The organism is Bacteroides sp. 224, assembly GCF_010500995.1.
Classification (GTDB): domain Bacteria; phylum Bacteroidota; class Bacteroidia; order Bacteroidales; family Bacteroidaceae; genus Bacteroides.
Genome location: NZ_QVMK01000020.1, coordinates 1 through 47,487, shown reverse-complemented (window position 1 = coordinate 47,487; position 47,487 = coordinate 1). Strand labels below are relative to the sequence as shown.

The window sequence follows — 47,487 nt, the reverse complement described above, 5'->3', positions numbered from 1 at the left end:
ATCTCACGAATCCGAAAATGAAAAGCGTGAGCATCGTTGGACTTCTTTTCTTTCATTGGTTGAGTCGTTAAAGAGTCAACCATATCTACAAAAAGACAGATTCGCGCCAACCATTCCTTCCAAAGTATAACTAATCCAGATTAAAACCCCCGAAAAGGATTTTATTACTCTTTTTATTCCACACTAACCCACATTCCCACAAAGAATCATTATTTTTGTGCCACTGGGATTCATCCCGAAACAAATACACTACTAAACAAATAATACCATGAAAATTAAAAAGCTGATAGGATGGGCTGTACTTTGCCTATATGCACTCACTGCATCTGCTCAAAGCAACCAACTAACCGTAGCCGATCCTTATATTCTGGAAGAAAACGGAACCTTCTATTTATACGGAACCCAATCTCCCAATGGCATTGTAGTTTATAAATCCACCAATCTGAAAGAATGGGAAGGGCCTTGCGGAGCTACCGAAGGACTTGCTTTACATAAAAAAGATTCATGGGGTAACAGCCGGTTCTGGGCACCCGAAGTGTACCGCACCCACGGAAAATTTGCAATGGCCTACAGTGTCGATGAACATATTGCTATTGCCTTTTCCGACTCTCCTATTGGTCCCTTTAAACAAGAAAGTAAAGAACCGTATATGGAAGAAAAAGGCATCGACAACCATCTATTTATTGATGATGATGGTACACCTTATATATATTGGGTACGCTTTCAGCACGGAAATGTTATCTGGATGGCGGAACTTACCAAGGATCTGAAAACAATTAAACCCGAAACCATGACCCTCTGTTTACGTTCGGAAAGAAGAACCTGGGAATGGACATCCTCCCAACCAAGTGCTTGTGTATCAGAAGGACCTTTCGTTATAAAACACAAAGGAAAATATTACCTGACGTACAGTTGCAATCATTTTCAAAGTCCGGATTATGCCGTAGGGGTTGCCGTTGCCAACTCTCCTTATGGTCCGTGGAAAAAATCAGATTACAATCCTATACTCAATAATCATGCAGGTGCTAAGGGAACAGGGCACCACGCTTTACTAACTACCCAAAAAGGAGAAAAGTATATCATATATCATTCTCATTATAGCAATGATAAAGTTTCTCCGCGCCGTACGTACATTGCGCCTTACAGCTTTGAGAAGAAAAAAAAGAAAGAATATACATTTAAAATTTCCGATTCTGTTATCATTCCAACCTTACTACCATGAAACATCTGTTTAGCTTAAAAAGATACACTACATTCATTGTATTTCTTCTTTGCATTTGCTATATGCATGCACAAAACTCTGCTACACCTCGCAATTTTTCCGAATATACGGAATATGCCACCTCTTTTTCCCAAAGTTATCCTACCGAGAAAGTATATCTTCACTTAGATAACAATAGCTATTTCATGGGCGAAACTCTTTGGTATAAGGCATACGTCTCGTTCACAGAACATAACATACCAAGCGTTCTCAGTAAAGTTCTCTATGTAGAGCTATGGGACCAGGTTGGCGTACTTACAGACAAACAGATTATACAAATTGAAAACGGAACCGGACACGGACAGTTTGAACTCAAAAACAGCTTTATGCCGGGCTACTACGAAATCCGGGCATACACAAAGTGGATGTTGAATTTCGGAGATGATATCTACTTCTCTCGTGTTTTTCCATTATACAAAAAGCCTCAAATACCCGGCGAGTATGATAAGACAATCAATAAATACCGTTTGAATAAGTTGATGAAACAACGTCCGGAAGAGAAAAACAATAAGTTCAATATTCAGTTTTTCCCAGAAGGAGGGCATTTAGTGCAAGGTATTCAATCTAAAGTGGCATTTAAAGTTTTCAACCCAATAGACTCACTGGTGGAAATCTCACTCTATTCGCCCGATGGAGAATTGGTAAGCGAAGCTACAACAGCACACGACGGAATGGGGAGTTTTATATACACTCCTACAAATAAAGCGGCTACAGTAAAAGTAAAACAAGGTAAGAAAGAACATTCTTTTACGCTTCCGGAAGCATTACCAACAGGATATACGATGAAGGCAACACATAGAGACGGGCAACTAAATGTACAAATTAATAAAAGCATCTCCTTACTGCAAGATACTTTGGGGCTCTTTGTTTTTTCCGGAAATACACCTTATGCATTCAAAGAATTAGCCGAGAATGCGCCCTCTCAATTAGTACGGTTTAAAACCAAGGAGCTTCCTGCGGGTGTATCCCGATTAACGCTGATAAACAAACAGGGAGCAATTGTAGCGGAACGATTATTTTTCGTTTCTCCAAATTCTTCCATACAAATAGCTGTAGAAGGACTAAAGAAGGCTTATAATCCTATAGACCCGGTTGAATTAAATTTTCAGGTAAACAAGTCAGACGGAAGCCCCTTAGCAACTGCTTTTTCTTTGTCTGTTAAGGATACAAAGAGCTCTGATTTATTATTCGAAGGGGATAATATTCAAACCAATCTCCTTCTTTCTTCCGAATTGAAAGGATATATCCATAATCCCGGTTATTACTTTAAATCGGATTCGCGAAAACAAAAGGAGGCACTCGAGTTACTACTATTGGTACAAGGATGGAGAAAATACAACCTGCAACAAACCATTGGAGTGGAACCTTTCGAAATTAAATACCTTCCGGAACAAACACTGAACTTAAAAGGAGAGCTTAGATCTTTATTCAGGAAGAAAGAAAAAGGAAACATGGAACTGAGTGTACTCATCCAGAATGATTCTTCCACTTGGATAGGCGCTACCATGACCGACACCTTAGGAGCTTTCACCATCCCCTTGGAAGGGTTGGAAGGCATCAGACCCACCCTCCTGCAAACTAAGAACTTAAAAGGAAATAGAAAAGACACCCACATCATGCTGGATCGTACTTTTTATCCACCCATTCGATCTTTTTACGCAGAAGAGCTAAACCCTCAATGGGACACCCTCTCTCTTGCCGCTCCCACAGCTCTGGAAGAAGAGTACCTGAAAAAGTTATCTCAAGAAACAGAGTTACTTGAATCGGTAGTAGTAAAAGCAAAAAAACGAAGAAGAAAAACAACAATAGATGAAGTCATGATAGATGCTTACTACAACGTTCAACAAATATTAGATGATCATCGCGATAAAGGAGAAGATTTTATCACACTCAGCCATTTTCTGGAAGAGATGAATCCTTATGTAAGAATTATTGCCGGAGCCTTGAATACAAGAACAGGTTCTATCGACCCGGATGAACCAAGTGAAATTTATTATAAGAACAGACCTGTTGTTTTTATTATTAACGGAAAAGCGTATGCCGATCATGTAACGAAGAATCTGGTACTAAAAGAAGTGGACCCTATACAGTCGTTAATCATTTATGACGATCCGATGGTGATTCATAAACTCCCCACAGAAATGATTTCGGATATAGAAGCAGAAGGAGCACATTCCGATTGGACGAAAGCAAATCGTATCTCCAACGAATCTGATGCAGCAGAAAGTTCCAATGAACAAACAGCTCAAGATTCGAATAAAAAGCCCAAAGATCATAGAGATCAAGTGATTTTTCTGATAAAGACAGTTCCGGGAGCAGAAGACTTCTATAAAAAGTATAAACCCGCCCGAGGAACTCGCCGTACGCTTATTCACGGATATAGTCAACCTGCTGAGTTCTACAGCCCCGATTATGCAGACACTTCTCTGCCTTCAGGAAATGATCATCGCCGTACTATCTTTTGGGCACCAAATGTACAAACCGATGCTTCGGGTAAAGCATCGGTGAAATTTTACAATAATAATAATTTTACCGGGATGTCTGTTCAGGCGGAAACGCTGACGGTTGAAGGGGAAATGGGAGTAATGGTTAAGTAACTAATCTCCCACCCCCTATTATTTATATTCCTTAGGAGATACCCCAAACTCCGCCTTAAAGCATTTAGTAAAATAAGAGGTGGAACTAAATCCTACTTTCCCACATATATCCTGAATACGGACTCCCTGTTGTAGCAGTTCGGCAGCCTTATACAGCCGAACTGTTTTAAGATAATCAATGGGGGGCATTCCTGTTAATGCTTTCACTTTTCGGTAAAAGTTAGAACGACTCATGTTCAGAGATTCTGCCAGTTGCTCTATGGAAAAGCTATCATCCGACATTTGTTCCAGAATAGCCTCCTTCATACTGTTTATAAATTCATAGTCTTTTTGTGATATAATATCCTGAACCTCTGTTTTAGGCGCTATGCCCAAATTAATCATTAGTTTATAATAAGCCTGACGTAGTTTCAACAGATTCTCTATCTGCCCACGAAGCTGCCTGATAGAGAATGGCTTCTCCAAATAAGCATCTGCCCCATTCTCAAAGCCCTCGGATTTGGCTTCGATATTTGTTTTGGCAGTCAACAGAATAACCGGAATGTGAGAGGTATTGATATCCGACTTTACTCTTCTGCAAAGTTCCATACCATCCATATCGGGCATCATCACATCACTTACAATAATGTCCGGGCTTTCTTCGGCAAGTACTTCTAGTGCTTCGTTGCCATTAGAGGCTTTCAGAATATGAAACCATTCACTAAGAGATTCTTGAGTCAGGTTCAGAAGGTCTATATTGTCTTCTACTAATAATACGCAGAATTTACGCTTATCCAACGCAAAATGATCTGCCACCTCTTCAGAAGAGATGTCTTGTATAATTTCTTCCTGAACATCTTTCTCTTCGGACAAAGCTTTCACCTCTTCCAACGGAAGGGTCAGCGTAAATACCGATCCTCCCCACACACTTTCACCCAAGCTTAGTTTTCCATTCAATCCTTCCACTAACGATTTGGAGAATGCCAGCCCGATGCCTGTACCTGTGATAGAAGATTTCTTATCCTTATCTTTTACCTGATAGAAGGCTTCAAACACCTTATCTCTTTCGGCTGGTGGAATGCCAAGACCATCGTCGCTAACCGAAATGTATAAATCAGCACCGGCAACAAACAATTTAATCTCTATCCGGTTTTTTGCATGTTTCACCGCATTGCTTAAAAGATTAACCAGCACTTTATATATCTTGTCCATATCCGTAACGGCTGTAAGCTCTTTTGCAGGCAGAACCGTTTGAATGTCAATACCTTTCAGTTCTGCCAATGTAGCAAACTGAGCAACAATCTGTTCGGTAAGTAAGTTCATATTGCAAGGCCTGCATACAAAACTCACATTGCCATTCTCCATCTTTTGGAAATCCAGCAATTGATTAACAATATCCAGCAAGTAATTTACATTCTTATCTATTACCGACAAATATTTAGAGCCGGCAGCATTCGTCTGTACCTCATGGAGTTTCTCCAAAGGCAACTTTATCAAGCTCAGTGGAGTACGGATTTCATGAACCAGGTTAATAAAGAAATTAATTTTCGATTGATAGATTTCTTTTTCTTTGGTAACCTGAAAATCCTTCATGCGCCTTCTATATTTCTTTCTTATGTATGCATTCCACCACCATGCCAAATAGGCAATGAAAGCTAAAAAGATAATTATATATAAGAAATAGGCTATGCCACTTCGCCACCACGGAGGAGTTATAATAATGGTAAGTTTGGTGCTTTCTTCATTCCAAAGATAATCGTTATTCGACCCGAGCACTTCGAGTTCGTATTTCCCGGGCGGCAAATCCGTATAAGATACTGTATTCTTTTCTGTGTTCTGTATCCAGTCTTTATCTATTCCATGAAGAATATAGGAATATCTATTATTGTCGGGTGCCTCGTAGCTCAGCGAAGCAAATGTCAACGAAAAGCTATTCTGTTCATAAGGCAACGTAACCCGACGGCTCATATAAAGCGGTGCCTCTGTTTGTATACGGTCTTTCCCGGCTTTTTCATCATCCAGATAAGGAAAACTTATATCTATCACATATACAGGAGGTATAAAATCGTTATCGGTAAAGGTTTCCGGCTTAAACATGTTAAACCCATTAATACCTCCAAAAAACAGATAACCATTAGAAGCCTTTAATGAAGAGCGAAAGTTAAATTGATTTCCCTGTATTCCGTCGCTCTGCGTAAACTCACGTGGAGTTTGTTTTTCTTTAGGGTGAATCTTCACCAATCCGGCATTACCGGAAATCCAGAAATTGCCAGTCTCATCTTCTTGAATGGCATCAATTACTTTATTGGGTATTAAGTTATTCTTCGGATCAAAATCGACAAAAGATCCTGTTTCGTTATCAAAATAACAAACCCCGCGTCCATTCGTTCCAAACCACATTCTTCCTTCTGAATCTTCAAAAAGAGTGCTAATAGAATTACTGATGATAGAAGACAAATTGTCCACCTCATGCTGAAAAGCTATCCAGTCTCCCCTTGGAAAATCCTGACGAAACACGCCACTATTGGAAGTAGCAATCCATAGCCGCCCCAGTTTGTCTTCATGAAGATCGACCACAGATACCATCATAGACACTGAGGATATAGTCATAAAATTATCTTCAGCATGGTTATAGTGGCATAACCCCCAACTTGTACCTATATAAACAGTTCCGCTTCGGGCTTGATATACAGCCAACACATCATCGCTACAAATGGTATTGGGGGTATCTTTCGAATGTATATAATGCTTAATACCTTTAGTATGCAAGTTCATTACAAACAATCCGGCACCATACGTACCAATCCAGAGCTTATTTCCCTCCAAACATAAAGTACGAACATCATAGTTTTTATTTCTGTTTTGTTGGAGAGGGAAATGAGACAGTTGATATGTTTCTGTATTAAAATAGTACAACCCCTTCCGCGTTCCTAACCAAATATTGCCCGAGGGATCTTCGCAAAAAGTATTCACTACCTTACCGGATGCTCCCGATCCATCCTGATAATCGGGCGAGAACAGATAAAAACGCTTGGTCGATTTAGGGATATAATTGGCACCTCCTAAACTGGTCAGTATCCAAACTCCGCTTTCTGCATCCTTCATCATAAAGTTTACAGAAGTATCACTCATATTCTTATGCTTCAGTTCTGTGACTTTTTTTTGGCTTAAGTCATACTCATAAAGACCATCTTCCGTACCTATCCATAAGTTATTGGCATTATACTCCATAAGGCTCTGAATCGTTTTCATGCCTTTGGAATTTACAAGTATACTCTCTATACTGCCATTCTCTGTATTATATTTCAATAGTTGCTTCCCGTTGGTACCTATCCATAAGTTCTTACCCATGTTCAGTAAACAAGTCAGTTTAGGTTCTTCCTTCTCTCCGGCATCTTGTATCAATGTATGTTTTTTCAGAAACTTTCCCCGGCTGTCAAAACTGAATAAGCCATCTTGCATAGTAGCAATGTATATCACTCCGGTGCTTTGCCCCACAATATCACAAATAAACCCGGATTGTGAGCTATTCTGAACCAACTCTTCCGTTCTGGGATTATAGATAAAAAGCCCCTGCCCTAATGTACCGATCCATAATTGCCCATCCGGTGCACGATATATTTTACTGATTTCGCTACTAATGGAAACTCCAAATTCCGTACGCTTATCAAAGTACACAAAATGATCTTTCTTCCGTTCATATAAATAAATACCACGCCCGGTACCTACCCAGATATTTCTGTTGTCCAACTCAAATAATGTCCGGATATAATTACTTTCGATGGAGAAAGGATTGTTCAGTTCATTTCTGTATACCTTATTTGTTTTGCCGTTATAACAGTTCAAGCCATCGGCTGTAGCAAACCAGATGAACCCATAACTATCTTGTATAGAGTGCCACACGGTGTTATGCGAAAGCCCATCCTCTATTTGATAAGGTTTACAAATAGTAAAAGAATGAGCGCACAACTGCGTATAGCAAAAAAGAAAGAATATAACTGAAAGATATTTCAAGATTCTCATGTATTAGTCAATAATTAGGCGTATGGAACGGTGTAAAGTTATAACTAATTTCTCAAAAAGACAAAGAATAGAAGATGACTCTTTCATACATTTTTCAAACAGTCTATTTCTTTTTATTCTCTTTTTCTTAACTTTGATGCTTCTATAAATAAAAGATGATGAGTGATTATATAATATGAAATACTATCTATTTGCAATAACTTTATTTATCTGCATTTTCATTCATGCTCAATCTTCCCATGTTTTTACACGGTATACCAGCGAACATGGTTTCGACCAGAGTACAGTAAGTGACATTCTACAGGATCAAAAAGGTTTTATATGGCTTGCCACCTGGGATGGCATTTATCGGTTTGATGGTTACACTTTCCGCCCCTATAAAAATGGCTCCAACTCTTCCACTGAGTTTGTCAGCAACCGTATCAATTTAATTGAGGAAGATGCATACGGCTGTATTTGGGCATTAGGATATGACAAACGAATTTCCCGTTTAAATCCATACACCGAGCAGTTTACAACTCTTCCGGGAGAAGATTGCTTTGTTAGAGAATTCTTTACCTTACCAAACGGCCATACCTGGATTGCCACCGAGCATAAAGGGTTAGCTTTGGCTGTAACGCAGGAAGAGAAACCACATTCAACACTTTCTTTAAAAACTAATCTGCTTCCTGATGAACACATCAATCATGTAGCTTTAGATAAGAACGGCAATGAATGGATTCTCACCCAAACAGGTATTTATAAATATACAGATGATACCCTTACTTCTATTTTCCAAATGCCCCAACAATCTTTCACCAGTATGCAGGAAACGGATATCGAGTTATTGTTTAGTTCTGCTAAAGGACAGGTATGGAAGTATCTCAAAGAAACGCAGCAATACAAAGTTTTACAACTTCCCACCTCCTCCGAAATAACCATCTTGCATGTATTGAAAGAAAACAAGTTGTTTTGTGGCACAGCCTCAGATGGATTCTTTGTTATGGACATAACCGGAGACAATATTCGCCATTACCACCCCTCTACCTGTAAAGCTATGCCCGACAATAGCATCAAAGCCGTATATATAGATAAACATGGTGATTTGTGGATTCAGCAGAAGAGCAAAGGAGTTACCGTTTTCCACCCTCAAACAGAAGATATTCATAGAATGGAAATCAGAGACAAGCATGGTAATTTATTCTCCGACGGACGTTTATACCAAATTGTATGGGAAGACAAGCAAGGGAACTTATTTATACACCCTACAGGTGGAGGCTTTGCCTATTACGACCGAACAAACAGAAAGTTAATCCCCATTTACAACAAACAACTTTCAGATGGTTGGCAAGAAGCAGACTTAATTATGGATGTTTACCTCGACAAGCAGGACAATATTTGGATCAGTTCTCATAGCAACGGACTTGAAAAGATTACATTCAAAACAAAATCGTTCCATTGGTACGCTCCGGAGCCATTACGTGCGGAACAAAATAACAGTCGCGCCCTGTTTATAGATAAAGATAAACGTCTGTGGATCGGTTTTAAGCACAAAGGAATCGGGGTGTATGATTCTAACCATACCTTTCTGGGATATCTTCAAAACGACGGAACGCTTTCTCTAAAGGAGAACAACCTACGGGTTGCCCCCTACTCTATTATGCAAGATCATCGGGGAGATATATGGATAGGCACTAAGAAATACGGAATAATCAGGTTGGAAGCTGCTCAAAGCACACCCGATAAGTTCAGAATATCGCGTTTCATGTTCAACGAAAAAGATTCGTACAGCCTTAGCAATAGTGATGTTTTTTATATGTTCGAAGATAATCATCATCGCATCTGGTGTGCAACATTAAACGGAGGCATCAATTACCTGAAATACGATGCAAGTACAAACACCTATTCTTTTATCAACCATAGAAATGAATTGAAGAATTACCCCATTGAAACCTGTTCGCGAACCAGACAGATTATTTCCGACAAGCAAGGGAAATTATGGATTGCCACATCCAACGGACTTTTGGTTATGGATGAAGACTTCAAACAGCCATCATCTATTGAGTTCAAGCAGATTAAGCATGTTCCGGGCAACCACCACAGCCTCAACAATAACGATATTCAATTTCTCTACCTCACTCAACAACAGGAATTGTACATAGCAACTTTCGGAGGCGGACTAAACAAGCTTGTTTCTTATCAAAACGGCAGTGCCGAATTTGAATCTTATACCAAAGAAGACGGACTTCTTTCCAATATTCTTTTAGCAATGGAAGAATACAACGGAAACTTATGGATATCTATGACGGAAGGTCTATCAATGTTCAATCCTCAAGAGAAAACCTTTGAGAATTACTCTTCAGTAGATTTTCCCGGGTTTATACGCTTCAACGATGGTGCCGGATGCTATTCCAAAAAGGAGAATGCGTTGCTTTTTAACACTCAGCAAGGGGTGTTGTGGTTTCAGCCCGATTCATTACAGAAATCTACTTATTCTCCCCCCATTGCACTTACTCAGTTACAGATTGCCGATAAAGTTATTCTTCCCGGCGACAGTACCCACATACTCGATCTGAGTATTGATAATACATCTAAGCTTGTATTGAAGCATAATCAACATTCGTTTAGCATCAATTTCTCTGCACTGGATTTAAGAAATCCTTCAAATATATCATATATGTATCGCCTAAAAGGTTTTGAAGATACATGGAACCAGGCAGGCAAAATACATGTAGCCAATTACACCAACATCCCCAAAGGAGAATATATATTCGAAGTACGCTCTACAAATAGCGACGGGGTGCCGACGAATAACATCCGACAATTACCCATACATGTATTACCCTCATTCTGGGAAACTGCTTGGGCGGGTATTTTATATGTTCTTCTCATGGCAGGCATCATATTTATCACCGTTCGCATTTTATTTACTTTCTATAAATTAAGGCACGAAGTAAAAATGGAGAAAGAACTGGCAGAGTTGAAACTACAGTTCTTCACCAATATATCGCACGAGCTGCGTACTCCATTAACACTCATATCAGCACCGGTTAAGAATATACTGGATCAGCACCAATTATCACCGGAGGTATACAGCCAGTTGCAACTGGTGAATCGCAATACCAACCGAATGACGCATCTGGTCAATCAAATTCTGGACTTCCAAAAAATACAGAGCCGCAGAATGAAGATGCAAGTTCAACAGATAGAGTTGGTTTCATTCTTACGCCATCTGATGGAATATTTTAGGGATCTCGCACAAAAACGAGCAATCAACTTCTCTCTAACCGCCAACATTGATACGCTTACAATATGGGCAGATGCAGACAAACTTGAAAAGATATTCTTTAATTTAATTTCCAACGCCTTTAAGTACACTCCGGCAAATAAAGAAATAACAATCTATATAAGAGAAGAAGGTCAACGTGTTCTTATTGATATATACGATCAGGGAATCGGCATTTCGCCCGATAAGCAAACAGCTCTGTTCGAACGTTTCGAAACAATCCTTCAATCTAAGAATAGCACAGGCATAGGACTCTCATTAGTTAAAGAGTTTGTCGATATGCATAAAGGAAAAATATACCTGAAAAGCGAGTCAGGAAAAGGAAGCACCTTCACCATAGAACTAAGTAAAGGAAAAGATCATTTTGATAATGCTTCCACCGAGTTCACCCCACTAAGCACGGATTCTGTCACCAAGCCGGTAGAAAATGAAGCCGAAGAGAAAAAAACAATGCTAATTGTGGAAGATAATGATGAACTACGCTACTTCCTGCGAAGCATTTTTGAAGCCGAATACCATATCACAGAAGCCGAAAACGGCAGAATAGCTTTAGAGGTTGCAACAAAACTAATACCCGACATTATAATCAGTGACGTGATGATGCCCGAGAAAGACGGTATTGAATTACTAAGCGATTTACGATCGGATGCTACAATCAGTCATATTCCATTTATCCTGTTAAGTGCAAAATCATCAATAGAAAGCCGTATCAAAGGCATAGAGCTCGGAGCAGATGATTATATCACCAAACCCTTTAGCGCCAATTATCTAAAAACAAGAATATCTAATCTATTGAAATTGCGGGAAAAGTTACAGCAACATTACCGTACCCTTCTTGCTGTTGAAAATCCTTTTACCGATTCAATTACAGGCACCATTACCTCTAATAATCAGGATTTTATGAATCGTCTGATTAAATCCATTGAGAAGCATATCAGCAATGGCGACCTCAAAATAGAGGAACTCGCTCAGGAAACCGGAATGAGTAGGGCTGTATTCTTCAAAAAGGTAAAGAGCTTAACCGGTCTTTCTCCGGTCGAATATCTGAAAGATGTTCGTATGAAAAGGGCTGCACAGCTTATTAAAACAAATGATCTTACTATTTCTCAAATTGCTTATCATGTAGGTTTTAATGATGCGCATTATTTCAGCAAATGTTTTAAACAGCAATTTGGGGTGACTCCTACGGAGTATCGGGAGGGGGAATAATTGCATCAAACAAGTGGAATATTTGTATTGCGTGGCGTTTTTTACATCATATTGTATTTTTTTCCTGCCTCTACTTCTTCTTTTAGAATTAATATTGCAAAGATAAAGTACGAGAACTTTCATTAAATCACAATCATTAATTTCTAAAACCATGAAGTATAAACAATCTCTCTTCGTTTTATTTCTTCTTGTATGCTCTTATACATACGGGCAAACATTTGATCGTAAGAAATATAACTTCAACAGTGAATGGCGTTTGCAGGTAGGAGATTTTCCCGAAGCCAAAAACAATTCATTCAATGATAATCAATGGAAAAAAGTAACTCTTCCGTATGCCTTTAATGAGGAAGAAGCCTTTAAAGTAGCCATCGACCAACATACAGACACCATTGTATGGTATCGCAAGCATTTCAACATCCCTTCTTTAAAGAGCAGCAATAAGGTGTTTGTAGAATTTGAAGGCATCCGCCAGGGTGGCGATTTCTATTTGAACGGACAATATCTCGGCAAACACGAGAACGGTGTAATGGCTGTAGGATTCGATTTAACTCCTCACATAAAAAAAGGAAATAATGTATTAGCCATCCGCATTGATAACAACTGGAACTACAGAGAAAAAGATACCAACACCAAATACCAATGGAATAACAGAAACTTTAATGCCAATTATGGAGGCATCCCCAAGAATGTATATCTGCACGTCACCGATGATGTTTACCAAACATTGCCTTTATACAGCAATCTGCAAACTACAGGGGTGTATGTTTATGCTACAGGCATCAAAGTGAAAAGCCGTACAGCTACTATCCATGCCGAATCGGAAGTGAGAAATGAAAGCCGCAAAGCGCGTCAACTGCATTATGAAGTCAGCGTATTTGATATGGATGGTAATCCTGTAAAATCATTTAAAGGAGAAAACGTAACCGTTAAAGCCGGAGAAACCCAAACACTGCGTGCCTCTTCCGAAATTGAAAATCTTCATTTCTGGAGTTGGGGATACGGTTATCTGTACACTATAAAAACGAAACTTGTCGACCATAAGAATCAGGTATTCGACGAAGTAAGCACCCGCACGGGATTCCGCAAGACTCGCTTTGCAGAAGGTAAAGTTTGGCTGAATGATCGTGTTATCCAACTTAAAGGTTATGCACAGCGCACCAGCAACGAATGGCCGGCGGTAGGTATATCCATTCCTGCCTGGTTGAGCGACTTTTCCAACGATTTAATGGTGAAGAACAATGCCAATTTAGTGAGATGGATGCATGTTACTCCTTCCAAACAAGATATCGAATCTTGCGATCGTGTAGGACTTATACAAGCCATGCCTGCGGGTGATGCAGAGAAAGATGCAAAAGGAAGACAATGGGGACAACGTGTGGAACTAATGCGCGATGCCATTATTTACAATCGTAACAACCCAAGCATCTTGTTTTACGAATGCGGCAATGAATCCATATCCCGCGAACATATAGTTGAAATGAAAGCTGTGCGCGATCAATATGATCCTTTTGGAGGCAGAGCCATCGGTTCTCGTGAGATGTTGGATATACGCGAAGCAGAATACGGAGGCGAAATGCTATACATTAATAAAAGCATGCATCACCCCATGTGGGCTACAGAATATTGCAGAGACGAAGCACTTCGCAAATATTGGGATGATTATTCCTATCCATTCCATAAAGACGGAAAAGGTTCCGATGAATACAAATCGACAGTTACAAACACCCACCAAAAGCTGAAAGATGCCAGTGCCTATAACAGAAATCAGGATTCGTTTGCCGTTGAGTTAATTCGTCGTTGGTATGATTACTGGCGCGAACGTCCGGGAACCGGTCGCAGAGTCAGCTCGGGAGGGGCAAAGATTATATTCTCCGATTCTAATACTCACTTCCGTGGAACAGAGAATTATCGCAGAAGCGGCGTAACAGATCCTATGCGTATCGAAAAAGATGCTTTCTTTGTACATCAAACTATGTGGAATGGTTGGGTGGATACTGAAAAATATCAAACTTACATCGTGGGTCATTGGAACTACCCTGAAAAGACAGTAAAACCTGTATACGTGGCTTCTAACGGGGAAGATGTGGAGCTCTTTCTGAACGGAAAATCATTAGGCAAAGGCGAACGCGAGTACGATTTCTTATTCACTTTTAAAGATATTGCTTTTGAAGCAGGTAAATTAGAAGCTGTCAGTTACGACGAAACAGGCAAGGAAGTTAGTCGTTATCATTTGGATACGGTAGGTGAACCTCATCAACTAAAACTAACCCTTATTCAAAACCCCGAAGGTTTCAAGGCAGACGGCTCAGACCTGGCATTGGTGCAAGTGGAAGTAGTAGATAAAGCTGGTAAACGCTGCCCGTTGGACAACCGTACCATTAAATTCTCATTAACAGGAGAGGCCGAATGGAAAGGCGGTATTGCTTTGGGCAAGGATAATCATATCCTGAATATGAACCTTCCTGTAGAATGTGGAATTAACCGGGCACTTATACGCAGTACCATACAAGCAGGAAAAGCCATTTTAACCGCAGAAGCCGAAGGGCTACCCAAAGCCACGCTTACTTTAGAATCTTCTCCCATAAAAGTAACCAATGGCCTTAGTTCTTATTTACCCTCTACCACCCTAAAAGGCAGATTGGACAGAGGAGAAACACCCTTTACTCCTTCCTACAAAGATAGTAAAGTAGATGTGCGCATTCTCTCGGCCAAAGCCGGTTCAAACAATGAAACCGTAAACAACAGTTTCGACGATAACGAATTAAGTGAATGGGAAAACAATGGCAAGCTAAGCACTGCATGGATTACATATACACTTGAAAGATATGCAGAGATTGATGACATTTGCATCAAACTAACCGGCTGGCGTTCGCATAGCTATCCGTTGGAAGTATATGCAGGAGATACACTGATATGGAGCGGAGATACCGACAAAAGCTTAGGCTATATACACCTGAAAACAAAACCTGTACGTGCCAATCAAATCACCATTCGCCTGAAAGGAAATACCAGCGAGAAAGATGAATTTGGTCAGATAGTGGAAGTAGCTGCTCAAAATGCCAATGATCTTGAAAAAGGAGGAAAAGACAAAGGCAATCATAGATTAAGAATCGTTGAAGTAGAATTCCTGGAAACCATTCAACAATAAACTAATGATAAACATCTACTTAACTATTTAAAAGAGAGTGTGTCATAAATCCATCTGTGGTTAATTTATATAGATAGAGACTTATGACACATTCACCTTCCTTTCCCTCCTTCTCTATCCCATATTATATGTATGTACACTCACTCCCTGTGCCGAAGGCAGATAATTAACCCCATACCAACACATTTGCAGCAGCACAAAAGAAATCAACATGATCCATAAAGCTTGTTTTAAGTGTCGCGGTTTGCTATGGCGGAAGTGAATATACACCAAATAACCAATCCAGGTAGCCGCTGCCCACGTTTCCTTGGGATCCCAAGCCCAGTAATGTCCCCATGCTTCTTTCGCCCAAAGAGCGCCGAAAAGCATACCGAAAGTCATAAAAGATACACCTACACATACCAGATTATCCGATAAATCCATTTCTTTTTGTTCTATGGCTTTCTTTTTGAAGAACAACAAATAAACAGCCATCACAGCGGCAGCTCCCAGCATGGCATAAGCAAACATATATACTATGACATGAGGGGCAAACCAGGGACTTTGCAAAGCAGGCATCAATGTCTTATTATGTATCTCGGGTTTAAAGATATTGATACAAATAAAAACCAAGGAAAGGATAAAGCTAAAACTCAATATCCATTTATACTTCCAACGACTATAAGTGATAAGCCCCGCCAATGGCAGAAAGAAAGAATACCAAAGCCGCGTTTCTCCCATCGTTCGCATGGGAGGTCGTTCCAACGAAATCCACATACCCAGAATAAATGCAAAGAAAACGAGTAATCCGAAACCTGTAAACAGATATACCTGTCGGTGGCTCTTTCCACGCCAGGCTTTAAAAGCTCCTATGCCCCAGAACAACAAAGATATGGATGCAAATATGATAAAATAATCCCAACTCATGACTTTGCCTCCTCTCTTTTTCCTGCGGTAACAAACATACATACGGCACCCGCAATAATCATCCATATTCCCACGTATACAACAGGCAACCAGGGATCCTTTACCAACTCAAATACACTGATATTACTCCATTTTCCTTTGGATTCATCATAACTAAGCTGATATATTTTCCAACCGTCTATGGCAAAAGGCTTATTTACTTCAATGGTAGTTTGCATTGTTTCGCCTGCTTCCGTATAGACAGTCACATCAGAAGCATAACGGCGTGGTTCTCGTTCGGGCATAATCAGGCTCATTCGTTCATTCAGGCGAATGGCTTTATAGGGAAACATAAAGCTTCCGCAACTCACCCACCCTTCCTTATATTCATGGGTTTGTCTATTTTCTGCTTTCACATAGACAGCATAAGCTGCACCCATCGAATAAAATTCTACAAACTTCACGGTATCCGGCGTATTCATGCTGGCAGCCTCGGGAATTCGTTGTTCGAGCGTAATCTCCCAATCAAGCAGATTTCCCGATTGGAATTCTTCTTCCAGAAGCAGATTGACCGGTTTACCTTCCGGTAAGGCCTTTCCTGTTTCATTATCAATCAGCATTAGCTTGGGCGGATATTCATCTATCGTGAAGTTATTCAGTTCTATAGCCACGGAAAGTTCTTTCATATTCTTTTGCTGATCGAAAGCGCGCCATTCGGGTTTTCCAATAGTAGTTGTCATTTCAAGCCTTTGCATATCGGAACTACCGAATACAGCACCGATCAATGCGATGAATAACCCGGCATGGCTTAATAAGAAAGGTATACTCTTCCAACGGAAAGAAAAAAGGCGTCGAAAAGTAACAACTCCCAGAAGTGTGGTAAACCAACCATAAAGTAATATAAACGGCCAGGCCGACAACATTTGTGAGAATCCAAACCAAGCCTCAAAACTTGTTACGGATATATGAGCAGGTTTCTGTCGGATTAGTCCCATAATTACAGTAATAACAACTACACCTATCATAGAGGTGACGGCAGCGGAAGATTGTCCCATCCATCTAAACAGGTATAATTTCCTGGGGAACAGAGAAATAAGAATGATTGCAAATAAATAAACCAAAAGAATGATTAGATTAATCGGGAAGGCTAATAAATTCCAATCTATCCCTCCAATTGTTATTTGAAGAAGTAATCCGATAAAAAACAGCCCTCCACAAATCGTAAACCCTTCTTTATATCCCCAAGGTTGTTTCCACATAATTTCAACTCTCAACTAATTAAACGTTCTCTTTGGCCTTTTTAATCCATTGAGGAACAATGGTATTCATAAACTGTTCTTTCTCTTTTTTCTCCTTTTCTATATCTAAACCGATATATTTCTGAGCTTTTTCTTTTGTATCAATATCAGGCATCGGAACTTCTCCTATAAAACCTTGCTGCACCAATACTTTGGAAACTGCTAATCTGGCCTGTAATGCTTTATCAAGTCCATGACCTAAAATGCGTTGGATTTCCTGCGGAGCATGGAAAGAAGCACCATGAGAGGCTACACTGAAATCCCATCTCCATTGTGCCTGACGGATAAGTTTCAGCGTTTCTTTCATCTGATTCTCATTCGCTCCTTTTTCCCAGGCGTATTTAGCCTCTATATGTACTCGCGCCAGTTCTTGTTCCAAACGATTACGGATTTCATTGGCTTTACGCTGTCTTTCATATACATTATTACGAAGGGTTTCTTCACTTTCCCGATGGCATACCTGGCAAGTTCGATCGATCATAGCTAACGGACTTTGAATATGATGATCGCTATATTTCATCCCTCCTTCGCTTTTATAAGGCATGTGGCAATCGGCACAGGAAACGCCTCGCTGACCATGAATACCCATTTGTGCTATTTCATAGTCGGGATGCTGCGCTTTCAGAATAGGGGTTTTACTTAATGAATGAATATAATCGTAATAATCATTTTCATCGTAATAAGCTTCCATCGCTTCCACAGTTATTCCCTCATCCCACGGGAAGGTTAAGTATTTACCATCTCCTTTAAAGTAATATTCCACATGGCATTGAGCGCAAACCAATGAACGCATTTCCTGTGGTGTAGCTTTGGAAATGTCTTTGCCCATTCTTTCGAAAGCTTCGATAAGTGCGGGACGACTGATATGCAAATTCATATTCTCGGGTTCATGACAATCGGCACAACCAATGGGGTTTACGATTTCATCACCGAAAGCCGCCCATTTATTATTATAGAAAGCATCTACACCTAATGATTCCATCATACGAGGTACATCGGGGCTTTTACATGTCCAGCAAGTGGAAGGTTGAGGTCCTTCGGTAGCAGTTGCCGGAGAACCCACACGCAGCGTATGTTGAATATCTTCAATAGCATGCATGTGACCGCGAGGAGTTGAATAATCTTTGGAGAAGGCATATCCGGCCCACAGTATCACCATTTCGGGACGTTGTTCCAGCACATCTACTGCTATGTTTCCGTTAAATTCACTTTGGAAATCTGTATTAGCAGTCTCTGTCCAGGTTTGATATTGCCTTGGATAATTATCTTTAAATATCTCATTACGAGATTCAATACCTGTTATTGACACACGCTTGTTATTGAATACGCTGACTACTTCCGCCCGCCTTTCCATTAAGGAAGACACGACCAATCCGAGTACGAATACAACTACCATTGTTCCACCAAAGAGTAGCCATCCTTGCCATGATTTTAGTTTCTTTTCCATCCTATTATTTACGATTTACAGATTTACAATTTCTCATTCCTTATTTTTAAGATTTCGAATCCATTCTGGCACAGGAGAATCGGGGTAAGGAACCAACGCATTAGGCGTAGTTGAAAGACTATTTCCACCCCCATGAGGTACATCACGATGGCAATCCCAACAAGCTTTGCCTTTTCCCACTTCAGACATCATATAATCAATACGGCCTGTTTTTACAAACTCCGTATTTAATTGGGTATGACAACGAATGCAATTATTCATGATAACCTGCGAACTTTGCGAGTGTGCCCGAATTACCTCTTTCTCACTATGGGTAAGGAAAGCAGCCACATGTCCGAGTCCGTCTTTCCCTTTGAAATACCACTTATTCACCACATTATCGTGCGGCACATGGCAATCGTTGCAGGTAGCGTCCCGACTGTGAGAACTATGAAACCAGGTAGCATAATAAGGGGCCATAATGTGACAGTTCATGCAGGCAGCAGGATCATCTCCCAAATAAGTATGCGCACGAAGTAGATACAAGAACAGACTTCCGCCTCCCACTGTTACTCCACATAAAATGATAGCGAATATTTTCCATTTACGAGAGGGTAAAATGGTATTTATCAGCTTTCGTATTTTCATAGATATTGAGTTTTATACAAAGATAAATGTCTTAATGGATAAAAAGTGTAATCATGATTACACTTCAGAAACGTATTAATTGTACAAGCTTGTTTTTCTCTTTGATCGTAATCTTTCTTTTATCAGAAATAATCAATCCATCTTGTTGCATTTTACTAAGTTCCCTCTCCAACGAAGGACGCGAGACGCCAAAATATTCAGCCAATACGCTTTTGGGTTTATCCAGAAGAATGATTTCACTGTGGGTAGCCTCCGAGAGCTCCAGCAAATAGATAGCCAGTTTTTGCCGAATGGTTCGAAAGGACATCAGATGCAGTTTACGACTTAACCGTGAAGCAAAATTAGCAGATATATCCAAGTAGTTTTTCAGCAAAGTCTCATTCATCATCAGCATCTTCAGTACAGATTCGCGGGGTACGATTAAAGTTTCTACTTCTTCATTGGCAGTCGTTTGTACGGGAAAACGGTTCTCTTTGCCAAACAGGAAAAGAATGGCCAATGGATTGGGGGCATGAATGTCTTCTACCTTCACGATTTTGCCTGCCGGGTCACTCATCTCTGCCTTAACGCTCCCTGATAAGAGAAATATGAGTCGGTTACAAGGTTCACCCTGCATAGCCAGTATATCACCTTTCTTAAAACGGACTTCTTTCGTTTTTACACAGGAAAGAATATCACTCACTTCCGACTCACGGATCGAGTGAAAAAGATTACAATTGGTTAAAACAGAGTAGTTCATAACATTTTAATAAATCAACATAGCGTATTCTTCTTGAAAGATAGCCATTATTTTTCATCAAGTTTAGTTTTTTGAAAGAAAAAGTATCATTTTCCTAAGAAAAGAACAGCTGTTCATAATTAGCTCATGGAACTATTTGTTTGAAACTATTGGTTTAAGCGTAACATCTGTTACGCTTTTCCCCTCTTCCCTCCCCTTATCTTTGTACAAACTAAAAAATAAAAGCAATGAAAAGAACCATTATCAAAATAGATGAAGAATTATGCAACGGGTGCGGAGCCTGTGTAACCGGCTGCCATGAAGGCGCTTTACAACTTATTAACGGCAAAGCTGTTATGATCAGTGATCTTTATTGCGACGGACTTGGAGCCTGCATAGGCGAGTGTCCTGTAGGAGCCATCGCCTTCGAAGAACGGGAAGCAGAGCCTTATAGCGAAGAAGCCGTTATGGAAAGAATAGCACCTAAAGGCGAAAAAGTGATTCTTGCCCATCTCAACCATCTCAAAGAACACGGTGAAAAGGAATTGGTAAAACAAGGGCTGAGTTACTTGGAAAAGCATCACATTAAGGTAGATTTTGGTTATAAGAGTACTTCACAATCACAAGAGAAACTGCCTTGTGGATGTCCAGGAAGCATGGCACGCGAAATTAAAAGACCTGCTGTTATAAACCCTGCAGGGCTCAGAATGCCTAACAATACTCCAGAACAAGTATCCGAATTAAGGCAATTTCCAGTGCAACTTCATTTGCTCAACCCCAGTGCGGGATTTCTCCACAGATCGCATTTATTGCTGGCAGCAGATTGTACGGCATTTGCCAGCGGTGAGTTTCACTGTAGATTCCTGAAAGGAAAAACATTAGCCATTGCCTGTCCTAAATTAGACCATAATATACAAACGTATATAGATAAACTTGCGCTAATGATTGAAGAAGCCGAATTGGAAACGCTTACTGTACTGGTCATGGAAGTGCCTTGTTGCAACGGACTAGTACAAATAGCTCAGACAGCGCGCGAGCAATCTAAACATATACCAATTAAAGTGATTACTTTATCTATCGACGGATCGGTAAAAAGCGAGAAATGGATATAAAGAATTTTGTTATATTTGTATCCTAAACATTTAGGATATACGAATGAATAAAATAGAGTGTACGGAAACTTGCATCCGCTTACTTTTTAATATTCCATTATTCAGAGACTTACCTCTTAACGTACAATCCGGCCTGCTCGATAGGCTGGATTATACGATTTATTCCATTCAGAGAAAGGACATCATAGCCAAACAAAACACACCCTGTAAACACTTATATGTACTTTTAAAAGGAAAACTACGTGTAGACATTATCGACGCTTTGGGCAATGAAGTGATGATAGAGTACATTGTAGCCCCCAGAGCGTATGCCACTCCTCATTTATTCAGTACGGACAATACATTGCCGGCTACCTTCACCGCTTTAGAAGACGGCATTTTGTTTACGGCCACTAAAGAATCGCTATTTAAGCTGATAGCTGAAGAACCTGATATATTGAAAAACTTCCTGTGTATCACCGGAAACTGCAACAAGTGCACAGTGACCCGCCTGCGTGCACTCTCTCATAAAAATGTTCGAAACAGATTGGTGCAATATTTGTTTGAGAACCTCAAAACGGAGTCCGGTGTGGTATTTATGGAGCACAACCAGGTTCAACTTGCAGAGTATCTTTGCGTAACCCGCCCTGCCCTTTCCAAAGAAATTAATAAGTTGCAAAAAGAAAAGCTTATCCGAATAGATGGCAATGAAGTTCATCTACTGGATCCTGCTTTATTAAAAAAGTATATAGAGTAAAAGCAATTCTTATTTTTTATTACCTTTGCTTCATTAAATTATAGGATAAATTAAATCAACTAAAAGAAAACTATCATTATGATGCATACTTGGTTTGAGTGCAAAATCCGCTACGAAAAGATTATGGAGAACGGAATGCAGAAGAAAGTTACCGAACCTTATCTGGTCGACGCACTCAGCTTCACCGAAGCCGAAAAAAGAATTATTGAAGAAATGGAGCCTTTTATGTCGGGAGAGTTCACCGTCTCGGATATAAAGAGAGCAAACTATAGCGAATTGTTCCCCAGTGATGAAGAAAGCGCCGATCGTTGGTTCAAATGCAAACTCATTTTCATTACATTGGATGAGAAAAGCGGAGCCGAAAAGAAAACCTCTACTCAGGTATTGGTACAAGCTGCCGACTTACGCGATGCCGTGAAGAAATTAGACGAAGGCATGAAAGGTACAATGGCCGACTATCAAATTGGTTTAGTATCGGAAACATCTCTTATGGATGTATTCCCTTACGGGGAGAGAAATGACAAACCGGAAGTTTAAATAAAAAATGGCTATAACCACTCATTTGCAGGAAGTACTGGCTGAAATCCCCCAAGGAGTAAAGCTTGTAGCTGTTTCCAAATTTCACCCCAACGAAGCGATTGAAGAAGCATACCGGGCAGGGCAACGCATATTTGGAGAAAGCAGGGCACAAGAATTAAAAGCCAAATACGAAACATTGCCAAAAGATATTGAATGGCATTTTATTGGTACACTGCAAACAAATAAAATAAAATACATCATCCCTTATGTGGCGTTGATTCACGGCATCGACTCTTTCCATCTGTTGAGTGAGGTTAATAAACAAGCCGCCAAAGTAAACAGAAAAGTAAAATGCCTGTTGCAATTACATATTGCACAAGAAGAAACCAAATTTGGTTTCACTTTCGATGAATGCCGGGAAATGTTGAACAATGGAGAATGGAAAACTCTCAACAACATAGAACTATGTGGCATGATGGGAATGGCAAGTTATACAGAGAACGAAGAACAAATTGAACTGGAATTTTGTTCATTAAGTAATTTCTTTCACGAAATTAAGAATTTGCACTTTACCGATCAGGATGCTTTTTGCGAATTATCCATGGGTATGTCTCACGATTACCGGTTGGCTATCGCAGCAGGAAGCACACTTATCAGAGTAGGAAGCAAAATATTTGGAGAAAGGGATTGAGTTTTAAGTTATAAGTTTTGAGTTATAAGTGGTAAGACAAAACTGAAAACAGAGAACTTACTACTTAAAACTCAAGACTTAATACTTTGAACTCAAAACTTAAATGCCATGTCTGATTTGAAAACTACTTTCGCAGGTTTAAACCTGAAAAACCCAATTATCATTAGTAGCTCGGGACTTACCAACAGTCCGGAAAAGAACAAAAAATTAGCCGAAGCCGGTGCAGGAGCTATTGTGTTGAAATCTCTTTTCGAAGAACAAATAGCTCTTGAAGCCACACAAATGAAGGACTCCGTATATTATCCGGAAGGTGGCGATTACTTGGTTGCTGCTCTTCATCATCATAAGGTTTCAGAGTATTTGAGACTGATCAAAGAGAGTAAAGCCGTGTGTAATATACCTATCATTGCAAGTATCAATTGCTATAGCGACAGCGAATGGGTCAACTTCTCTAAAGCAATAGAAGAAGCCGGAGCAGACGCACTGGAAATCAACATTCTGGCCTTGCAAAGCGATAATCGTTATACGTATGGTTCTTTTGAACAGCGTCATATTGATATCCTGAAACATGTAAAGCAGCACATCAATATTCCGGTTATCATGAAGTTGGGTCATAACCTGACTAATCCGGTAGCGCTTATCAATCAGCTATATGCCAATGGAGCCGCAGGCGTAGTATTATTTAACCGCTTCTACCAACCCGATATTGATATTGATAAAATGGAACAGGTAGGTGGTCAGGTATTCAGCAACGGAAGCGAATTATCGGAATCTCTTCGCTGGATCGGTATTGCATCCTCCGTAGTAGAAGGTATGAGCTATGCAGCTTCAGGAGGAGTACATACTCCTAAGGATGTGGTAAAAACTATTCTTGCCGGAGCCTCTGCCGTAGAAGTTTGCAGCACCATCTACAAAAAAGGAAACGAAAGCATCCGCCCCATGCTCGACTTTATAGCTTCATGGATGAACGATAAAGGTTTTGAGCGCATCTCTCAATTCAAAGGAAAGCTGAAAGTAAAAGACATTCAAGGAGTTAACACCTTTGAACGTACACAGTTTTTGAGATATTACGGAACGAAAGAGTAGTATTAGTTACGAGTTACAAGTTACGAGTTACAAGTTACGAGTTACAAATAATTCCTTGTAACTTGTAACCTGTAACTCGTAACTGTCTTACATAAGATTACTCGCCAACTCGCTCAGCTCACTCCGTTCTCCTTTCACCAGATTGATGTGGGCAAAGAGTTTCTGATCTTTCATGCGATCAATCATATATACCAATCCGTTCGACTGACTATCCAGGTAAGGTTGGTCTATCTGTTGAATATCTCCTGTAAATATCATTTTAGTACCTTCTCCCGCACGGGTAATGATGGTTTTGATTTCGTGAGGAGTCAGGTTTTGTGCTTCATCAATGATGCAGTAGGTTTCGCTTAAGCTGCGTCCACGAATAAAGGCCAAGGCCTCAATCACAAGTTGCTCACTTTTTTGCATATCATCCAAACGTTTTACTTCTGTGGAATTGGAGGCAAATTGTCTCTTGATTACATTGAGGTTATCGAATAAAGGCTGCATATAAGGAGCTACTTTTTCGGTAGCATCGCCGGGAAGAAAACCAATGTCTTTATTTGATAATGCTACAATAGGACGGGCAAGTAAGATCTGCTTATAATTGGATAAATTATTCAGAGCAGCAGCTAAAGCAAGTAATGTTTTTCCTGTACCAGCCTTTCCTGTCAATGCCACCAGTTTGATGTCCGGGTCATTTAATACTTCAAAAGCAAAGCTTTGCTCCGCATTACGTGGCTCAATACCATAGTTTTTAAACTTATTTACCCGATGAATGGTGCGAGTAAAAGGATTATAACGTGCCAATACACTATTCCTATCACTCTTCAATACAAAGCACTCGTTAGGACGAAGGATGGCTTTGAAATCAAATTCATCTATATCCAAACCTTCTTTGGAAGAATAAATACGATCGATTAACGCCGGATCAATGCCTTCAAACGTCTCATTTGATTTCTCAAAAACATCTACATTGATTACTTTATCATTAATATAATCTTCGCAGGGGATACCTACCGAACGGGCCTTCATCCTCAGGTTCGCATCTTTGGTAACCAGAATCGTATCCATTTTAGGCTTTTCTTTCAGCAAGTAGGCGGCCACACCCAGAATCTGATGGTCGGGTATTTGATCCGGAAAAGATTCGGTTACCTGTTCTGTAGTTTTTCTGCCTGCCACTACAAAAAGATTTCCAAGTCCTTCGCCTAATGTGGCTCCTTTCGTGAAAAGGTTATTGTCGGTAATAGAATCAAGTTCGCGGATAAATTCACGGGCGTTGAAATTAATCTGTTCATTCCCTTTTTTAAACTTATCTAACTCTTCAATGACAACAATTGGCAGATAAATATCGTTCTCTTCAAAATTCTTCAAACAATCGTAATCGTGAAGGATAACATTAGTATCTAACACAAAGTTTTTTTTCTTTCCCATAGTTATTATCATTTTAATGGTGATATTTGCAATATAAGAAATAAACAGAATACAGGTATTGTTTGATCGTTAATAAATATAAAGATGAATTATCAAGATACATTAAACTACTTATATAATAGTATGCCCATGTTTCAACAGGTTGGAAGCAAGGCATATAAGGAAGGTTTGGAAAATACTTTCGCATTGGACAAGTATTTTAATCATCCTCATAAAAAATATAAAACGATTCATGTGGCAGGTACAAACGGAAAAGGAACCTGTTCGCATACATTGGCGGCCATATTGCAAAGCGCCGGGTATAAAGTAGGACTATACACCTCTCCTCACCTGATTGATTTCGGCGAACGTATCCGGGTAAACGGTCGGCCTATTTCTCAACAATATGTAGTTGAGTTTGTAGAAAAACACCGCTCTTTCTTCGAACCTCTGTATCCCTCCTTCTTTGAGTTGACTACCGCCATGGCTTTTCTTTATTTTACAGAACAAGAAGTAGATGTAGCCGTTATTGAAGTTGGTCTTGGAGGAAGATTGGATTGTACAAACATCATACAGCCCGATTTATCGATCATTACTAACATCAGTTATGATCATACAGCTTTGCTTGGTCATACACTCAACCAAATAGCGGTGGAAAAAGCCGGAATTATCAAACCTCATACTCCGGTAGTGATAGGAGAAGCTACGGAAGATACCAAACCCGTATTTCTTGCACAAGCTAAAAAGCACCACGCTCACATCGTTTTTGCGGAAGAAGAACAACGATTGCTCGAAGCAGATCGTTCCGAAAGCGGAGAATGGATTTATCAAACCAAAGAGTATGGAAATTTAAAAGGTGAGTTAAGCGGATTCTATCAAATCAAGAATACCAATACATTGCTTTCTGCCATCTATCAACTGCAATTATTGAATTATCGTATTGAAGAGAAAGATGTGCGCGAAGGTTTTCTGAAAGTCGGTGAGTTAACCGGCCTTATGGGGCGCTGGCAAAAGCTGCAATCTTCTCCTACACTTATTTGCGATACCGGACACAACACAGGCGGTATGTCTTATATTGTAGAACAGTTGGAACAACAGATTTATAAGCAATTACATTTTGTTATAGGCATGGTAGATGACAAGGACATTGACGGGGTACTTTCTATATTACCCAAAGATGCTATTTATTATTTTACCAAAGCAACAGTAAAGAGAGCGCTCCCGGAGAAGGTATTGATGGAAAAGGCAGCCACCTTCGGACTAAAAGGAGCCACTTATCCGGATGTGGTATCGGCAGTAAAAGCCGCGCAAGAAAAAAGCCTCCCGGAAGATTTTATCTTCGTAGGAGGCAGTAGTTTTATTGTAGCGGATTTATTATCTAACCGCGATACACTCAATCTCCACTAAAGCATCTTTTGGCAGTTGTTTCACCGCAAAAGCACAACGTGCCGGGAAATCACCGCTAAAGAAAGTAGCATATACACCGTTCATTCCTGCAAACAAAGACATATCTTGCAGGAAAACGGTAGTTTTCACTACGTTATCCATAGTAAGTCCGGCAGCAGCCAGAATTGCTTTCATATTTTCCAATGATTGACGTGTTTGGTTTTCAATTCCGTCAGGCATTTCACCTGTTTTTGCATCAATGGGCAACTGTCCTGATACAAATACCATTCCTCCTGCTTCGATGGCTTGACTGTATGGTCCAATAGCTCCGGGAGCTTCATTACTGTTGATTACTTTTTTCATTTCGATTTAATTTTTAATATTTATCAGGCTCTTTTCTTTTGAGCATGTAAAAGTACAAAACTCTTTTTAATTATAAAAGTATATTGCACATGCAGTATTTTAATGTTTTCTGCATTTTAGTATATAGAAAAGTATAGAAGATTATACTTTAACCTACTAAAAGCCTAAATATTAACGGAAGAGAGTTTTTTTTAGTTTCTCTCTCCAAAAAAGGAGCTGCCTGTGAGGGTAGCTCCTTTTTGAGTTTATAGAAAGCGTAATGCTATTGGCAGTTTTTCTTTATCAATTCATCTACCAGTGTATCTCCTAATTCTTTGGCTTTAGCAAAGTTTTCGCAAGCCTCTGCATTCTTCTTTAACTGCATCAGAGCAATTCCTTTCAAGCGATAAGCATCGCCTGTGGGCTCCATAGAGATGGATTTATCAAGCGCTTCGAGCGCTTCATCATAGCGACCCACGCGCAGATTAACAACACCCAACTCCAGGCGATACCCGGCATTGTTGGGAGCCAGTTCAATTGCTTTATTGATATCATTCAGTGCTCTTTGAAATTGCTTTCCATAAAAAGCAGCCTGCTCGCGATAATAATAAAACACATCATTCACATTCTCTTTTAATGCTGTGAAATAAGTATCATAATCTACCAAAGCCTGACGGTACTGTTCTGTATCCATATACATCTGCGCACGTTCTAACAAATAAGCTGCATTAGATTCGTTCATGGGTTTAGGACAATATGCAATACAGCTATCCATCAATGCAATAACTTCTTTTACATCGGCTCCGGCCAACTGTTTTGATTTTGCTGCACTGAAGAACACGGCCGGAGAAGCCATGTTGGTACGACTCACTTCGTCATAAGCTTTAAATGCTCCTTCATAATCTTTCATGGCGAAAAGAATGTCTCCTTCCATCTGCTTGTATATAGGCAAAGGATTGATTGAGTTTGCCATGCGAATCTCTGTAAGTGCCTTATCCATTGTCCAGTCGGCTTTTCCGCTTGAGCGCCCTAAAAGCACATAACTATACATCAATCGGGCTGAATTATAGTACACTTCATCTTTATTCTTTGATAGTTCCGCAGCACGTTTAAGGTCGGCAGCAGCTTTTTCTATATTAGAAGGGTCTTTAGCAGTGTGTACCCAATTCGTGGCACGACGTATATAACCATCTGCACTGTTTGGAAACTGAACAATGAAATTATCAAGTAAGGTGGCATACTCTTCGGGATTTCCTCCGGATGAAGCCATGAAAAGATAAACCAATGCCTGATCTTCTGCCTCAGGAAATGCTTTTCTGATTCCAATGCTTCTTAAGTCGGCATTTCCTAAAGAAAGTCCGGTGATTTCCAAAGACATCGGTAATGATACTCCCACCGCATAGCATGTATTTCCGGCATCTGCTCCGGATGCTTTTTGCGCCATTGCGAATACCTCTCCGTTTTTGTTTACAACAGGACAACTCACCTGATTATCTGCCAACACCATAGAAAGTGTATAATATTGGTGTTCCTCTCCTGCTTTAGAAAGTTCTTTCACATTACCCGTTTTAAATAAACGCTCTTTCTGAGTAGAATAAGGTAATAAAAGAACTTCTTCATCAACAGCCGGCAGAGTCGTTGCCAATGGAAGGGCTACACAGCTTTTATCAATGGCTACACGAAATTTCACCACATCGTACATGCTGTTTGCACCCATCATGCTAACTACCGGTAATTGCTTTCCGTCGGAATCGATAATTACAGCACGCTGAGCGCCTTTAAATATAGAATAATCGGATAATGCCACTCCACCGGTAGTTACAAAAAAGCCGTTTCCGTTACCTAAAATTTTATCGTCCTTATCATAGGTAATCACTGAGAATACAGCCTTTTTGGTTTTATCCAACCACTTGGGAGCCTGTGCCATACCCCATTGAGTAAATAAACAGCACAGAATAATTAGTAAAGTAGTTCTCCTCATGTATTATAAGATTTTTAGTTATTCCGTTGTTTTAGTGCTTCATATATCAATACGCCGGCAGCCACAGATACGTTCAATGATTGTATGGTACCCAATATGGGTATTTTTACCCACTCATCGCACAAGGCCAGGTTTTCATAAGAAACCCCTGTATCTTCGGCACCCATAATAATACAAAGGGGTCCCGAATAGTTGGCTGCTGTATAATCATAGTCTCCTTTCTCGGTAGCAGCTACAATTTTAAAACCACTATTTTTCAGGTAGTTCAATGTTTCTTTCAGGCTTTTCTCCCGGCAAACAGGAAGTGTATGCAAGGCTCCGGCAGATGTTTTCATGGCATCCGCATTTACTGTAACACTACCTTTAGCGGGTATAATTACAGCATCTACTCCTGCACACTCGCATGTACGGGCTATGGCACCAAAGTTACGCACATCGGTTACCCCATCGAGCATAATAAAGAATGGATTCTTCCCTTCTTCGAAAAGAAAAGGAACAAGATCTTCTGTTTTCTGATAAGTTACCGAAGAAATAAAAGCAACTACGCCCTGATGATTTTTGCGGGTTATTTTATTGATTCTTTCTACCGGCACACGTTGTACAGGAATAAGCATTCCTTTTAATGCAGCAAAAAGTTCCTTCGACAGATCGCTCTGAATATCCTTCTTAACCAAGATTTTATCTATCTCTTTACCTGCCTGAATAGCTTCTATAACGGCACGTACACCAAATATAAGTTCTGATTTATCGTTCATGACGCAAACTTACATAAAAAGAATGATTTTTAAACGAGTTGAATAAAAAACAATTAATGAACACAGAGGTACAAAGACACAGAGTTTATATTCTTTCTCTGTGTCTTTGTGACTCTATGTTCATTCTATATTATAGAGGAGATTGCTTTAGCCTGGTTTTTCCACGGCCGTAACAAGATTTTTCCACGGCCGCAACAAGATGTTAACGCGGCCGCAACAAGAATTTGCCACGGCCGTAACAAAACTTTGCCGCGGCCGTGGCAAAACCTGGCATAAGAAGCATCATAATATATGTGCTACAACCACGCGGCGAATGAATTTTATTCATTAGAACACTAATCCACTATAAAATAAATTATTGAAAAGGATTATTATAGAATTACTTTTAATATCTTAGCCGCATGAAACACTTATTTTTACTCCGTATATTTATTATAGGATTCTCCTTGTTTCCGGTTTTTGCAACATATACAAATGCCCAAAAGAATCATCATTTTAGTATTTCCGGTAAGATAGAAGGATTAATGCCGGGTGATACTTTATTATTCCAAAAAGTAATTCTTCCATTTAAAATGGATCAAGAAGAAATTGCTTTCGAAGTAATTGTGAATGAACCTGATACATTCTTCTACTCAGGAGAGCAACCACATACTCAGTACTATTTAATGGAATACAAACCTATTTCCGGAAAATATAAAGCAAGTTCAAGGAGAGCTTTGAGACTTATTATGGAAGAAGGAGATTATCAGTTGAAAGGGAATACCGATTATATATACTTTAGCGCAATCAGTGGTGGCTTCTACAACCACCCTTTGCTAAAAGAAGTGTTACATTTGGAAGATTCTCTGGGAATTATACGAGCAGGATATGGAAAGATTATTGATGAAGTAAGAGCGAATGGCGACACAGAAAAGGCTAAAGAATATACAGATAAGTTCAATCGTTTTCATCGCGATCACCAGGAATCCTATGCCATTATAAAGCAAAAAACAAAAGAATTAACTACAAACAATCCTTCTTCTCCCTGGGTTATTGTAGAGTATCTTCAAAGGGTTTCTAATGCTTCTCCGGAGGAAATGAAATCTGTTCTATCAAACATGAGCCAAGAGGCACAAGATAGTTATTATGGACAGATACTTAAAAAAGAAGTTGATATAATAGAAAGGCTTATGCCAGGCAACGAAGCACCTTTCTTTTCTGTTACCACCATTGATGGTAAGAAAATAACCTCTGATGATACCAAGGGTAAATACCTTCTTCTTTATCATTGGGGGCTTTGTCCGGGTTCTATTGCTATTGATAAAAAAGTCACTGCATTTTATGAAAAATACAAAGACCACTTTTCTCTTATTGGCATAACAGACAACATACAGATCATTCATAAATTGAATAAAGAGACAGCAGAGGATGATGAAATATTGGGAATGAAATTAAAACCCATTCTCGAAAACATGGTAACGCATCCTTGGTTCGACGTAGAAAGTACCGGAGATAACCATAAAATCACCGAAGATTTTGCCTTTGGAGGCTTACCTTATTTTGTTTTTATCTCACCGGAAGGAAAGATTCTTGCACGCGATTTCCAGAAGGCTTTTAACAAAGCACAAGAGATAATGAAATCTGAGTTTGGCAATTAGAGAAATTGCCTAAAAACAAACTTCAACCCCATGATACACAAACTGATACTGGAGCAAGACTACCCTGCTATGGTGCAATGGGCACGTACACTAACAGACGAAGAGAGAGCGCAATCACTGAATTATCTCCGAACGTTGGATATAGACACAATTGTAGATGTTCCTTTTCCCAAAGAGTATTCAAGAGAGTTTTATGATAGAAGGAATACACTAAACCACACAGTGAGATTAATGCGTATGTTTTGCATACGCAGTTATCAGGAATTGACTAAAGACATTTTTTCCGAATGGGATAAAACATACTCTGTGTTGCATGAATTATTTAGCTACAGCGTATATGCAACCAACGAAGCCAAAGAGGCTTTAATCAGTTATCTGAAAGAATTTCCGATCGATCAATTAGATAAAATCGTTGCATACTGGAAGAATCAACGCAGCAAGCAGATGGAGTTTCATCTTTTATGGAAACTCTACAAAGAAGGCTGGGTAGCATTTGAAGAAGAAACTTTTGTCAGGTCATTGTTTATTATTCCTATGTCTGGGCGCAGTGTGTGCAAAGATTTAGATTTTCTGGAACAACATCCGGAAGCAATAGACAAAGTGTTGATGCAATTCTATAAATACGAACTTCCGGTGCTGGATATATCCAACTGGGATGCTTACGGAAAATTTGTTAGCGAAAAATGTACCGGCTATTGGGACGAAATTTTCTACCAGCTACAAGAAAAAGGGCTGATAACCGACCGGACAATCATCCGCAACCTGCTGGAAACACTCAATCTGAACTGGAAGAAAGGGCACATCGATTGGCACATTCGCCTCATCAAACTATTTAAGCCTACCACCGACGAATACCTGAAGAATCAGGATGCGCTGTGGACTGCCCTCTTTGCTACCAACAATACAGTAAGCAATTACGTGATTCAAACCGTAAAAGACATCTATCAGCAGGAGGGGTTTGATGCAGAAGCCTTCTTACAAAGTGTTTCTCCTTTACTGCTGAAAGAGAAATGCGATAAAGGCATCTTGCTGGCATTAGATATTATTGAACAGTTACTGAATAAAAACGCCGGGTTACAACCCTATATATCTGTTGTAGCAGAAGCATTGGTACAACCCAACGCGAAAATACAAGTAAAAGCTGCCCGGCTATTGAAACGCTATGCCGAAGCATCCGCTTTAAAAAACCTGATAGAACCTTATCAAAGTACACTAAAAAAAGAGGCACGCGAAGAATTGCAGGTGGATGCAGTAGAAGAATTGCCGGAAGAAATTATTCCGGTGTTAGAACATACCCCCTTGCTTGTTCCGTCTACATGGGAGGATTTGCTGTTTCACTTAGGAAAAACCATGAAGTCGTTAACTCCGGCAGATGTCGACTTGTTCTACGAGGGGGTGATTCAACTGCAAGATCAACTGCCCGACGGCTGGCAAAATCAGTTAAAGCCTTATCTTAAACAAGCTGCCAAAGCAGACATCGAAAAGGGACTACTGGTATATCTTGACGAGTTTCTGCAGAACTGGGTTCAACCGGAAAAAACATACCGGCAACGAGCAAATTTTAACGATGAACGGAGAAAGCCCGATCCGTTTCTGCGCGACAGAAATAAATGGGTGCTCGCCAAATTGAACGGGAAGAGTAAACTCTCTTTGCTCTCCTCGCCCACTCACGCTCCTTTCTATATACATCCGGCAGCACTGCTCGAACGTCTGATGAATTATGAACAGCAGCAACACGAGGTTCATCTTACAGACCTCATCATTGCCTGCAACCGTTTGTTGCTCAACGAGCTTACCGAAAAACAGAAAGCCCAATCTCTTCTGCTCAAAGGCACTTATGCCCAAGCGGTTCAGTATTTGTTTGGGGCAGACACCGATATTGTTCCCAACGAAGAAACTCTTCCGCTTTGGACTCAGGTAGCTCGTACCAGAGATGTGAAAGGAACATTCAAAACATTCGAATCGACTACGGCAGGCAGCTATCCTACAGTAGTAAGCCCGTTTTGCGTCAGTCAGGAAGTAATACGCCGTTTCTCCGACGATCGTGAATGGCATTGGGATATGATTGTGTTGCAAGATAACTGGAACAACAACTATTGGGTTAAAGAAGAAGCCCATCACTATCCTTTCCCGTTCTTTTACACGGCATACAACAACGATGCACATATCACGGACATACGCTACTGCCTCTCTCTGATTCCCCATTACATCGATGCATTTATGGCGAAACTAACCCCTATTTACTCCGATGAATTTGATGCTTCGGACATCTTGCAATTTCTGATAGAGAATCAGCTAAAGATGCATCATAGCGGATGGATTTACATAGCCGCCTGTCTGGTGGCTCAACACAAAACCACTCGCTTGCTGGCTGCCGAATATCTAAACCTGATGACGGAACTGGAAGTAGCCGACAAAGAGTACTTTGCTGCTTGCTTAGCAAACTTGCTTAACAAGAAATTTGCCCCAATTAACCGTTTCATGGAGTATTTAGATCGCAGTGCATCGCCTAAAGTGCGAGAGTTGCAACGCTGCATTCTGGCCGAATGTATCCGCACTGCCGAAGATGGGAATTTGCCGGTAAACTTCAAAAAGCTAAAGGCAGCTTACGCTGAGTTGCTGGCAGGTAATTGTCTTCAAAAATAAAACAGTTCAAATATTAGGTCGGACCAAACACCGCAAAAGGTCCGACCTAAAGGAAGAAAAGGTCGGACCTAATACCTCGTTTGGTCCGACCTAATTTGATGGTAAGTTATCGGAATATTAGAAGCCCAACAGCTCCCTTGCATTATTCAATGCTGCTTCCGTCAGTTTGGCTCCACTCAACATGTGAGCAACTTCCGCCACTCTTTCTTCATCATTCAATCGGCGGATATGGCTATTGGTTTCCGTATCATTATCTTGTTTGTAAACCAGATAATGAGCGCGTCCGCGAGCAGCAATTTGTGGTAAGTGTGTTATACTTATCACCTGACGGTTTTGTTCGCCCATTTCCTGCATAATATCCGCCATACGATCTGCAATCTCACCGGATACCCCTGTGTCGATTTCATCAAATACGATAGTAGGTAGTTTTACGGCTCCTGCAATCATGGCTTTTAGAGAAAGCATCACACGGGCTATTTCACCACCCGATGCGACAGATGATATAGGTTGTAAGGCTCCGTTTTTGTTGGCGGAAAATAAGAAGTTCACCGTATCCTCACCAAACATTCCGGGCTCTTTGCGTTTTGCCATTTCAACTGCAAAGCGAATATTGGGCATTCCTAATGGAATCAAGTGATTCACCATTTGTTTCTCCATCTCACGAGCGGCTTTCGTTCGTTTTTTGGTTAATAGATCGGCGTGTTTCTTTACCTCCTGATATATTTTATCTTTTTGAATGTTTAATTGAGATATTTGCTCGTCATAAGAAGTAATGGCGGCTAAACGGGAACTATAATCAGTAGCAATTCCTATTAATTCTTCCACAGTTTGCACCTTGTGCTTTTGTTGAAGAGAGTAAATCAGATTAAGACGTTCATTGACTTCATCCAAACGATTTGGATTAAACTCTATCGCTTCCATTCTGCCAGCCAACTCCTGCGCAATGTCTTTCAGTTCGATGTAAACAGATTCCATACGTTCTGATAACTCCCCGGCAGGTGAATATACTTTTTGAACTCCCTGCAAAACATTCAAACTATCTTTTAACATGGAGATTACACCACCCTCATCTGAGTATAAAGTCTGATCTACTTTATATAGACCTACCTTTATTTCTTCCGCATGCGATAAGGTTTCTGCTTCCTGTTCCAGTTCTTCCTGTTCTCCTGCTTTAAGTTTGGCTTCTTCCAGTTGCTCTAACTGAAAACGAATATAATCTTCATCTGTTTTACTTTGAGATGCTTTTTCAATCAGTTCTTTGACCTCTTTTTCAATGCTCTTCCACTCTGCGTACACCTTTTGGTAAACGCTCAGTTGTTCGTTATTAAAGGCCAACACATCGAGTACCCCCAATTGATAGTCTTCTTTATTCAGCAATAAGTTTTGATGCTGAGAATGAACATCAATTAATTGCTCACCCAATTCCTTCATCTGAACCAAGGATACAGGAGTATCATTAATGAATGCACGACTTTTACCGGAAGCGTATACTTCTCTGCGTAAGATGCATTCATCTTCATATTCCAACTCATTTTCGGCAAAGAGTGATTGCATTTGATATTCGGAGACATCAAAACGTGCTTCAATAATACATTTAGGTGCACCCTGGCGAATAGCCTTTACATCGGCACGCTGACCTAACAAAAGCCCAATGGCTCCTAAAATAATAGATTTACCCGCACCTGTTTCGCCTGTAATCACAGAAAAACCTGTTTCAAAACGAATATCTAATTTCTCAATAAGAGCGTAGTTTTGTATATATAACGAACGTAACATGGAAATTCTTTTAAAAGAGTTTCAATAGATAATCAATAATATCTTTAGCAACTTCTGCTTTGGGCTTTAACTCATACCCGGTATGTCCGTCATGATCAATAATGGTAATCTTATTGGTATCATGACGAAAACCTGCTCCTTCATCATTCAAGGAGTTAAGAACAATAAAATCGAGATTCTTACGTATCAATTTGCTCTGGGCATTTTGAGTTTCATCATTAGTTTCGAGGGCAAAACCCACTAATAACTGATTCTCCTTTTTCATTTTTCCCAAAGCGGCGGCAATGTCGTGAGTAGGTTTTAATCTGATCACTAAATCGTCTTCGCCACGTTTTACTTTCTTATCGGCTACTGTTTCCGGAGTAAAGTCTGCCACAGCAGCGCAAAGGATTGCTGCATCCATCGAAGGATAATTCTCTATAGAGGCTTCGTACATTTCTGTTGCCGATTCTACATCAATTCGCCGAATATGGGTATGAGAAATCGGTTGTTTCACCGGGCCACAGATCAATGTTACCTCGGCTCCACGTTTCGCACATTCCTCGGCAAGAGCAAATCCCATTTTCCCGGAAGAATAGTTACCGATAAAACGTACCGGATCTATTTTCTCGTAGGTAGGTCCTGCTGTTATCATGATCTTCTTGCCAGATAAATCTCCGTAGTTTGCAAAAAACTGTTCAAGTACCTGAATGATGTTTTCGGGTTCTTCCATTCGTCCTTTACCTACCAGATGGCTGGCAAGTTCTCCCGATGCAGGCTCTATAATATGATTACCATACGAACGAAGTATATCTAAATTCTTTTGTGTAGCCGGATGGGCAAACATATCCAGGTCCATAGCCGGTGCCACAAACACAGGTGCTTTGGCCGAAAGGTAGGTAGTTATCAGCATATTATCTGCCACTCCATTTGCCATCTTACCAATAGTGGCGGCAGTAGCCGGAGCAATCAACATAATATCTGCCCAAAGGCCAAGGTCTACATGGCTATTCCATGTACCGTCTCGTTGAGCAAAAAACTCACTGATAACCGGTTTGCTTGTAAGTGCCGATAAAGTAATAGGAGTAATAAATTCTTTCCCGGCAGGGGTAATAACAACTTGTACTTCGGCTCCTTTTTTAATTAATCCACGTATAATGTAACAAGCTTTATAAGCAGCAATACTGCCGGTAATGCCCAATACGATCTTTTTCCCTTTTAACATAGTAAATATTTTATTTACCGGTAAGCTCTCTCAAACGTATTTTTGTTAGCATGGCTTTGGTGTTCAGTGTAAAATCATTGCCCATCATCCAGCCATAATAACCTTGGTCTTTCTTTAATACCTCTGCTACCGGCATTCCTTTGTATTTTCCAAAATTAAAGATTTCCACGCCGTTATCATCATAGATCATGCGTCCGGCAAAATCCACGTTTTTATTGAAGCTCGAAAATTCAGCAAGAAAAGCCATATCGTTTTGTAAGTCTTCGGGATAACGATCGAGTTGAGATTTCAACACTTCATAAGTAGCACGTGTATCTGCCTCTGCTGTATGAGCATCTTCCAGACATTTATTGCAATAAAACTTATAAGCAGCAGAAAGCGTACGTTGCTCCATTTTATGGAAAATTACCTGTACATCGATAAACTTACGACGAGTCATATCAATATCTACTCCTGCACGCAAAAACTCTTCGGCCAATACCGGAATATCAAAACGATTGGAATTAAAACCGGCAAGGTCACTTCCTTCAATATCTTTAGCTACATTTTTGGCTACTTCCTTAAATGTCGGACAATCTTTCACATCCTCATCATAGATGCCATGTATTAACGAAGATTCTTCCGGGATATGCATTTCCGGATTAATACGCATGGTTTTAGATTCTTCATTACCATTAGGATATACTTTCAGGTAGCTAATTTCTACAATACGATCGGTATTGATATTTATGCCTGTGGTTTCAAGATCAAAAAAGACAAGAGGATTTTTCAGATTAAGCTTCATTGGAATAAGAGTTGAGAGTTGAGAGTTGAGAGTTGAGAGTTGAGAGTGATTCCATACGGCATCGTTAACTCTCAACTCTCAACTTTCAACTCTCAACTAATTAATCATTCAGCATCATTGGCATCAGCAGCATCAGGATATCTTCGTTTTCTTCCTGTGTAACCGGAAGAATTACTCCTGCGCGAGACGGATCGGCCAATTCTATAATAATTTCTTCTGATGATATATTATTTAATATGTCAATAAGGAAAGTCGATTTAAACCCAATGCTCATAGGAGTTCCTGCATATTGGCATACTTGTGTTTCCTCGGCCGATGTAGAAAAGTCGATATCTTGTGCAGATACAACAATCAGGTTCTCATCCATCTTTAACTTTATCAAACTGCTTGATTGAGAAGAGAATATAGATACACGACGCAAAGCACCGATCAACATCTGACGGTCGACAGTTACTTTATGAGGGTTATTTTGCGGAATTACAGAATTATAGTTTGGATAGCGTCCTTCGATTAAACGACAAACCATGCGATATCTTTCCATAGTAAATACGGCATTTCTTTCGTCAAACTCAATGGTCACCTGTCCGTGTTCTTTGGGCAATAAACTTTTCAGCATATTGGCCGGTTTTTTAGGCAGAATAAACGCTGCACGTTCACTTCCTTTGGCAGCCAGCGTTTTGCAACGCACTAATTTATGACCATCCGAAGCCACCATAGTAATATCCTCAGTAGTAATATCGAAATAAACTCCATTCATTACCGGGCGTAGTTCATCATCGGCCGTTGCAAATAAAGCACGGTTAATTCCGCTGAGCATAATGCTTGCTTCCATTTCCAAACGTACTGCATCTTCTTTTAATACAGCCGGTGTTGGATATTCATCTGCATTTTGTCCCATCAAACTATACTGACCATTCTGATACTTCACAGTAATAGCCAATGTCTGAAGATCTATTTCAAAAGTAATGGGTTGTTCGGGTATTTCTTTCAATGCATCCAATAATGTTTTGGCTACCACAGCAAACCGTCCGTTTGTATCACTTTCGCTCACTTCAACAGCAGTAACCATTGTTGTTTCCGTATCGGATACGGTAATTGACAACCTGCTATTTTCGAGATCAAAAAGGAAACAATCTAAAATAGGTAGTGTGTTTTTTGAATTGATAACGCGGCTTACAGCCTGCAGATGACTGAATAGTGCTGTACTCGAAACAATAAACTTCATATATTTTTAGTTTTTAAAATTTTAATCCTCCACCCCACATTTTTATATGTCGGATGCGGACAAAGTTACAAAAATAATTGTAACTTCGCCCCACAATAACAAAAATTACAGAACATGGATTTTAGCGGAAAAATAATCGCAGTACTTACTCCGAAAAGCGGAGTTGCCAAAGCCACCGGAAACGAGTGGAAAGCTCAGGAATATGTAATCGAAAACCACGACCAATACCCCAAGAAAATGTGTTTCGAGGTGTTTGGCGCTGAAAAAATAGAACAGTTCAACATTCAAATGGGTGAAGAACTAAACGTTTCTTTTGATATTGATGCCCGCCAATGGAACGACAGATGGTTTAACAGTATCCGGGCATGGAAAGTAGAGCGTGTAGCTGCAGGTGCTACAATGGGTGCTCCGGCTCAAGGTGCTCCTGTTCCTCCTCCATTCCCAACAGCGGCTCCGGAATTTACTCCGGGCGATGTTAAAGATGATCTTCCTTTCTAATTTGAAATAAAAAAGATTGCATATATAAAGGTATAGCTAATAGAGTTATACCTTTTTTTATTCCCTTACTCCTTTATATATAAGCACAATATTGGGATAGATCACACCATCTGTACAGATAATCTGAGTAGATAATAAAAAGTGTCGGAAGAACTCTTTGTGCCGAAAAAAGAACTCAGGCATAAATTGCATATATTCAGCCGGTTGAGAAAAAACATCTTCCAAATCTGCCATCATAATAAAATTATAAGAATGGGATAAAGAAGAAGTACTTTCCTGATACAGTGGATTATGATCTACCATAATATCGCCTTTCTCCATAGCAGACATATAAGAGTTCAAACTTATACTATCGGCTGCCATAATTAATCTGCCGTCATAAAATTCACTGCAAACCGAAGAAGCCAAAGAAGTCACCCCGGTAAGAGTAACAAAAGTATTATTTATACGCTCGGGAGCCGTAGCCATTAAAGCGGAAAATGACCGACGGGCATTCATTTCATCTTTCACTGGTATAGACACAATCACACTGGGTTTTTCTACAGAATCTTCCGCATGAAAAAAACAGGTTACTAAAGATGATTCGGTGGGTATAAAATCAAAGAGTGGCTGCAAATCAGAAGCAGAACGTTTACTAAACAGAAAAGTAGAAGCCGGGAGTATATCTCCGGGAAACCTTTCTACAGGTGTCTGATAGCGAAGCTTATTCGTAAAAGAATGGCATGTATCGGTTTTATCGGCTTCATAACTCACTCCCGAAAAATACAAGGCATGCGTATTCATCTGTGTACTGAACTCCGTCCAGGTGTCGAATATCGAATCGGCTTTCATATAAATATTGGCAGGAAGCACAGCTCCACGGTTTGAGGAACGCACTTGCTGAAATGCCGAATCATTCAGAATTGATCTTTTATCTACCAAAGCATCTATCACTTCTTCTATCAATCGTTTTTCGGAACTCAAAGCCATATATCCCGGTCCAAAATAACAAGCCAGAAAAGAATCATCAACCAATGGATAGATCTTGATTTCTTCTCCTTTATATTCAAATTGTTTAGCCGTAAACATGCTGGCACAATGCTTTTGTATAAACCGATCAATAAAATCGCGATCTCCACTTCCCAACCTTGAATAAAATACCTGATTATTCATATTATCAGGTTCATGAAAGCTGATAAGCATTTTACTCATTTGCCTGCTTAGCCCATGAGGTGTTTCATCTAATAAGGTATTAATATGTGCTTTGAGGTGACTGAACATTTGAGAGAAATATAAAAAATGCCCATCTTTACTACACTGTAATTCATTGATTCCTTGCATCAACTGAACCACATCATCTGTATCTATCACTGCTAAAGCAGTGGGCGGAACAAGGGTATAAAGGTCAAAATCTTCGCTTTTTTCCGTATCATTTATTTCAAAATACCAAGATGCCACAAACCCCACACATAGGAGCATGACACAAGTTATAACTGCGGTTCTTAGTATTAAACGAAGTTTCATAAATTATCCCTTTCACCTTTTAGTGCAAAAATAATAAATTCTGCAAATAAAAGTGAATTTTACCGCAATTATTTCATTTAATTGCAAACAATTTCTAATCCATCATAAGTAAGAGATACATTTTGAGGGAGAATCTTATCTACATCAATATGCAACCCTATATGATGACTCATGTGTATCAGGTACGTTTTTGCTGCTCCTATACGCTCTGCATTACACAAAGCATCTCCCAATGTTTGATGAGATATATGAGATTCTATACGAAGCGCATTCAGGATAAGTACATCCAAATCTTTCAATAAATCAAAAGATTCCTCCGGCATAGTCAACATATCTGTGATATAGGCTATATTACCTATACGATATCCTACAATGGGAAGCTTTCCATGCATCACACGAAAAGGAATAATCTCAGTTTGATTCACCCGGAAAGGTTGATTTACAGTTAGTTCGAATAAAGAGATATCGGGCACGCCCGGATATTTATTTTCTGCAAAGCAGTAAGGCATACGAAGACGAAGAGCGTCAGCTGTATACCCTTCGGCATATATGGGTACTTCGCCAAACCGACAAAAGGGACGCAAATCATCCAATCCTCCCACATGGTCGTAATGTTCGTGGGTAACTAAAACAGCATCTATTTTACCGAAAGGAGTATGAAGCATCTGCTCCCTGAAATCGGGTCCACAATCCATTAATAAAGTTACATCATCTGTTTGAATCAAAGCTGATGCACGCAATCGTTTGTCGTAAGGATTGTCAGAGGTACAAACCGGACAAGTACAACCTATTTCCGGAACTCCGGTTGAAGTTCCACTGCCTAATATTTTAATTTTCATTTAAGAAACGAACTTAACTTCTGGATTAATATCAACGCCAAACTTTTCTCTGACAGATGCACGTACAGCATTGGATAAGGATATCACATCCTCTCCGGAGGCTCCTCCCCTGTTTACCAATACCAACGCTTGCTTCTCGTACATAGCTACCGGACCCAATGCTTTTCCTTTCCAACCGCATTGTTCAATCATCCAGGCTGCGGGAATCTTTATGGTATGAGAATCTACTTCATAAAATGGCATCTGCGGATATATTTCCTTCAATTCTTCAAATTTATTCCTATCTACCATCGGATTCATAAAAAAGCTGCCGGCATTACCTAACACAGCAGGATCGGGCAATTTAGCAGAACGAATAGCAAAGATAGCTTTGCGAACGGCTGCCAAAGTTACTTCCGGATACTTCTTTAATTCTTCGCGAATTGCTCCGTATTCTAATTTATAAACCGGCTTCTTATTTAATATAAAAGAGATACGGGTTACAAACCATCCCTTCATTTCGGGTTTCTTAAATATACTGTGACGATAACTGAATTGACAATCAGAAGCAGAAAAGACAGCTTTTTCTCCTTTTACAGAGAGTAGTTCTACCTCTTTAATTATATCTTTGGCTTCTACACCATACGCTCCTACATTTTGAACAGCACTTGCTCCTACTTCTCCCGGAATATTAGAAAGATTTTCGGCTCCATACCATTCGTTTTCTACACAGCATGCTACAAAATCATCCCATACAATTCCGGAACCAACTCTTAGGGTTACAGTATCTTCTGTTTCTTCAATCTTAGTTATTTCTTTGATGCAGGAATGTAGAACAAGCCCTTCATAATCTTTGGTAAAAAGTAAATTGCTACCGCCACCAATGTGTATATAGGGTTCTTTTACTGTACCTTTATGTATGATTTGCTGCAACTCTTCTACAGAATCATATTCTATAAAATGGGCGGCTTTTATGTCTATTCCAAAGGTATTATGCGAGAGTAGTGAGTAATTTTCGTATTCACGTATCATGATGTTGTTTCTTTATTCGTTAATTCCCAAAATCCTCAAATTTATACAACTCCCATTTTCCGTTCTTTTTGCGGAAGAAGAAAGTATTGATAAACCCATTCCCCACCCCTTTCAGTTGCACTATTTTAGTGGATGATTCGTCTTTATCTTCCTGACCATAGCTAATATTAGTCAACCATTCCTGGGGCAACTCGGGTTTAAAGGCAAACCATTGGTTTATATCAAGAGAGGTTTCCAGAACTGCAAAATCATCATCCGGATCGGTAGTAACGAAAGCAAGCGGATCACAGATATGCTTTACCTGAAAAGCACTATCTGCCGCAAATTGCCGATAGAACTCAAGGAATTTATTTCTTTTTTCATTGATAACAGCATGCTGGTTTACTGCCTCGAGCATCCATCTGCCATCTATTTTCTCGAAATAGTATTTCTTTGTGGAGAAGTCTTTCAGAAACATCCATTCTACCTGAGCGGAATTCACTGATGTATCTCCCAAGAGATCAAGCTCCTCCTCTTCGTCCAGCAAAATGGTATAATAGTTTTCTGAAAGAAAAAGACTATCATGACTCCATTCTGAAACTTCCACTTTAAGCGGAGTATCTTCTTTATAATAAGGAAGAGGAAATATAACGCGTTTTTTTTGTAATACAGTATCCTGCGCAAAAGAGAAAATAAAATCATCGAAATACTCATTGACAGGCGGCAGGATTTCCTCTGCAGGTATAACTTCTTCTGCTGAATCAACATTTGCAACACCTGCCACCGAGCCTGTATCGACATTAAGTATTGTCTCTACAACAGGTTCAACAGAGGTTGGTTGGTTCTTTTTCTTGTTTTCGCAAGCTACACAAAAAAGAACAGCAAATATAATCAGAAGTAATTTGCGCATTTAATTACATCATAAACTTTAGGGGAGCAAAGTTAAGCATTTTTTTTTCGGTTTAACAGCTAAAAGATATTGTTTATTCCGATAAAAATAATGTCCTTTGCACCATAACTTTAAAACAAATAGTCACTATGTATGGTAAAATGAAAGAATTTCTAAGCAATACGCTTACAGAAATTAAAGAAGCAGGCTTATATAAAGAAGAAAGATTAATAGAAAGCCCCCAACAAGCAGCCATCACTGTAAAAGGAAAAAAAGTACTTAACTTTTGTGCTAATAATTATCTGGGACTCTCTAACCACCCCCGTCTTATTGAGGCTTCGCAAAAAATGATGGATAAAAGAGGGTATGGTATGTCATCCGTACGTTTCATCTGCGGAACACAAGATATTCATAAAGAACTGGAAGCAGCTATTTCCGATTACTTCAAAACCGAAGACACCATCTTATACGCAGCTTGTTTTGATGCAAATGGTGGAGTATTCGAACCACTTTTCAGCGAAGAAGATGCCATTATCTCCGATTCATTAAACCACGCTTCCATTATTGACGGTGTACGCCTTTGTAAAGCCAAACGATACAGATATGCCAACGCAAACATGGAGGAACTCGAAAAGTGTTTGCAAGAAGCACAATCTCAACGTTTCCGCATTGTTGTAACAGATGGTGTATTCTCTATGGATGGCAATGTGGCTCCTATGGATAAAATCTGCGACTTAGCCGAAAAATACGATGCATTGGTAATGGTGGACGAATCACACTCTGCCGGCGTTGTAGGAAAAACCGGACATGGAGTTAGTGAATTATATGATACCTACAGCCGTGTAGATATATACACCGGAACACTTGGTAAAGCATTCGGAGGAGCTTTAGGAGGTTTCACCACCGGGCGCAAAGAAATTATTGACTTGCTACGCCAGCGAAGCCGTCCTTATCTATTCTCTAATTCTTTAGCTCCCGGAATTATAGGTGCAAGTATCGAAGTATTCCGTATGCTGAAAGAAAGCAGTGAGCTTCATGATAAGTTGGTAGAAAATGTAACTTATTTCAAGGATAAAATGCTTGCCGCCGGATTTGACATTAAACCAACTCAAAGTGCCATCTGTGCAGTTATGTTATATGATGCCAAATTATCGCAGGAATTTGCTGCTAAAATGCAAGAGGAAGGAATATACGTCACCGGTTTCTACTACCCGGTAGTGCCTAAAGGAGAAGCTCGTATACGTGTTCAACTCTCTGCCGGACATGAAAGGAGCCACCTGGATCAATGTATTGAAGCCTTTATTAAAGTAGGTAAAGAATTGAATGTAATTAAATAAAAAGAAATGTGATGGAAGAACTAACCCTCACCACACCTGCGCTACTGTTCTCGGCAGTATCTCTTATATTGTTGGCGTACACCAATCGGTTTCTGTCGTATGCCCAACTTGTACGCTCGTTAAAAGACAGATATGTGCAGGATCCTTCTGATATTAACATGGCGCAAATAATGAACCTGCGGCAACGACTTTATTTAACCCGTACCATGCAGGTTTTAGGAATAGGCAGTTTGTTTTTATGCGTAGTTACCATGTTCTTCATATATATAGGGTTACAGTTGTTATCTGTTTATATATTCGGAGTGGCACTTGTTCTTCTTATTGCTTCTTTGGGGCTTTCCATTTGGGAAATACAAATATCGACCAAAGCCCTCGACATTTACCTCGGTAATTTAGAAAATAAAATCAACAAATAGCAAGAAAGCCGGTTCCAGAAGGAATCGGCTTTCTTTTAATTTCATTTTGAATAGTTGCTTACTTCTTAGAAGCTTCCAAAGATGCTTTTCTAAATTCTTTCATCAATTTTTCGATATCCAATGAAGCTTTACGAGCACGAGTACCGGCAGCTTTGTTACCATTTTCAATCTGAGCACTTGCGTCTTTATTAAAAGCAGCAGCTAATTCATTTACTTTCTCAACTAGTTCTTTCATGATGATTTTATTATTAGAGTTAATAATGATGCGGCAAAAATACACTCTTTCCTGAAATACGCATAAAAAAACGCTCATTTTTTTCTTCAAAAAATTGGAAATAGCCGAATAAAGCAACTTTTTTCACTTTTTTATCTACTTTTGTCGCCATGAAAGAGCTTACGAACACCGATTATATACATTTATTGATTGCAGAAGGTGAACATCAAAAGCAAGATTTCAAATTCGAAATTTCAGATGCAAGGAAAATAGCGAGAACGATTTCTGCTTTTGCAAACACAGATGGAGGCCGATTATTAATTGGAGTAAAAGACAACGGAAAAATAGCGGGAGTGCGTTCCGAAGAGGAAATATATATGATTGAAGCTGCTGCTCAAATGTATTGTTCTCCCCAAGTAGATTATTCATCTTACACATACCGGGTAGAAGGGAAACAAGTACTTCTTGTGCAAATCGAAAGTAAAAAAAGCAAACCCATATATGCAAAGAATGAGGAAGGAAAACTACTGGCTTATGTACGTATAAAAGATGAGAATATATTAGCCACTCCGGTTCACTTGCGTATATGGCAACAGGATAAGAGTTCGAATGGAGAACTGATTACTTTTACCGAACGAGAACAGTTATTACTTAAATTATTAGAAGCAGAAATTCCACTCTCACTGAACAAGTATTGCAGAAAAGCCGGAATATCTCGCAGAGCCGCCGAACATTTGCTTGCCAAATTTATTCGTTTTGATATTGTTGAAATGGTGTTTAAGGATCATAAATTCTTGTTCAAACTAAAGTAAAACCATACTCAGCATTAGCTTGGATTATTCATACTCGATTCTCATTTTTCTCAGCAGCTTGAGAATATTTTCTCAACGGCTTGAGAACAAATACTTAAGGGCTTGAGAATAAATACTCAAAGGCTTAAGAATAAATACTCAAGCCGGTAAGAGTTAGCTTCAGCTGTATGTTAACGTTTTTAGTTGACTACTTTCAGTCTTATTAATAGAATTGGTTGCCTCGGTTTATACTTAGTTATAAACTAGGTTGACCTTTTTCA

At 39.7% G+C, this 47,487-nt stretch carries 36 protein-coding genes; 16 read left to right on the top strand and 20 right to left on the bottom strand.

What is annotated here, in order from left to right; genetic code table 11:
- Nucleotides 1–268 precede the first annotated feature (268 nt).
- Together D0T60_RS10995 and D0T60_RS10990 are read left to right on the top strand one after the other, a co-directional pair.
- Nucleotides 269–1,222, top strand: a complete 954-nt coding sequence (locus tag D0T60_RS10995; protein ID WP_163218237.1) for a glycoside hydrolase family 43 protein — start codon at nt 269–271, stop codon at nt 1,220–1,222.
- Nucleotides 1,219–3,858 (top strand): hypothetical protein, encoded by a 2,640-nt coding sequence (locus tag D0T60_RS10990; RefSeq protein ID WP_163218236.1) that lies wholly within the window; start codon nt 1,219–1,221, stop codon nt 3,856–3,858. Before D0T60_RS10995 ends, D0T60_RS10990 begins: the two co-directional genes overlap by 4 nt.
- A gap of 18 nt (nt 3,859–3,876) precedes the next feature.
- On the opposite strand, the gene D0T60_RS10985 is transcribed toward D0T60_RS10990, so the two are convergent.
- Nucleotides 3,877–7,860, bottom strand: a complete 3,984-nt coding sequence (locus D0T60_RS10985) for a two-component regulator propeller domain-containing protein (protein ID WP_163218235.1) — start codon at nt 7,858–7,860, stop codon at nt 3,877–3,879.
- Nucleotides 7,861–8,035: 175 nt separating this feature from the next.
- Here D0T60_RS10985 and D0T60_RS10980 point away from each other — a divergent pair, with 175 nt between their 5' ends.
- Together D0T60_RS10980 and D0T60_RS10975 are read left to right on the top strand one after the other, a co-directional pair.
- Nucleotides 8,036–12,334, top strand: a complete 4,299-nt coding sequence (locus tag D0T60_RS10980) for a hybrid sensor histidine kinase/response regulator transcription factor (RefSeq protein ID WP_203558321.1) — start codon at nt 8,036–8,038, stop codon at nt 12,332–12,334.
- 151 nt (nt 12,335–12,485) lie between these two features.
- The gene (locus D0T60_RS10975; RefSeq protein ID WP_163218234.1) at nt 12,486–15,482 is read left to right on the top strand and encodes a glycoside hydrolase family 2 protein; all 2,997 of its coding nucleotides are present in this window, start codon (nt 12,486–12,488) and stop codon (nt 15,480–15,482) included.
- 114 nt (nt 15,483–15,596) lie between these two features.
- On the opposite strand, the gene ccsA is transcribed toward D0T60_RS10975, so the two are convergent.
- From ccsA to D0T60_RS10950, 5 genes are all read right to left on the bottom strand, one after another.
- Nucleotides 15,597–16,388 (bottom strand): cytochrome c biogenesis protein CcsA, encoded by a 792-nt coding sequence (ccsA, locus tag D0T60_RS10970; RefSeq protein WP_163218233.1) that lies wholly within the window; start codon nt 16,386–16,388, stop codon nt 15,597–15,599.
- On the bottom strand, nt 16,385–17,626 hold the full coding sequence (locus tag D0T60_RS10965) for a cytochrome c biogenesis protein ResB (protein WP_163218232.1): 1,242 nt from the start codon (nt 17,624–17,626) through the stop codon (nt 16,385–16,387). Before D0T60_RS10965 ends, ccsA begins: the two co-directional genes overlap by 4 nt.
- A 19-nt stretch (nt 17,627–17,645) precedes the next feature.
- On the bottom strand, nt 17,646–19,112 hold the full coding sequence (gene nrfA, locus D0T60_RS10960; RefSeq protein ID WP_163218231.1) for an ammonia-forming cytochrome c nitrite reductase: 1,467 nt from the start codon (nt 19,110–19,112) through the stop codon (nt 17,646–17,648).
- A 33-nt stretch (nt 19,113–19,145) separates the two neighbouring features.
- A complete protein-coding gene (nrfH, locus tag D0T60_RS10955) occupies nt 19,146–19,739 on the bottom strand; it encodes a cytochrome c nitrite reductase small subunit (RefSeq protein WP_163218230.1) in 594 nt (197 codons plus the stop codon).
- A 64-nt stretch (nt 19,740–19,803) separates the two neighbouring features.
- Nucleotides 19,804–20,478: a Crp/Fnr family transcriptional regulator gene (locus D0T60_RS10950; protein ID WP_163218229.1), complete on the bottom strand. Its 675-nt coding sequence runs from the start codon at nt 20,476–20,478 to the stop codon at nt 19,804–19,806.
- Between the two features lie 227 nt (nt 20,479–20,705).
- Here D0T60_RS10950 and D0T60_RS10945 point away from each other — a divergent pair, with 227 nt between their 5' ends.
- From D0T60_RS10945 to D0T60_RS10925, 5 genes are all read left to right on the top strand, one after another.
- Nucleotides 20,706–21,569 carry an ATP-binding protein gene (locus D0T60_RS10945; RefSeq protein WP_163218228.1) on the top strand — a complete coding sequence of 288 codons (864 nt, stop codon included), beginning with the start codon at nt 20,706–20,708 and terminating at the stop codon, nt 21,567–21,569.
- Between the two features lie 43 nt (nt 21,570–21,612).
- The gene (locus tag D0T60_RS10940; RefSeq protein ID WP_163218227.1) at nt 21,613–22,305 is read left to right on the top strand and encodes a Crp/Fnr family transcriptional regulator; all 693 of its coding nucleotides are present in this window, start codon (nt 21,613–21,615) and stop codon (nt 22,303–22,305) included.
- A 75-nt stretch (nt 22,306–22,380) separates the two neighbouring features.
- Nucleotides 22,381–22,842, top strand: coding sequence for a DUF4494 domain-containing protein (locus tag D0T60_RS10935; protein WP_163218238.1), 462 nt, complete (start codon nt 22,381–22,383; stop codon nt 22,840–22,842).
- Between the two features lie 7 nt (nt 22,843–22,849).
- Entirely contained in the window at nt 22,850–23,515 is a 666-nt protein-coding gene (locus D0T60_RS10930; RefSeq protein ID WP_163218226.1) for a YggS family pyridoxal phosphate-dependent enzyme, read from the top strand.
- A 108-nt stretch (nt 23,516–23,623) separates the two neighbouring features.
- Entirely contained in the window at nt 23,624–24,601 is a 978-nt protein-coding gene (locus D0T60_RS10925) for a dihydroorotate dehydrogenase-like protein (RefSeq protein WP_163218225.1), read from the top strand.
- Between the two features lie 87 nt (nt 24,602–24,688).
- On the opposite strand, the gene D0T60_RS10920 is transcribed toward D0T60_RS10925, so the two are convergent.
- Nucleotides 24,689–26,014, bottom strand: coding sequence for a PhoH family protein (locus D0T60_RS10920; RefSeq protein ID WP_163218224.1), 1,326 nt, complete (start codon nt 26,012–26,014; stop codon nt 24,689–24,691).
- Between the two features lie 84 nt (nt 26,015–26,098).
- Between D0T60_RS10920 and D0T60_RS10915 the strand changes: the two genes are divergently transcribed.
- The gene (locus D0T60_RS10915; RefSeq protein ID WP_163218223.1) at nt 26,099–27,400 is read left to right on the top strand and encodes a folylpolyglutamate synthase/dihydrofolate synthase family protein; all 1,302 of its coding nucleotides are present in this window, start codon (nt 26,099–26,101) and stop codon (nt 27,398–27,400) included.
- On the opposite strand, the gene D0T60_RS10910 is transcribed toward D0T60_RS10915, so the two are convergent.
- The 3 genes from D0T60_RS10910 to rlmB form a co-directional block, all read right to left on the bottom strand.
- On the bottom strand, nt 27,368–27,742 hold the full coding sequence (locus tag D0T60_RS10910; protein WP_163218222.1) for a RidA family protein: 375 nt from the start codon (nt 27,740–27,742) through the stop codon (nt 27,368–27,370). The genes D0T60_RS10915 and D0T60_RS10910 overlap by 33 nt on opposite strands.
- Before the next feature lie 262 nt (nt 27,743–28,004).
- Nucleotides 28,005–29,702, bottom strand: coding sequence for a tetratricopeptide repeat protein (locus D0T60_RS10905; RefSeq protein ID WP_163218221.1), 1,698 nt, complete (start codon nt 29,700–29,702; stop codon nt 28,005–28,007).
- Nucleotides 29,703–29,716: 14 nt separating this feature from the next.
- Nucleotides 29,717–30,457, bottom strand: coding sequence for a 23S rRNA (guanosine(2251)-2'-O)-methyltransferase RlmB (gene rlmB / locus D0T60_RS10900; protein ID WP_163218220.1), 741 nt, complete (start codon nt 30,455–30,457; stop codon nt 29,717–29,719).
- A gap of 401 nt (nt 30,458–30,858) precedes the next feature.
- Here rlmB and D0T60_RS10895 point away from each other — a divergent pair, with 401 nt between their 5' ends.
- The gene (locus tag D0T60_RS10895; protein ID WP_163218219.1) at nt 30,859–32,094 is read left to right on the top strand and encodes a redoxin domain-containing protein; all 1,236 of its coding nucleotides are present in this window, start codon (nt 30,859–30,861) and stop codon (nt 32,092–32,094) included.
- Between the two features lie 30 nt (nt 32,095–32,124).
- The gene (locus D0T60_RS10890; protein WP_163218218.1) at nt 32,125–34,740 is read left to right on the top strand and encodes a DUF6493 family protein; all 2,616 of its coding nucleotides are present in this window, start codon (nt 32,125–32,127) and stop codon (nt 34,738–34,740) included.
- A gap of 117 nt (nt 34,741–34,857) precedes the next feature.
- Here D0T60_RS10890 and recN read toward each other — a convergent pair whose 3' ends face one another.
- The 4 genes from recN to dnaN form a co-directional block, all read right to left on the bottom strand.
- Nucleotides 34,858–36,516 carry a DNA repair protein RecN gene (gene recN, locus D0T60_RS10885; RefSeq protein ID WP_163218217.1) on the bottom strand — a complete coding sequence of 553 codons (1,659 nt, stop codon included), beginning with the start codon at nt 36,514–36,516 and terminating at the stop codon, nt 34,858–34,860.
- A gap of 10 nt (nt 36,517–36,526) precedes the next feature.
- Complete coding sequence (gene coaBC, locus D0T60_RS10880; protein WP_163218216.1) at nt 36,527–37,720, bottom strand: bifunctional phosphopantothenoylcysteine decarboxylase/phosphopantothenate--cysteine ligase CoaBC; 1,194 nt, start codon at nt 37,718–37,720, stop codon at nt 36,527–36,529.
- A gap of 10 nt (nt 37,721–37,730) precedes the next feature.
- A complete protein-coding gene (locus tag D0T60_RS10875; RefSeq protein ID WP_163218215.1) occupies nt 37,731–38,504 on the bottom strand; it encodes a 3'-5' exonuclease in 774 nt (257 codons plus the stop codon).
- 100 nt (nt 38,505–38,604) lie between these two features.
- The gene (gene dnaN / locus D0T60_RS10870; RefSeq protein WP_163218214.1) at nt 38,605–39,729 is read right to left on the bottom strand and encodes a DNA polymerase III subunit beta; all 1,125 of its coding nucleotides are present in this window, start codon (nt 39,727–39,729) and stop codon (nt 38,605–38,607) included.
- Between the two features lie 114 nt (nt 39,730–39,843).
- On the opposite strand from dnaN, the gene D0T60_RS10865 reads away from it, so the two are divergent.
- Nucleotides 39,844–40,227 (top strand): DUF3127 domain-containing protein, encoded by a 384-nt coding sequence (locus D0T60_RS10865; protein WP_163218213.1) that lies wholly within the window; start codon nt 39,844–39,846, stop codon nt 40,225–40,227.
- A 57-nt stretch (nt 40,228–40,284) separates the two neighbouring features.
- Here D0T60_RS10865 and D0T60_RS10860 read toward each other — a convergent pair whose 3' ends face one another.
- The 4 genes from D0T60_RS10860 to D0T60_RS10845 form a co-directional block, all read right to left on the bottom strand.
- Nucleotides 40,285–41,730 carry a DUF3352 domain-containing protein gene (locus D0T60_RS10860; protein ID WP_163218212.1) on the bottom strand — a complete coding sequence of 482 codons (1,446 nt, stop codon included), beginning with the start codon at nt 41,728–41,730 and terminating at the stop codon, nt 40,285–40,287.
- Between the two features lie 77 nt (nt 41,731–41,807).
- Nucleotides 41,808–42,569, bottom strand: coding sequence for an MBL fold metallo-hydrolase (locus D0T60_RS10855; protein WP_163218211.1), 762 nt, complete (start codon nt 42,567–42,569; stop codon nt 41,808–41,810).
- The gene (gene murB / locus D0T60_RS10850; protein ID WP_163218210.1) at nt 42,570–43,580 is read right to left on the bottom strand and encodes a UDP-N-acetylmuramate dehydrogenase; all 1,011 of its coding nucleotides are present in this window, start codon (nt 43,578–43,580) and stop codon (nt 42,570–42,572) included. It lies immediately after the preceding gene.
- A 19-nt stretch (nt 43,581–43,599) separates the two neighbouring features.
- Nucleotides 43,600–44,469, bottom strand: a complete 870-nt coding sequence (locus D0T60_RS10845; protein WP_163218209.1) for a DUF4348 domain-containing protein — start codon at nt 44,467–44,469, stop codon at nt 43,600–43,602.
- A 128-nt stretch (nt 44,470–44,597) separates the two neighbouring features.
- On the opposite strand from D0T60_RS10845, the gene kbl reads away from it, so the two are divergent.
- Nucleotides 44,598–45,785: a glycine C-acetyltransferase gene (gene kbl, locus D0T60_RS10840; protein ID WP_163218208.1), complete on the top strand. Its 1,188-nt coding sequence runs from the start codon at nt 44,598–44,600 to the stop codon at nt 45,783–45,785.
- Between the two features lie 11 nt (nt 45,786–45,796).
- Nucleotides 45,797–46,201: a DUF2721 domain-containing protein gene (locus D0T60_RS10835; RefSeq protein ID WP_163218207.1), complete on the top strand. Its 405-nt coding sequence runs from the start codon at nt 45,797–45,799 to the stop codon at nt 46,199–46,201.
- A 58-nt stretch (nt 46,202–46,259) separates the two neighbouring features.
- On the opposite strand, the gene D0T60_RS10830 is transcribed toward D0T60_RS10835, so the two are convergent.
- Together D0T60_RS10830 and D0T60_RS18945 are read right to left on the bottom strand one after the other, a co-directional pair.
- Nucleotides 46,260–46,436: a histone H1 gene (locus D0T60_RS10830; RefSeq protein WP_163218206.1), complete on the bottom strand. Its 177-nt coding sequence runs from the start codon at nt 46,434–46,436 to the stop codon at nt 46,260–46,262.
- A gap of 19 nt (nt 46,437–46,455) precedes the next feature.
- A complete protein-coding gene (locus tag D0T60_RS18945) occupies nt 46,456–46,587 on the bottom strand; it encodes a hypothetical protein (protein WP_255491670.1) in 132 nt (43 codons plus the stop codon).
- Here D0T60_RS18945 and D0T60_RS10825 point away from each other — a divergent pair.
- Entirely contained in the window at nt 46,586–47,227 is a 642-nt protein-coding gene (locus tag D0T60_RS10825) for a helix-turn-helix domain-containing protein (protein WP_163218205.1), read from the top strand. The genes D0T60_RS18945 and D0T60_RS10825 overlap by 2 nt on opposite strands.
- Nucleotides 47,228–47,487 lie beyond the last annotated feature (260 nt).

What these genes read in the sequence shown, in the direction of transcription:
- D0T60_RS10995 (WP_163218237.1), top strand. Translation starts at nt 269, where the DNA reads ATGAAAATTAAAAAGCTGATAGGATGGGCTGTACTTTGCCTATATGCA.
- D0T60_RS10990 (WP_163218236.1), top strand. Translation starts at nt 1,219, where the DNA reads ATGAAACATCTGTTTAGCTTAAAAAGATACACTACATTCATTGTATTT.
- D0T60_RS10985 (WP_163218235.1), bottom strand. Translation starts at nt 7,860, where the DNA reads ATGAGAATCTTGAAATATCTTTCAGTTATATTCTTTCTTTTTTGCTAT.
- D0T60_RS10980 (WP_203558321.1), top strand. Translation starts at nt 8,036, where the DNA reads ATGAAATACTATCTATTTGCAATAACTTTATTTATCTGCATTTTCATT.
- D0T60_RS10975 (WP_163218234.1), top strand. Translation starts at nt 12,486, where the DNA reads ATGAAGTATAAACAATCTCTCTTCGTTTTATTTCTTCTTGTATGCTCT.
- ccsA (WP_163218233.1), bottom strand. Translation starts at nt 16,388, where the DNA reads ATGAGTTGGGATTATTTTATCATATTTGCATCCATATCTTTGTTGTTC.
- D0T60_RS10965 (WP_163218232.1), bottom strand. Translation starts at nt 17,626, where the DNA reads ATGTGGAAACAACCTTGGGGATATAAAGAAGGGTTTACGATTTGTGGA.
- nrfA (WP_163218231.1), bottom strand. Translation starts at nt 19,112, where the DNA reads ATGGAAAAGAAACTAAAATCATGGCAAGGATGGCTACTCTTTGGTGGA.
- nrfH (WP_163218230.1), bottom strand. Translation starts at nt 19,739, where the DNA reads ATGAAAATACGAAAGCTGATAAATACCATTTTACCCTCTCGTAAATGG.
- D0T60_RS10950 (WP_163218229.1), bottom strand. Translation starts at nt 20,478, where the DNA reads ATGAACTACTCTGTTTTAACCAATTGTAATCTTTTTCACTCGATCCGT.
- D0T60_RS10945 (WP_163218228.1), top strand. Translation starts at nt 20,706, where the DNA reads ATGAAAAGAACCATTATCAAAATAGATGAAGAATTATGCAACGGGTGC.
- D0T60_RS10940 (WP_163218227.1), top strand. Translation starts at nt 21,613, where the DNA reads ATGAATAAAATAGAGTGTACGGAAACTTGCATCCGCTTACTTTTTAAT.
- D0T60_RS10930 (WP_163218226.1), top strand. Translation starts at nt 22,850, where the DNA reads ATGGCTATAACCACTCATTTGCAGGAAGTACTGGCTGAAATCCCCCAA.
- D0T60_RS10925 (WP_163218225.1), top strand. Translation starts at nt 23,624, where the DNA reads ATGTCTGATTTGAAAACTACTTTCGCAGGTTTAAACCTGAAAAACCCA.
- D0T60_RS10920 (WP_163218224.1), bottom strand. Translation starts at nt 26,014, where the DNA reads ATGGGAAAGAAAAAAAACTTTGTGTTAGATACTAATGTTATCCTTCAC.
- D0T60_RS10915 (WP_163218223.1), top strand. Translation starts at nt 26,099, where the DNA reads ATGAATTATCAAGATACATTAAACTACTTATATAATAGTATGCCCATG.
- D0T60_RS10910 (WP_163218222.1), bottom strand. Translation starts at nt 27,742, where the DNA reads ATGAAAAAAGTAATCAACAGTAATGAAGCTCCCGGAGCTATTGGACCA.
- D0T60_RS10905 (WP_163218221.1), bottom strand. Translation starts at nt 29,702, where the DNA reads ATGAGGAGAACTACTTTACTAATTATTCTGTGCTGTTTATTTACTCAA.
- rlmB (WP_163218220.1), bottom strand. Translation starts at nt 30,457, where the DNA reads ATGAACGATAAATCAGAACTTATATTTGGTGTACGTGCCGTTATAGAA.
- D0T60_RS10895 (WP_163218219.1), top strand. Translation starts at nt 30,859, where the DNA reads ATGAAACACTTATTTTTACTCCGTATATTTATTATAGGATTCTCCTTG.
- D0T60_RS10890 (WP_163218218.1), top strand. Translation starts at nt 32,125, where the DNA reads ATGATACACAAACTGATACTGGAGCAAGACTACCCTGCTATGGTGCAA.
- recN (WP_163218217.1), bottom strand. Translation starts at nt 36,516, where the DNA reads ATGTTACGTTCGTTATATATACAAAACTACGCTCTTATTGAGAAATTA.
- coaBC (WP_163218216.1), bottom strand. Translation starts at nt 37,720, where the DNA reads ATGTTAAAAGGGAAAAAGATCGTATTGGGCATTACCGGCAGTATTGCT.
- D0T60_RS10875 (WP_163218215.1), bottom strand. Translation starts at nt 38,504, where the DNA reads ATGAAGCTTAATCTGAAAAATCCTCTTGTCTTTTTTGATCTTGAAACC.
- dnaN (WP_163218214.1), bottom strand. Translation starts at nt 39,729, where the DNA reads ATGAAGTTTATTGTTTCGAGTACAGCACTATTCAGTCATCTGCAGGCT.
- D0T60_RS10865 (WP_163218213.1), top strand. Translation starts at nt 39,844, where the DNA reads ATGGATTTTAGCGGAAAAATAATCGCAGTACTTACTCCGAAAAGCGGA.
- D0T60_RS10860 (WP_163218212.1), bottom strand. Translation starts at nt 41,730, where the DNA reads ATGAAACTTCGTTTAATACTAAGAACCGCAGTTATAACTTGTGTCATG.
- D0T60_RS10855 (WP_163218211.1), bottom strand. Translation starts at nt 42,569, where the DNA reads ATGAAAATTAAAATATTAGGCAGTGGAACTTCAACCGGAGTTCCGGAA.
- murB (WP_163218210.1), bottom strand. Translation starts at nt 43,580, where the DNA reads ATGATACGTGAATACGAAAATTACTCACTACTCTCGCATAATACCTTT.
- D0T60_RS10845 (WP_163218209.1), bottom strand. Translation starts at nt 44,469, where the DNA reads ATGCGCAAATTACTTCTGATTATATTTGCTGTTCTTTTTTGTGTAGCT.
- kbl (WP_163218208.1), top strand. Translation starts at nt 44,598, where the DNA reads ATGTATGGTAAAATGAAAGAATTTCTAAGCAATACGCTTACAGAAATT.
- D0T60_RS10835 (WP_163218207.1), top strand. Translation starts at nt 45,797, where the DNA reads ATGGAAGAACTAACCCTCACCACACCTGCGCTACTGTTCTCGGCAGTA.
- D0T60_RS10830 (WP_163218206.1), bottom strand. Translation starts at nt 46,436, where the DNA reads ATGAAAGAACTAGTTGAGAAAGTAAATGAATTAGCTGCTGCTTTTAAT.
- D0T60_RS10825 (WP_163218205.1), top strand. Translation starts at nt 46,586, where the DNA reads ATGAAAGAGCTTACGAACACCGATTATATACATTTATTGATTGCAGAA.
- D0T60_RS18945 (WP_255491670.1), bottom strand. Translation starts at nt 46,587, where the DNA reads ATGGCGACAAAAGTAGATAAAAAAGTGAAAAAAGTTGCTTTATTCGGC.